The sequence below is a fragment of the Tistlia sp. genome, assembly GCF_040905785.1.
In the GTDB taxonomy this organism is placed as follows: domain Bacteria; phylum Pseudomonadota; class Alphaproteobacteria; order Kiloniellales; family DSM-21159; genus Tistlia.
Genome location: NZ_JBBDQW010000054.1, coordinates 1 through 56169, shown reverse-complemented (window position 1 = coordinate 56169; position 56169 = coordinate 1). Strand labels below are relative to the sequence as shown.

The window sequence follows — 56169 nt, the reverse complement described above, 5'->3', positions numbered from 1 at the left end:
TCGACCGCCAGGTCGGCGTCGGCGTGGACCGGCGCGGTGCAGACCGCGAACTCGATGCGGCGCTCGCGGACCTGGTCGATCAGGCTCTCTGAGACGCCCTCGACCACGGTCAGGCGCAGGCCCGGGTTGGTCGCGTCGAGCAGCCGGACCGCCGCCGGCATCAGGCTGACCGCGACGCCCGGGCTGACGCCGAAGCCGACGAAGCCGCCGACCGCGTCGCGGATGCGCACCAGCTCCTGGCGCGCCATCTCCAGCTCGGTGTCGATGAGCCGCGCACGCTGGGCGAAGGCGTGGCCGTAGACCGTCGCCAGCAGCCCGGTCGGGCGGCGCTCGAAGAGGGCGACGCCGAGCACGTCCTCGAGCCGGCGCAGCCGTCGGCTCATGGTCGGCTGCGAGACCCCGAGCCGGCCCGCCGCCTTCTGGATGCTGCCGCTCTCGTAGGCGGCCAGGAAGGAGCGCAGATCCTCGGGGGTCATGGCCCTCGCGCGGGGTTGGGGCGGGCTCAGCCCTCGACGGCGAGGCGCCTCAGTGCCGCCGACGAGACCTCCAGACCGAGGCCGGGCTTGTCGGTCAGTGTCAGCCTTCCCCCGACCGGCTGCAACGGCTCTTCGAAGAGCGCATCCCACCAGGACATGTACTCGATCCAGGCGCCGGTGCGCTGGGCCGCCACGAGGTGCGCCTGGATCTCCGGCGCGATGTGCACCGAGATCGGCAGGTCCGCGATCTCCAGGACCGCGGCGGCGCGCAGCCAGGGCGTGATGCCGCCGATGTGGTGGACGTCGAGGATCGCGTGGTCGACCGAGCGGGCGAGCGCGTGGACGTCGGCCAGGCGCGACAGCCGCTCGCCGCCGGCGACCGTCACCAGGCCCTGGTCGCGGACCCGGCGCAGGCCGTCCCAGTGGCCGTCGCGCACCGGCTCTTCGAACCAGAAGATCCCGGCCTCGCTGTCGGCCAGGCGGCGCGCCAGGCGGATCGCCTCGTCGGGGCGCAGGGCCCAGAGCACGTCGGTCATGATCTTGACCGAGGGGCCGACGGCGCGGCGCAGCGCCACCGCGCGCTCGACGTCCTCCTCGGCCGGCCGGCCGCCCAGGCGCAGCTTCATGGCATCGAAGCCGCGCTCGACCAGCGCCGCGCCCTGGCGCTCCAGCTCGTCAATCCCGAGGTGGCGCCACAGGCTCTCGCTGGCGTAGGCCGGCACGCTCCGACGGTAGCCGCCGAGCAGCCGCCACAGCGGCTCGCCGGCCTGCTTGCCGGCGATGTCCCAGAGCGCGGTGTCGAGGGCGGCCAGGGCCAGGGTCGCGGCGCCCTCGTGCAGCAGGTCGACGGTCCAGTTCCACATCTGCTCGTAGAGCAGGGTTCGACAGAGCGCGTCGGCGCCCTTCAGGCGCTCGGCGAGATCGGCGACGATGCGACCGACCGCCGCCATCTGGCGCGCGCTCTCGCCGGTCACGTAGCCGAAACCGGTCGGCCCGCCTTCGGTATGCACCAGCACGACCAGGCTGACGAAGCGGGTGCGCGCGCCGAGGAAGGGGTGGACGATCGGCGGCGTCAGGGGCGTGGCGACGAGGTGGGTCTCGATGCCGGCGATCGCGAGGCTCACGCCGCGGCACCCCCAACGGCCGCAGGCGCCGGCGCCTGGCTCGCCAGGGTCGTGCGGTGCATCAGGCGGCGCTGCGGCAGCTCGAAGTCGTCGGTCGCCTTGTGCAGGCAGGAGACGTTGTCCCACATCACCAGGTCGCCGACCTGCCAGCGGTGGCGGTAGACGAACTCGGGCCGCACCACGTGCGCCTCCAGGAAGGCGACCAGGGCGTCGGACTCGGCCGGCGCCAGCCCGATCACGCTGCTGATCACGCCCTCGCAGAGATAGAGGCACCTGCGTCCCGTGCGCGGGTGGATCGAGACCAGCGGGTGCTCGATGTCGCCGGACTTGAGCTCGCTCAGCGCCGCCTGGGAGGCCTTGCCGGTGGCCTTGTCGATCTGCCTGTTGGTGCGGGCGCGGAAGGCGAGGTAGCGCTCGGTGCTGAAGACCGCCCGCAGGCCCTCGAGGCGCCGCTTCATCGCCTCGTCGAGGGCGTCGTAGGCGGCCGCGGTGCTGGCGAACCAGGTGTCGCCGAGCGGCTCGCCGTCGCGCTCCGGGACCTCGAGCGCGTGCAGGATCGAGCCGCGCGGCGGGTTTCGGGTCAGCCACATGTCGGTGTGCCAGTAGCGGCCGGCGTCGGCCATGCCGATCGGCTCGCCGTTCTCGACGACGTTGGAGACGACGAAGATCTCCGGGTACTGCTTGTGATTGTAGCGATCCAGGACGTAGCGCTGGAGCGGCCCGAAGCGCCGGCTGAAGGCGAGCTGCTGGGGCGGCGTCAGCGGCCGGCCGCGAAACACCACGACGCCGTAGCGGTCGTAGGCGGCCTCGATGGCGGCGAAGCTCTTCGCGTCGATCTCGCCGGCCAGGTCCACGCCGCGGATCTCGTGGCCCAGCGGCGCGTCGACCTCGACGATCTCGATGGCCATGGACGGTGCCTCCTCTTAGCCGTGCTCTTGCAAGGGTGGCGCCGGGCGGCGAGGCGAGGAAGGGCGGCTTTCTGCCGGGGGGTATACGGTTTGCGTAGGGCCGCCGGCTCAGACGTCGGCGATGCGCCGGCCGCTCTCGGGGTCGAAGAGGTGGAGCTCGCCCTCGGCCATGCGCAGCGGCAGGCGGTCGCCCTCGCGCACCGCGGCCAGGCCCTGGAGCCGCACGGTGATCAGGCCGGGCGCCTCGCCGCCCAGGGTGGCGCCTTCGGCGCCGACCGGCCGGCCGTGCGCCAGGGTGTCGGCGCCCAGCGTCTCGACCATCTCGACGCCGAGCCGGATCTCGGCCTCCGACTCGGCCGCCGCGACCAGATGCTCGGGGCGCACGCCGAGGGTGACCGGGCGCCCGGCGAGCCCCGAGAGGTCGGCGCCCTTGTCGGTGATGCTGGTGCCGCCGGCCAGCGCCAGGCCGCGACCCTCGGCGCCGACCTCGCCATTCAGGAAGTTCATGGCCGGCGAGCCGATGAAGCCGGCGACGAAGGTCGTGGCCGGGTGGCTGTAGACCGCCATCGGCGTGTCGATCTGCTCGGCCACGCCCTGGTTCATCACGACCAGGCGGTCGGCCAGGGTCATCGCCTCGATCTGGTCGTGGGTGACGTAGAGCGAGGTCGTCCCCAGCTTGCGCTGCAGCTGCTTGATCTCCAGGCGCATCTGGACGCGCAGCTTGGCGTCGAGGTTGGACAGCGGCTCGTCGAACAGGAAGACCGCCGGCTTGCGCACGATCGCGCGGCCCATGGCGACGCGCTGGCGCTGGCCGCCGGAGAGCTGGCGCGGCTTGCGCTCGAGCAGGCCCTCGAGCTCGAGCAGGCGCGCCGCCTCCTCGACCCGGGCGCGGATCTCCTGCTTGGGCGTGCGCGCGATCTTCAGGCCGTAGGCCATGTTGTCGAACACGCTCATGTGCGGATAGAGCGCGTAGTTCTGGAACACCATGGCGATGTCCCGCTCCTTCGGCTCGAGCCGGTTGACGACCCGGCCGCCGATCGAGATCTCGCCCGCGGTGATGGTCTCCAGGCCGGCGACCATGCGCAGCAGCGTGGACTTGCCGCAGCCCGAGGGGCCGACGATGACGATGAACTCGCCGTCGGCGATGGCGACGTCGATGCCGTGGATGACCTCGGTCTCGCCGTAGCTCTTGCGCACGGCGCTCATCGTGATGTCGGCCATCGCTCGCTTCCTATTTCTCGGTCTCGACCAGGCCCTTGACGAACAGGCCCTGCATGACGACGACGACGGCCACCGGCGGCAGCATGGCCAGCACCGCCGTCGCCATCACCAGGTGCCAGTGCGGCTGGGCGTCGGCGACGGTGACCATGCGCTGGATGCCCATGACGATCGTGTAGAAGGACTCGTCGGTGGTGACGAGCAGCGGCCAGAGGTACTGCACCCAGCCGTAGATGAAGAGGATCACGAAGAGCGCCGCGATGTTGGTCCGGCTGAGCGGCAGCAGGATGTCGAGGAAGAAGCGCAAGGGGCCGGCGCCGTCGACCCGCGCCGCCTCGGTCAGCTCGTCCGGCACGGTCAGGAAGAACTGCCGGAACAGGAAGGTCGCGGTCGCGCTGGCGATCAGCGGGATCGACAGGCCGGCGTAGGAATTCAGCATGCCGAGGTCGGCGACGACCTCGTAGGTCGGCAGGATGCGCACCTCGACCGGCAGCATCAGGGTCACGAAGACGATCCAGAAGCAGAGCATCCGGAAGGGGAAGCGGAAGTAGACTATGGCATAGGCCGAGATGATCGAGATGGCGATCTTGCCGACCGCGATCGAGAGCGCCATGACCAGCGAGTTCCACATCATCAGGCCGACCGGCGCGCCGCCCGTGGCCTTGAGGCCGCTGCCCAGCACGGTCGCGTAGTTCTCGAACAGCCGATCGCCGGGCCACAGCGGCATGACGCCGCCGAGCAGGTTCTGGCCGGGCTGGGTCGAGGCGACGAAGGCGACCCACAGCGGGAAGGCGACGAGCAGCACGCCGCCGAGCAGCACGAAGTGAGTCAGCCAGGCCATCCAGGGGCGGTTCTCGACCATCTCGCGCTCCCCTCAGTACTGGACGCGCCGCTCGATGAAGCGGAACTGGATCATGGTCAGGGCGATGACGATCGCCATCAGGATCACCGACTGCGCCGCCGAGCTGCCGAGGTTGAGGCCGACGAAGCCGTCGTTGAAGACCTTGTAGACCAGGATTGTCGTCGCCTGTCCCGGACCGCCGCTGGTGGTCGCGTGGATCACGCCGAAGGTCTCGAAGAAGGAGTAGACCAGGTTGACGACGAGCAGGAAGAAGGTGGTCGGCGAGAGCAGCGGGAAGACGATGGTCCAGAAGCGCCGCAGCGGGCCGGCGCCGTCGATCGCCGCCGCCTCGATCAGCGACTTCGGGATCGCCTGCAGCCCGGCCAGGAAGAACAGGAAGTTGTAGGAGACCTGCTTCCAGGTCGAAGCCACGATCACCAGGATCAGGGCGTCGTCGCCGTCGACCGCGTGGTTCCAGTCGTAGCCGAGGCTGCGCAGGGCGTAGGCCAGGATGCCGATCGTCGGATTGAAGAGGAACCACCAGAGCACGCCAGCGATCGCCGGGGCCACGGCGTAGGGCCAGATCAGCAGGGTCTTGTAGGCCGACGCGCCCTTGATCACCCGGTCGGCCATGACCGCGAAGAGCAGGCCGAGCGCCATGCCGGACAGCGCCACCGAGAGCGAGAAGACAACCGTCGTCTTGAAGGCGGCCAGGTAGGAGGCGTCGGCGAACAGGCGCTCGAAGTTCCGCAGGCCGACGAACTGGGTGCGCAGGCCGAAGGCGTCCTGGCGCAGCAGCGACTGGTAGAGCGCCTGGCTCGCCGGCCAGATGAAGAAGACCAGCGTCACCGCCAGCTGCGGCAGCAGCAGCAGGTAGGGCAGCACCGGGTGCCGGAAGATGACGCGCTTGTGCATCGAGAGGTCCGAGGCGTTCCGGAAGGGCGTCCGGGAAAGGGCGCCGGCGCGGCGGCCGCCCGCTCCCGAGGGAGCGGGCGGCCCGCCTGCCGAGCGTCTCCGGATCAGGCGATCAGGAGTTGTCGTCCTCGAACTGGCGCAGCAGCTCGTTGCCGCGCCGGACGGCATCGTCGAGGCCCTGCTGGGCGGTCTTGCCGCCCGACCAGACGGTCTCCAGCTCCTCGTTGATGATGTCGCGGATCTGCACGAAGTTGCCGAAGCGCAGGCCCTTGGAGTTGTCGGTCGGGTCGTTCAGCGTCATCTGCTTGATCGAGGTGTCGGTGCCGGGATTCTCCTCGTAGAAGCCCTGCTCCTGGCTCAGCTCGTAGGCCGCCTCGGTGACCGGCAGGTAGCCGGTGAACTGATGCCAGTCGGCCTGCACCTCGGGCGAGGACAGGTAGGAGAAGAACTGGGCGACGCCCTTGTAGTCCTCCTCCTCATGGCCGGCGAGCACCCACAGGGTGGCACCGCCGATGATCGAGTTCTGCGGCGCGCCCTCGACGCCCTCCCAATAGGGCAGCATGGAGACGCCGAAGGGAAAGTCGACGTTGCCCGTGACGCCGGCGTAGGCCGCCGAGGAGTTCATGTACATGGCACATTCGCCGGAATAGAACAGCGGCGCCGAGTCCGACTGGCGACCGCCGTACTTGAAGATGCCGTCCGCCTGCCAGTCGGCGAGCTGCTGGATGTGCTTGACGTGCAGGTCGCTGTTGATGGTGAGCTCGGTGTCGAGGCCGCCGAAGCCGTTCGCCTGGGTGCCGATCGGCACGTTGTGCAGGGCGCTGAAGTTCTCGATCTGGACCCAGGACTGCCAGCCCGTGGTGAAGCCGCAGGTCGCGGCGCCGCTGTCGACGATCTTCTTCGCCGCCTCGCCCATCTCCTGCCAGGTCGAGGGCGCCGTGTCCGGATCCAGGCCGGCCTCCTCGAAGACCTTCTTGTTGTAGTAGAGCACCGGCGTCGAGGAGTTGAAGGGCATCGAGAGCATGTTGCCCTGGGTGTCGGTATAGTAGCCGACGACGGACGGCAGGTAGGCCTCGGGGTCCCACTCGAGGCCGCTGTCGTTCATCAGCTGGTAGACCGGGTAGATCGCGCCCTCGGCGGCCATCATGGTCGCGGTGCCGACCTCGAAGACCTGCACGATCTCGGGCTGCTGGCCGGCCCGGAAGGCGGCGATCGCCCCGGTCATGGTCTCGGTGTAGTTGCCCTTGTAGACGGCGTCGATCTCGTATTCGCTCTGGCTGGCGTTGAAGTTGGTCGCGATCTCCTCGACCTTCTCGCCGAGCTCGCCGCCCATGGCGTGCCACCACTCGATCTTGGTCTGGGCCTGCGCCGAGGCGGCAAGGCCGGTCATCGTGACGCCGGTCATCGTGACGGCCGCGGCGGCCGCCAGGAGCTGCTGTCGGAGCGACATCTCTTGGTCTCCCTGTCGTTTCCTCGCGGGACGGTCGGGCGGGTCCGCCCGGTCGCCGAACGCGACTGGTGGCCGCCTCTCTAGGCTCCGTCCGCAACGGTCATCTTGCACTTATGTGATGCATTTGTGACACCCTCTTTTCGCGCCGCGCCGCCCTGGTGACGAGCCCTCGCGCTTGCGCAGGGGAACGGGCCGCGCTTGCGCAAGGAACGGATAGTCGCGAGGCTCTCGGACCGGCAGGATCCGCCCATGCACGAGACCAGCAGCGGAGACCCACGATGGACGCAGGCCTGTTGACACCGCAGACGATCGAGTGCGACGGCCGGGAGCCGCAGCGGCGCATGGCGCGCCCCGAGCCGGCACCGGCGGCGGCGCCCCGGGCCGCCTCGGCGCGCCAGGTCGCCGCCGTCGAGGAGGCCTGTCGCCTGCTCGACCGCCCCGACGCCGAGCGCCTGACCCTGGCCGAGCTCGCCGAGCAGGTGGCGCTCAGCCCCTGGCACCTGCAGCGCCTCTTCAAGAAGCTGCTCGGGGTCAGCCCGCGCGAGTACGCCGAGGCGCGGCGCAGCGCCCGCTTCCGCGCCGAGCTGCGCGAGCACGGGCGGGTCGCCGAGGCGACCTACGGCGCCGGCTACGGCTCCTCCTCGCGGGTCTACGAGGATTGCGCCCGGCGCCTCGGCATGACCCCGGCGACCTACGCCAAGGGCGGGGCCGGCGCGCGCATCGTCTATGCCGTGACGCCCTCGCCGCTTGGCCTGCTGCTGGTCGCCGCGACCGCCAAGGGCCTCTGCTTCCTGGCGCTCGGCGAGAGCCCGGAGCAGCTGGTCGAGGCGCTGTCGGCGGAGTTCCACGCGGCCGCCTCGATCGAGCGCGACGAGGCGGCGATCCGCCCGTCGGTCGAGGCCGTGCTGGCCTTCATCGCCGGCGAGACGCCGCACCTCGACCTGCCGCTCGACGTGCGCGCCACCGCCTTCCAGCGCAAGGTCTGGAACGAGCTGGTCGCGATCCCCTACGGCGAGACCATGACCTACGCCGAGCTGGCCGAGCGCCTGGGCCTGCCCAAGGGCCAGCGCGCCATCGCCCGGGCCTGCGCCACCAACCCGGTGAGCCTGGTCATCCCCTGCCACCGGGTGCTGCGCCAGGACGGCGAGCTCGGCGGCTTCCGATGGGGCCTCGACCGCAAGGCCGGCATGCTGACGACCGAGGCCAAGGGCACCAAGGCGTAGGACGGGTCCGCGTGTCGTGACGGAAGGGCGTCTCCCGTCGCCGGGGAGGCGCCCTTCGCATTCAACCGCGGTCGCCGCTCCTTGGCGCTCCGTCCTCCCCGCCCTCCCTTCGTCATCCCCGTGAAAACGGGGATCCAGAAAAGCGCCGCATGCAGGGACTACCGTGGGCTCGCAATGGTGGCGCGGTTCTCTCGGCCCCCGCTTTCGGGGGGGGGCGACGACGAGCGGCCGACTACGACCTATCCTCCGCTCGCGGCCCGGCAGATCGTCTCGGCGTCGGCGAAGCCGGCCAACCCAAGCTCGACCGAGAGGTGGCCGGTCAGCGGCCGGCGCAGCGCAGGCGACGACAGCGGCATGACCGACAGGCGATCCGCATCGTGCAGGCGCCTGACCCGACTGCGTGTCAGGCCCAATCCCTCCGCCAGAAGCCGCTCCAGGCGGACACGGGTCGGCCGCTCCGCGACCAGCAGGATATCGAGAGCCGCCGGGCGGGTGGCGGAGCCCGCAAGGCGTCTCTTCCTTATCTCGACCGCGTCGAAAGACTCGACGTGGTCGCATCGGCGCTTCAGGTCGACGAGATCGAAGGCGAAGCGGCGCGCCAGCCCCGGATCGTTCAGGGTTAGCGCCTCGCGCAGCCCAGGCTCCAGGCTGGCGAGCGGCCGGCGCTCGAAAAGCGGGCGGTTCCAGGTCCGCTCGCAGTCTGCACAGCGGTAGAACAGCCAGGCGTCCAGCCGCCGGCCGTTCGCGTTGATCCGGAACTTGCCGCTGCTGACATGGGACCTCGGTTTCCCGCAGCGGCTGCAGGAAAGCCAGGGCCGCGGCGCGAGGGTCGGAAAAACCGTCCAAAGGACGGAGAGCCTGTCGGCCATGCCGGTCGGTGCCTCCCGTTGGGAGGTCCGCTGAGGCGGCAGGATCGAGGCGCGTCAGGAGCGGCGCGCGGAGACTTGGCCGGAGGGAGGGCGTCGCTTGTGGAGAGGAGGTGCCGTCGAGAGCGGTACTGCCGAGCCAAGCCGGTCCCGAGCCACCGCCGCGACGGACGCAATGCGAAGGGCACGGCGGCGCGCTCGCGCTGCCGTGGCGTCGCGGGGAAACGTTCGAGACCGGCTAGTGCTGAGGCAAGATTCGGAAGCCTGGGCTAATCGCGGTGTCCCGTTCTACCACAGGAACGGCGGGCGAGGGAGATGCCGGTTCTCGTCGCCCACGCGGGAGCGCGGGCCCAGAGAACGGCGCCGCCCCTGCGGTTTGTCGGTGGTCCGCTCATGCGGCACCTCTCTCTGGATCCCCGTTTTCACGGGGATGACGACGAGAGGGCGGGGGCGACGGCGGGAGGTTGGCGGCGCGGACGAGGGTGTGGCGACGAAGGAACGCGCCGCCCCCTACTCCGCGGCGTCCTGGTAGGCCTCCGGCGCGGGGCAGGTGCAGACCAGGTTGCGGTCGCCGTAGACGTTGTCGACGCGGCCGACCGGCGGCCAGTACTTGGCCTCCCGGTGGGCGCCCGCCGGATAGGCCGCCGCCTCGCGGCTGTAGGGATGGCTCCAGTCCTCGGCGAGCACGGACTCGGCGGTGTGGGGGGCGTTGACCAGCGGGTTGTCGTCCTTCGGCCAGACCCCGGCGGCGACCTGGTCGGCCTCTTCGCGGATCGAGACCATGGCTGCGACGAAGCGGTCGAGCTCGGCCTTGGCCTCCGACTCGGTCGGCTCGACCATCAGGGTGCCGGCCACCGGCCAGGACATGGTCGGGGCATGGAAGCCGTGGTCCATCAGCCGCTTGGCGATGTCGTCGACCGAGATCCCCGCCGCCTCCTTGAGGCCGCGGGTGTCGAGGATGCACTCGTGGGCGACGAGGCCGCCGCGGCCCTTGTAGAGCACCGGGTAGTGGCTCTCGAGCCGCCTGGCCAGGTAGTTGGCGCTGAGGATCGCGACCTCCGTCGCCTGCTTCAGGCCTTCGGCGCCCATCATGGCGATGTAGGCCCAGGAGATCGGCAGGATGCCGGCCGAGCCGTAGGGCGCCGCCGAGACCGGGCCGAGGCTGCGGCTGGTGCCCAGCGCCTCGTCGAGCGGGTGCCCGGGCAGGAAGGGCGCCAGGTGCGCGGCGACGCCGATCGGCCCGACGCCCGGACCGCCGCCGCCGTGGGGGATGCAGAAGGTCTTGTGCAGGTTCATGTGGGCGACGTCCGGCCCGAACTCCCCGGGCAGGCAGAGCCCGAGCAGCGCGTTCAGGTTGGCGCCGTCCATGTAGACCTGGCCGCCGGCCTCGTGGACGAGGCCGCAGATCTCGCGGATGCCCTCCTCGAAGACGCCGTGGGTCGAGGGGTAGGTGACCATCAGCGCGGCGAGGCGCTCGCGGTGCTCGGCGACCTTGGCCTCGAGGTCCTGGAGGTCGATGTTGCCCTGCTCGTCGCAGCCGACGACGACCACGCGCAGGCCGGCCATGACGGCGCTCGCCGGGTTGGTGCCGTGCGCCGAGGAGGGGATCAGGCAGACGTCGCGCCCGGCCTCGCCGCGGCTGCGGTGCCAGGCGCGGATCGTCAGCAGCCCGGCGTACTCGCCCTGGCTGCCGGCGTTGGGTTGCAGCGAAACGGCGGCGAAGCCGGTCAGCCGCGCCAGCTTGTCCTCCAGGTCGTGGATCAGGCGCCGGTAGCCTTCGGCCTGCTCCGCCGGCGCGAAGGGATGGATCTTGGCGAAGCCCGGCCAGGTGATCGCCATCATCTCGGCGGCGGCGTTCAGCTTCATGGTGCAGGAGCCGAGCGGAATCATCGCCCGGTCGAGCGCGATGTCGCGGTCCTGCAGGCGCTTCAGGTAGCGCAGCATCTCGGTCTCGGACCGGTAGGCGTGGAACACCGGGTGGGTCAGGAAGGCGTCGCGGCGCAGCAGCGCCTCCGGCAGGCACTCGGCGACCTCGCCGTCGAGCGACTCGACCGTCATGTCCAGGGCGCGCTGGGCGAAGGCCTGCCACAGCGTCTCGACGGTCGCGCGCGTTGTCGTCTCGTCGAGGGAGATGCCGATGCGGTTGGGATCGAGGGCGCGCAGGTTGATGCCGGCGCTGCGCGCGCGCTGGTGCACCGCCGCGTCGGCCCGCACGACGATGGTGTCGAAGAAGCGCCCGGTCTCGACGACGTGGCCGAGGTGGCGCAGCCCCTCGGCCAGGATCGCGGTCAGGCGGTGGGTGCGCCGGGCGATCCGGGTCAGGCCCTCGGGCCCGTGCCAGGCGGCGTAGAAGCCGGCGATGACCGCCAGCAGGACCTGGGCGGTGCAGATGTTGCTGGTCGCCTTGTCGCGGCGGATGTGCTGCTCGCGCGTCTGCAGGGCCAGGCGGTAGGCCGGCTTGCCGTGGCTGTCGATCGAGACGCCGACGATGCGCCCCGGCACGTGGCGCTTGTAGGCGTCGCGCGTCGCCATGAAGGCGGCGTGGGGACCGCCGTAGCCGAGCGGCACGCCGAAGCGCTGGGCCGAGCCGACCGCGATGTCGGCGCCCCAGGCGCCCGGCGGGCTGAGAAGGGTCAGGGCCAGGAGGTCGGTCGCCACCGTGACCAGGGCGCCGCGCGCGTGCAGGGCCTCGACCAGGGCCGCGTCCTCGCGCACCTCGCCGCAGGTGTTGGGGTACTGCAGGATCGCGCCGAAGAGCTCGCCCTCGGGCAGCGCCGCGGCCGGGTCCCCGACCAGCAGCTCGATGCCGAGCGGCTCGGCGCGGGTGCGCAGCACCGCCAGGGTCTGCGGGTGGCAGTCCTGGGCGACGAAGCAGCGGGTCGACTTCGACTTGGAGACGCGCTGCATCAGGGTCATCGCCTCGGCCGCCGCCGTCGCCTCGTCGAGCAGCGAGGCGTTGGCGAGCTCCAGGCCGGTCAGGTCGACGACCGTCTGCTGGAAGGTGACCAGCGCCTCCAGGCGGCCCTGGGCGATCTCCGGCTGGTAGGGCGTGTAGGCGGTGTACCAGCCGGGGTTCTCCAGCAGGTTGCGCTGGATCACCGGCGGCGTGTGGCAGTCGTGATAGCCGAGGCCGATCAGCGAGACGGCGGCGCGGTTCTGCGCGGCGTAGCCCGCGAGCTGCGCCAGGGCCTCGGCCTCAGTCAGCGGCCGCGGCAGGTCCGGCAGGCCGTCCGAGCGGATCGCCTTGGGCACCGCGCGCTCGACCAGGGCGTCGAGCGACTCGAAGCCGACGGTCTCCAGCATGGCGGCGATCTCAGCCTCGCCCGGCCCGATGTGGCGCCGTCGAAACTCGGTCTTGGCTTCCAGCTCTTCGAGACTCTCCCGCGCTCCGGGGCTCTGCCGTGCTGCCGTCATCTCGTCTCTCCCGTCCTGTTTCCGCCGGCCTGTTTGCCTCGGCCCCTGTTTGCCTTGGCCCCTGTTTGCCTTGGCCCCTGTTTGCCTTGGTCCCTGTTTGCCTTGGTCCGTGTTTGCCTTGGTCCGTGTCAGCCGAGGCCCTCGACGAAGGCGCCGTAGGCCGCCTCGTCCATCAGTCCCGACAGCTCGCCTGCGTCGGACAGCCGGAGCTTGAAGAACCAGCCGCCGCCCTGGGGGTCGGCGTTGACCTTGGCCGGCTCCTCGACCAGCGCCTCGTTGACCGCCGTGACCTCGCCGGAGACGCCGGCATAGACCTCGCTGGCCGCCTTGACCGATTCGACGACCGCCGCCTGGTCGCCCTTGGCCAGCGTCGCGCCGACCTCGGGCAGCTCGACGAAGACGACGTCCCCGAGCTGCTCCTGGGCATACTGGCTGATGCCGATCGTCGCCTCGCCGCCCTCGACGCTCAGCCACTCGTGCTCCTCGGTGAAATAGAGATCCGCCATGCTGTCTGCCTCCGCTGCTGGTTGGTCGCTGTTTCTTCAGGGTCGCTTGTAGCCGTGCTTGACGAAGGGCAGCGGCGCCGTCGCCAGCGCCACCGGCTTGCCGCGCAGCTCGGCGGCGAGCGCAGTCCCGGCTTCGGCCAGGCCCGGGGCGACGTAGCCCATGGCGACCGGCCGGCCGAGGCTGGGCGCGAAGCCACCGCTGGTGATGCGCCCGACCTTCCGGCCGTCGCCGTCGAGAATCTCCAGGCCCTCGCGCAGCGGCGCGCGGCCCTCGGGCAGCAGACCGACACGCTTCGAGGGTGGGCCCTCGGCGAGCTGCCGCAGGATCGTATCGGCACCGGCGAAGCCGCCCTCAGCGCGGCGCCGCTTGCCGATCGCCCAGGCGAGGCCGGCCTCGACCGGCGTCGTCGTCTCGTCGATGTCGTGGCCGTAGAGGCACAGTCCGGCCTCGAGGCGCAGCGAATCGCGGGCGCCGAGCCCCGCCGGCTCGACCTCCGGCTCCGCGAGCAGACGCTCTGCGAAGGCGCCGGCCGCCTCGGCCGGCAGCGAGATCTCGAAGCCGTCCTCGCCGGTGTAGCCGGAGCGCGAAAGGCGGGCGTTCACCCCCGCCAGCTCGAGCTCGGCGGAATCCATGAAGCGCAGGTCGGCGACGGCCGGCGCCAGGCGCTGAAGCACGGCCGCCGCCTGCGGGCCCTGCAGCGCCAGCAGCGCCCGGTCCTCGAGCAGCGCGCAGCGCGCGCCGGCCGGCAGGGCCCGCTGCAGGTGCGCGAGGTCGGCGGCCTTGCAGGCGGCATTGACGACCAGCAGCAGGTCGTCGCCGACCCGGGTCGTCATGAAGTCGTCGAGGATGCCGCCGGCTTCGTTGGTGAAGAAGGAGTAGCGGGTCCGCCCCTCGGGCAGGCCCTGCGCGTCGAGCGGCGCCAGCCGCTCCAGCGCCTCGGCCGCGCCTGCGCCCGAAAGCCGCACCTGGCCCATGTGGGAGACGTCGAACAGCGCCGCGCGCTCGCGGCACTGCAGGTGCTCCTTGAGGATGCCCGCGGGGTACTGGACCGGCATCTCGTAGCCGGCGAAGGGCACGAGCCGGGCGCCGAGCGCGCGGTGCAGGTCGTGAAGCGGGGTGCGGGCAAGGCCGTCTGGTGAGTAACCGGTCACGGAGTCGCCTTCGGACAGGGTGGGACGGCGCAGCACCCCGCTGGAACGCAGGCTGCAACGCGCCCCCTCTGTCCACGACCCTGAGAGATTTCCCGACGCCGGCCCGTGTCTTCGGCTAAACGGGCCGCGGAGGCCGATGCCTCCGCCAAGCGAACGGATTACCCCCTTCGGTGAGGCTGCCCGCGCTCGCTGCGGGCGGCCCGCTCTCCAGAGGCGTCCAAACCTGCGGTCGCGGTCCCTGTTGCCTGAGAGTTTCCGGGGCGGTTGCTCCTTCGGCCCCGGGCGGCGGCTTGGTGGAAAGCCCCTGCCCGGCGTCTCCCGCGCACGACTCTGGACGCGGGCCGGAGGGTAATGCAGTCGGGGCTTTTGTCAATCGACGCGGCTTCCTGCTACAGAACGCGGACGCCACCCACACTCCCAGAGGCCGACCCCGAGGCGCCCCCGTCACGATGGAAGCAAGCACGACCGAACGGCCGACTCCCCACAGCCTGCTGAAGAGCCTGTTCGGCCACGACGCCTTCCGCGGCGAGCAGGAAGCGATCGTCGGCCACGTCTGGCAGGGCGGCGACGCCGTGATCTTCGCGCCGACCGGCGGCGGCAAATCGCTCTGCTATCAGCTGCCGGCGCTGCTGCGCCCCGGCATGGCCGTCGTGGTCAGCCCGCTGATCGCACTGATGCGCGACCAGGTCGAGGCCCTGCGCCAGCTCGGCATCCGCGCCGCCGCCTACAACTCCGACCTCGACGGCGCCGCCGCCCAGGAGCTGCGCCGCGCCGTGCTGGCCGGCGAGATCGACCTGCTCTACGCAGCGCCCGAGCGGCTCGCCCTGCCGAGCTTCCTGGAATTCCTCAAGCAGGCGCCCCTGGCGCTGATCGCCATCGACGAGGCGCACTGCGTCTCGCAGTGGGGCCACGACTTCCGGCCCGAGTACCTGAAGCTCGGCGAGCTCGCCGCGCACTTCCCCGGGGTCCCGCGCCTGGCCCTGACCGCGACCGCCGACCCGCAGACCCAGCGCGACCTGGTGCGCCGCCTGCGGCTCGAGGATGCGCGCATCTTCACGACCAGCTTCGACCGGCCGAACATTCGCTACTCGATCGAGATCAAGGACAACCCGAAGCGCCAGCTGCTCGCCTTCCTGCAGCGCGAGCACCGCGGCGACAGCGGTATCGTCTACTGCCTGAGCCGGCGCAAGGTCGAGGAGACGGCCGAGTGGCTGGCCGCCCAGGGCCTGCGGGCGCTGCCCTATCACGCCGGCATGGCCCCGTCGGCGCGCCAGGCTAACCAGGATGCCTTCCTGAAGGAGGAGGGGCTGGTCCTGACCGCGACCATCGCCTTCGGCATGGGCATCGACAAGCCCGACGTGCGCTTCGTCGCCCACCTCGACCTGCCCTCGAGCATCGAGGCCTACATGCAGGAGGCCGGCCGTGCCGGCCGCGACGGCCTGCCGGCCAACGCGATCCTCTTCTACGGCCTCGGCGACATGGCGCAGCGCCGGCGCATGATCGACGACTCCAACAGCCCCGAGGAGATCAAGCGCGTCGAGCGCGCCAAGCTCTCGGCGCTGCTCGGCATCTGCGAGACCGCCGAGTGCCGGCGCAACGCTCTGCTCCGCCACTTCGGCGAGACGCGCGAGGCGCCCTGCGGCAACTGCGACACCTGCCTCAGCCCGGTCGAGAGCTACGACGGCACGGTGCCGGCCCAGAAGGCGCTCTCGGCGGTCTACCGCACCGGCCAGCGCTTCGGCATCGGCCACCTGACCGACCTGCTGCTCGGCAATCCGAGCGACAAGATCAAGCAGTGGCGCCACGACCAGCTGCCGACCTTCGGGGTCGGCAGCGACCTCGGCAAGGCCGAGTGGCAGTCGGTGTTCCGCCAGCTGGTCGCCCGCGGCGCCCTGGAGGTCGACCACGAGGCCTTCGGTGCCTTGCGCCTGGCCGGCGACGCGCGCGCCATCCTGAAGGGAGAAATCACCCTCAGGCTGCGCCACGACCGCCGCCGGAAGCCCGAGCGGCCGTCCAGGGGCGGCACCGGCGACAGCGGCGCGCTGCGCCAGGCGCTGGCGCCGGAGCAGGCCGAGGTCTTCGAGCGGCTGCGTGCCCTGCGCACCGAGCTGGCGCGCGCCCAGGGCGTGCCGCCCTACATCGTGTTCCAGGACAACACGCTGGTCGCCATGGCCCAGGCGCGGCCCCGAGACCTCGGCGGGCTGTCGCAGATTCCGGGGGTCGGCGCCAGCAAGCTGGAGCGCTACGGGCCGCGCTTCCTGGAGGTCCTGGCCGAGGGCTGAGCGCGCTGATGGCCAGGCTCGGGATTCAGGGCCTCAGCGCTCCTGGCGGTTGTACTCGAGCTCGGCCGCGTTGAGCTCGATGCCGACGTAGATCCGGTAGTCGCGGCCGTCCTCGCCCGGGCCCAGTGGGATGCGCGGGGCGATCTCGTCGGCCAGGGCGATGCGGCCGCGGTTGCCCTCGAAGCGCGCCTGCACGTCGAAGGCCTCGCGCGACAGGATCCGCGGCTCCTCCTCGTTCCGCGCGACGGCGACGAAGTAGGTGAAGCTGGCGCCGGCGCTCGGATCCCTGGACTGCAGGCGGCGCAGCGCCGGGCCGCGCTCGATCTCGAAGGTAATCAGCAGGCTGCTCTCGATCAGCGTGTCGTCGCGCTCGTAGGAGCAGCTGTCGGCGACGCTGAGCAGGCGGGCCTGGAACAGCACGTCGGTCAGGTCGCGGCCGGCGCCATCGAAGCGGGTCAGGTGGTCGGTGTCGCTGGGCGCGGCGATGGGCGGACAGGGCGGCGGCGGTCCCTCGTCCTCGAACAGCGAGCAGGCGCCCGGGAGCAGCAGGACGGCGGCCAGCAGCGCCGTGCGTCGGATCGCCGCGCCAGCTCCCCGACCGCCGCTGTGCCCGCCCCGGGCCGTTCCGGGGCGCTTCGCTTCTGCCGCCATCTCTCAATTTCCCTTTGCGCCCGACTATATTAGGGTGCGGCGCAGCACTCGGCGCCGGCGCGGCACTCTAGGAGAGGGCCACCGGGGCCACAAGACCGCAACCGTCGGCGCCTGCCCAGGGGCGGCCTGGCGGCCGCGAGAAGAACGAGGTTCTGGATGACTGGCGAGCAGGTGACGATCGTCCTGGCGAATCCCCGGGGTTTCTGCGCGGGGGTCGTGCGCGCGATCGACATCGTCGAGCGGGCCCTCGAGAAGTTCGGGCCGCCGGTCTACGTGCGCCACGAGATCGTCCACAACCGGTTCGTCGTCGAATCGCTGGAGTGCAAGGGCGCGATCTTCGTCGACGAGCTCGACGAGGTGCCTGACGGCCGCCCGGTGATCTTCTCGGCCCACGGCGTGCCCAAGGCGGTGCCGGCCGAGGCCGAGTCGCGCAGGATGCTCTATGTCGACGCGACCTGCCCGCTGGTCAGCAAGGTCCACCGCGAGGCCGAGCGGCACTACAAGGACGGGCTCCAGATCGTCATGATCGGACATCGCGGCCACCCCGAGGTCATCGGCACCCTGGGCCAGCTGCCCGAGGGCTCGATCCTGCTGGTCGAGGGCGCCGAAGAGGTCGCCGGGCTCGAGGTCCGCGACCCGGCGCGCCTGGCCTACGTGACCCAGACCACGCTCTCGGTCGACGAGACCGCCGAGGTCGTCCAGGCGCTGCAGGAGCGCTTCCCGAAGATCCGCACGCCGCGCAAGGAAGACATCTGCTACGCGACGACGAACCGCCAGCAGGCGGTCAAGGACATCGCGCAGAGCTGCGAGGCGCTGCTGGTGGTCGGCGCGCCGAACTCCTCGAACTCGCGCCGCCTCGTCGAGGTCGCGCAGAAGCTGGGCTGCCCCTTCGCGGCCCTGGTCCAGCGCGCCGCCGACATCCCATGGGAAGCGCTGGCCGGCAAGACCCGGGTCGGCCTGACCGCCGGCGCCTCGGCGCCCGAGGTGCTCGTCCAGGAGGTCATCGACGCCTTCCGCGCCCGCCACGAGGTCTCCATCGAGTACTCCTCAACCCCCGACGAGGACGTCGCCTTCAAGCTGCCGCGCATCGTCGCCAAGGTCACCGCCGCAGCCTGACAAGCCTTCCGCGCCCGCGGCTTTTCCGTTAGGAGGCGGGCGCATGGCCGTCTACACCGACGTCTCCAACGAGGATCTCTGCGCCTTCCTGGGCGCCTACGACCTGGGCGAGCTGCTCACCTTCAAGGGCATCGCCGAGGGCGTCGAGAACTCCAACTTCCTGCTCGGCACGACCGGCGGCAACTACGTGCTGACGCTCTACGAGAAGCGGGTCCACCCTGAGGACCTGCCGTTCTTCCTGGGCCTGATGGAGCACCTGGCGAGCCGGGGCATCGCCTGTCCGCTGCCGGTCAAGGCCGCCGACGGCGCCGTTCTGCACGAACTGTGCGGCCGCCCAGCCGCGCTCTTCACCTTCCTTGAGGGGCTCTGGCCGCGCCGGGTCCACCCCTTCCACTGCCAGGAGCTCGGCGCCCAGCTCGCCGGTCTGCACCGCGCCGGCAGCGACTTCGCCCTGGAGCGCCCGAACGCGCTGTCGGTGGCCTCCTGGCGACCGCTCTTCGAGGCCTGCGCGGGCCGCGCCGACCAGGTCTGCGAGGGCTTGGCCGGGGCGCTTGAGCAGGAGCTCGGCCGGCTCGAGGCCGACTGGCCGGTCGGCCTGCCCCGCGGCGTCATCCACGCCGACCTTTTCCCCGACAACGTCTTCTTCCGCGACGAGAGGTTGACCGGCCTGATCGACTTCTATTTCGCCTGCAACGACTTCCTGGCCTACGACCTGGCGATCTGCCTCAACGCCTGGTGCTTCGAGCCGGACGGCGCCTTCAACGCCACCAAGGCGCGGCACCTGCTGCAGAGCTACGGCAGCGTGCGCCCGGTCGAGCCGGCCGAGCTGGCGGCGCTGCCGATCCTGGCGCGGGGGGCGGCCATGCGCTTCCTGCTGACTCGGCTCTACGACTGGCTGAACTGCCCGCAGGGCGCCCTGGTGACGCCCAAGGACCCCCTGGAGTACTGGCGCAAGCTGCGCTTTCACCAGGGGGTGCGCGGCCCCGGCGCCTACGGCCTGACATGAGCGAGCGCAGGGGTGACCCGGCCGAGGCCGTGGAGATCTTCACCGACGGTGCCTGCAGCGGCAATCCCGGCCCCGGCGGCTGGGGCGCCGTCCTGCGCTACCGCGGCCGCGAGCGGGAGCTGTCCGGCGGCGAGCCGCAGACGACCAACAACCGCATGGAGATGATGGCGGCGATCGCCGCGCTGGAGGCGCTGACGCGGCCGAGCCGGGTCGACCTCTGGACCGACAGCACCTACCTGCGCGACGGCATCACCAAGTGGATTCACGCCTGGCGCAAGCGCGGCTGGAAGACCGCCGACCGCAAGCCGGTCAAGAACCAGGACCTCTGGGAACGGCTCGACGCCGCGGTCAAGCCGCACGACATCGAGATCCACTGGATCCGCGGCCACACCGGCCATCCCGAGAACGAGCGCGCCGACCGCCTCGCCGTCGCCGCGATCCCTCGCTAGCGAGGGATCGCTGCCCCCGGGCGGGCGGTGCTCAATCCGGCGCTTCCTCCGCCGGCGCCCCGGGTTCGACCGCTTCGACGGAGACCCCAGGCTCGCTGCTCGCGGTGATGCCGAGCTGCTCGGCGGCCTGGTCCGGCGCCAGGCCGAGCATCGCCAGGACGACCAGGGGCACCGGATCGGCCGGCTCGACCCGGATCTCCAGCCGACCGGGATCGGCCAGGAACTCCTGGACGGCGACGCCGACGGCGCGCGGCACCTGGCCCTGGCGCAGGGCCTCGGCGACCTGGAAGGCGGCGACCTGGCGCAGTTGCCGCGCGGTCATCCCCTGGTCGCCGGCCGGCCCGGCGAGGATGGCGTCCAGCCCGCCCTCGTCGACCAGGACCAGCCGCGCGGAGGCGAGGCGGCTGCGCAGGCCGGTCTCGGCGAAGGCGAGGGGGTCCTCGGCCAGGGTCTCCAGGTCGAGGTCGCTCAGCTCGAGCGCGAGCTCCAGCGAGGCCGCGGTCGGCAGCTCGAGGAGCAGCGGCCGGATCTCGAAGCGGCCGGACCCCGGCTCGGTCGTCAGGACGGCCTGCAGCCGGAACCCGCGGCCATGGCCGGCGGTCTCGATCGGCGCCCAGTAGCCGCCGAGCCGCGGGTCCGAGGCGTTCGTGGTCAGGCCGTCGACGGCAAGCCTGCTGCGCAGGGCATCGCCCTCGGGGCTCTGCTCGAACACCAGGCTGGCGAAGCCGGCCTCGCTGCCCTGCTCGCGCAGGCTGCCGCCTTCCAGCCGGGCGTGCTCGAGAAACAGGTCGGCGGGCAGCCCGCCGCCGGCCGCGGCGGTGGCCAGACGCGCCAAGTCGAGGCCTTCGGCGCCGCCGCGCGCCACCTCCAGCCGCCGGGCCGCCGCCGCCTCCAGGAGCAGGCGGTCGAAGCGCAGGCGCGCGAGCCGGCCGTCGGCGAGCCGTCCCAGCTCGGCCCGGGCCAGCGACCCGATCGGCCCGGTCGCGCGGCGCGGCGCGGGTGCCGGCAGGGATTCGGCTTCCCCGGCGGGACCGGTCATGGGTGCCTCGGACCCGGCCACCTCAGGCAGCGCGGCGGTGCGGTCGAAGCTCAGCTGCTCGATCTGCCCGGACTCGAACGCCAGCCGGCGCGGCCAGTCCCCGAGCCCGCCGAGGGGGCTGTCGTGGACGACGAGCCGCTTGAGCGCCAGCCGGTCGATCCGCCAGCGGCCCCGGGGTGTCACCAGCTCGAGGTTCCGGGCGCTGCCGGATCTCAGGCGCAGCCCCGCCGCGCCTTCCTGCGCGAGGCCGCCGGCCGAGAGCTCGGCGACCGTCAGGGTGAAGGGGTCGGGATGGCCGGGCGCGGAGATCGAGAGCTCGCGCACCTTGCCGCCGCGGGAGAAGAGGGCGACGTCGAGCGCGCCATAGGAGACCTCGGCGCCGGCCCCCAGCGAGGCCTCCAGCCGATCCAGCGCCGTCAGCCAGCCGCGCTCGGCCCGGTCGCGCAGCACGGCGGCCGATCCCAGCGCCACGAGCGCCAGCACCAAGAGCGCCGCGCCGACGGCAAGCTGCCTCCTCCGCATTTGGGCCTGTCCCTGTCCGGGCTTCTCGAGGCGGCACTCTAGCCTGGATTTCCAATACTGGAAGGGGTCGGCATCGCTGCTGGTGGGCTCGATCCGCCAGGAGCAGCCTGAAGAGCGTAGCCGAAGCTACGCTCGAGGGCTTCGACGCCGCGGGCGAGCCCGCCAGCAGCTCCAGTATGAGAAATCCAGGCTAGACCATCGCGGCGACCGCCGGAAGCAGGGCGGTCGCACCCCGACCCCCGAGGCAAGCCTTTAGATTTCAGGGTGTTGATCGCAGGCACGAAGAGCTCGACGAAAAACGGCGGCCGCGATGGCCGCCGTTCCTCGCATCCGCGGGCGGGACGCTTAGAGCACGTTCAGCACGGCGTCAGCGCTGGAAACCTCGAAGGCCCCCGGCTGCTCGACGTGCAGGGCCCGGACGACGCCGTCCTCGACGACCATGGCGTAGCGCTGGGAGCGCTTGCCCATGCCGAAGCCCGAAGCGTCGAACGACAGGCCCAGGGCGTCGGAAAACTCGGCGTTGCCGTCGGCCAGCATCATGACCTTGTCGCCGGCGCCCTGGTCGCGGCCCCAGGCGTCCATCACGAAGGCGTCGTTGACCGAAACGCAGGCGATCTTGTCGACGCCCTTGGCGCGCATCTCGTCGGCCTTCTGGATAAAGCCCGGCAGGTGCTTGGCCGAGCAGGTCGGGGTGAAGGCGCCGGGCAGCGCGAACACCACGACCTTCTTGCCGCCGAACAGCTCCTCGGTGGTGACCTCCTGGATGCCGTCGCTGGTCTTCATCTTGAGCTTGGTGCTCGGAATCTTGTCGCCGACATTGATCGTCATGCTGCTTCCCCTGATGCTTGGGTGTGAAATGGATCGGACGCCCCGAATGGGGCGCGCCTTGCGACAGAGATAAGCGGTCCATGGCCCGGCGCCAAGCGGCACCGCCCCCCTGTGCGACTGCAGCGGTAGGGGCAGCTTGAGCACTTTCTCATCAGTCGCGGTCATAGCCGGCAGCAGCGGACTAATTTTTGCGCTCGCTTGGGGTGAAAATGTCGACGGCCTGTGCAATCGCCTGCCAAAGGCCGTCGACGCTTCACGGTGCGAGCTTCTTGAGGAAGGCCTTGAGCTTTGAGAAGGGCACCTCGATCGGATTGAAGGCAAGGCTGTAGGCCGGCAGGAAGCGCAGCTCGGCGCCGGCGGCTTCGATGGCCTGGCGCACGGCGGCGCTCTTGTGGGCGGGCAGCTTGTCCATGAAGACGATGTCGCCGGCGCTCAGGGTCGGCAGCTTCGGTCAGCCCTCGGGCTCGCGATTGCCGCCGCGGCGACATGGGCTGCAGAGCACGCGGCGACGATTCCGGCCAGGTCTCGTTAACAACGACTTAAGCGCCGCGGGATAGAGCACGCGGCGTGATGATCGATCTCCGCACACTCGTCGTCGTGCATGCCCTGGTATCCATCCTGCTCGCCGTGCTGATGGTCGCGTTCTGCCATCGGCACCGGCAGATGCCCGGGCTCGGGCTCTGGTCACTGGGAAGCGCGCTGATCGGGCTGGCGGCTGTCGGCTTGAGCCTGCGCGGCAGTATTCCCGACTTTCTTTCTATTGTGTTGGCCAACACGGCGGGCATCGCCGGGCTGGCGACCCTGTGCAACGGCATTCGGCGCTTCGACGGCCGCCCGCCACGCTGGAGCGGTGCGGCGTTTGCCGTAACGGCGGTCGCCGCCTTTCTTGCCTATCACACCTATGTCGACAGGGACCTGACCGCCAGGATTGTCATGATGGCGGCCATGGTCGCGGCCTTCAGCCTGGTCGCCGCAGCCGAATTGATCCACGGCCCGGCCAGGAGCATGCGTGCGACCGCAGTGCCCGCCGCGGCGTCCTTCGGCTTCTTCGGCCTGGCCTACGCGGTGCGCGGGGTCGTGACGCAGATATCGCCGCCGGTCCCGACGTTGCTCGCCAACACGCCGGCCCAGAGCGTCCATTGGCTCGCCTCCCTGACCGGCAGCATTCTGATCGCCTTCGCGCTGCTGATGATGGCGGCGCATCGGCTGCAGCTGCAGGTTCAGGCGCGCAACCGGCAGCTCGCTGTCGCCCGGGCGCGCGCAGAGCGAGCGAACGAGGCCAAATCGGAGTTCCTCGCAGCGATGAGCCACGAGCTGCGCACGCCGCTCAATGCCATCATCGGCTTCTCCGACGTGCAGCAGCGCGAGCTGTTCGGGCCGCTCGGCCACCCGCGCTACCGCGAGTACGCGAAGGACATCCACGGATCGGGCACGCATCTCCTCGACCTCGTGACCTCGATCCTCGACCTGTCGAAGATCGAGGCGGGAAAACTCGACATCGTGCCTGTAGATCTGGACCCGCATACCGTCGTGGAGGAGGTCCTGCCGCTGGTGCGCGGCGCCGCGGAGGCGAAGGGCATCCGCCTTTCCGCCGAGGCCCCGGCGGTGCCCTCGCTCTGCCCGGCAGATCCGCAGGCCCTGAAGCAGATTCTCCTCAACCTGCTCTCCAACGCGGTCAAGTTCACGCCGGCGGGCGGCACGGTGACGCTGCGGCAGCTTGCCGAGCCCGTGGGCGGTGTCGCGCTGGTGGTCGAGGACAGCGGCGTCGGCATCCCCGCCGCGGACCTGCCGCGCCTCCTGAAGCCGTTCGAGCAGGGAAGCAGCGGTTACTCCCGACAGAACGGCGGCACCGGCCTTGGCCTGCCGCTGGTCGATGCCCTCGTCCGCCTGCACGGCGGCACCATGGAGATCGAGAGCGCCGCCGGCCGCGGCACCAGGGTAACCGTGCACCTGCCGCCGGCGAGACCGGCTTTGCTCGCCGCCGCCTCCTAGCTGTGAGCTTTCAACAGGTTGTCCATTCGGCCCCGTCCGAGGACAACCTGTTGAGGTTCCACAGCTAGTCGCCCGCCGCCAGGCGCGGCGCCCCGCCGGCCTCCTCCAGGCCGGCTTCCCCCAGCGCAGAGAGCACGCCCTCGACGCTCAGCAGCTCCGGCAAGGGCCGGCCCGCCGGCTGGCCGGGGCCGTAGACGGCGTTGAAGGGGATCCCGTAGCGACCGAAGCTGGCGAGGTAATCCGAGATCGCCGGGTCCGGCCGCGTCCAGTCGCCGCGCAACCGGACGACCTCGGATCCGCCGAGGGCGGCCAGCACGGCGGGATCGTCGAGCACCAGCGCCTTGTTGACCTGGCAGGTGATGCACCAGTCGGCGGTGACGTCGACGAAGACGACCTTGCCCGCGGCGACCAGGCGCGGAATCTCCGCGCTGTCGAGCCGCTGCCAGCCGGCCTGGGTCTGCCGCGCCGCGCCGCCCGACGGCGCCTGAACCGGCCAGGCGGCGACGGCGAGCAGCAGGGCGACCAGCGCCGCCCCGCCGGCGCCGACCGCCGTGCCTGGGAGGCGCCGGCGCAGCGCGATCAGCAGCGCCAGGGCGAGCAGCAGCAGCCCCGCAGCGACGGCCGCCTGCCAGCCGACCTGGGCGGCGAGCACCGACAGCAGCCACAGCGCCGTGCCGGCCAGGGCCAAGCCGAGCAGGCGGCGCAGCGTCACCATCCAGGGCCCGGGCCGGGGCAGCCGGGTCGCCAGGGCCGGAGCGGCCGCGACCAGCAGGTAGGGCAGCGCCAGGCCGAGCCCGAGGGCGGCGAAGACCGCCAGGATCTCCGGGGTACCGCGCGACAGCGCGAAGCCAACGGCGGTGCCGAGGAAGGGCGCCGAGCAGGGCGTCGCCAGCAGCGTCGCGAAGGCGCCGGTCAGGAAGTTGCCGGCCAGGCTGTGGTGACCGCCCGGCGGACCGCTGCCGAGCGAGGCGACGCCGCCGAGCCAGCCGGGCAGCGGAATCTCGAACAGGCCGAAAAGGTTGAGCGCGAACAGCGTGACCAGCAGGGTCATGGCGGCCAGGAACAGCGGCTGCTGGAACTGGATGCCCCAGCCGACCGCCAGGCCGGCGGCCTTGAGCCCGACGGCGAGGCCGGCGAGCAGCAGGAAGGACGCCAGGATGCCCGCGGCCGAGGCCAGGAAGGCGAGGCGCACGGCCCCGGACTCGCGGCCGCCGTGGCCGATCGCCGAGAGCAGCTTGATCGAGAGCACCGGCAGCACGCAGGGCATCAGATTGAGGATCAGGCCGCCGAGCAGCGCCAGCGCCAGGATCGGGGCCAGCGCGGCGAGCCGTGTCGAGGCGGGCGCAGTGGCCGGCGCGGGCGGCGCCGGCAGCGCCTCCAGCGTCACCGCCTCCTCGAGGCCGCGGTTGCCGTCGATCAGGGTCGCGATCACCGGCGTGCCGGTCAGCGTCCGTTCGCCCTGGGCGCCGTAGGAGACCGGCAGGCTGAGGGTGGCGCTGCGGCGGTCCTCGGCGAGCGCGACCTCAGGCCGGCCGAAGTGCAGGCCCGAGCCGCTCTCGATCAGCAGGTCCGGCGCCTCGAGGGGGGTCGCCGAGGCGATCTCGGCGACCAGCGTGGGCTGCGCGGCCCTGGTGTCGAGACCCAGCGTGGCGAAGCGCAGGCCGCTGCCGCCGTCGCCGGTCTCGGGGACCCGCGCGCGGAAGCGGTCGATCAGGAAGGCCTCGCGCGCCGGCGGCGCGGCACCGGGCGGCAGCTCGAGCGTAGCCGTCTGGCTGTGCGGCACGCAGATCTCCGCGCAGACCAGATAGTCGACCCGCGCGGCGAGGACCAGGGGCAAGGCCGGGTCGGCGGCGCGCGCCTCGACCGGCAGCACGACCTCCTTCTCGTAGCCGAATGTGTCGAGGCCGAACAGGCTGAAGCGGTACGGCACCGGCCAGGACAGGTTGGCGGACTCGAGGTTGCGCGAGGCCGACCAGTCCAGCGACACCGGGAAGCCCGCGTCCCCGGGCGAGCGCCAGTAGGTTTTCCAGCCCTCCTCCAGCTCGATCTGCAACCCGAGGCGCAGTTTGCCCGTTTCACCGAGGCCGTCGCTGGCCGACACCAGGCGCAGCCGGCTCTGGTCGTTGCCGACCCAGGGTCCGGCCGCGGCCAGGGCCTGCGGCACGGCGAAGAGCGCGGCCGACGTGCCGCCGAGCGTCAGGAGGGCCAGGGTGAGAAACAGGCGGCGCAGCAGGGCGGAAGCTCCTCGGGTCCGACGGACCGGTAACCTTTTTCTGAGGCTTGTCCGGCATATAGTATTCTTCGAGGAGACCGTGGCGTCACGAAGTCGTGGGGCGATGCGTCCGCTGGCCGCAGCGGAAAGGTGACAATGAGCAGGCAGCGAGAGTCCATGTTCGATCGACTGAGCGAGGCGGAAGGCAACTTCCTGACCGGCAAGCTGCTGATCGCGATGCCCTCGATGCAGGATCCCTGGTTCGAGCGCTCCGTGGTCTATCTCTGCGCCCATAGCGAGGAGTGGGCCATGGGCCTGGTGCTCAATCGCCTGGTCGAAAGCCTGAGCTTCCCCGACCTGCTGGCGCAGCTCGGCATCGAGGACACGGCGAGCCCGCCGATCCAGGTCCATTTCGGCGGCCCGGTCGAGACCGGGCGCGGCTTCGTGCTGCATTCGACGGAGTACCTCCAGGATTCCAGCCTGCAGATCGACGAGTCGGTGGCGCTGACCGCGACGGTCGACATCCTGCGCGACATCGCCCACGGCCGCGGCCCGCGGCGGCACCTGCTGGCCCTCGGCTACGCCGGCTGGGGTCCGGGGCAGCTGGACCAGGAGATTCAGGCGAACGGCTGGCTGATCGTCGACCCCGACGAGACGCTGCTGTTCGACGGCGACCTCCAGAACAAGTGGCAGAAAGCGGTCGACAAGATCGGCCTCGACCTCGGCAAGCTCAGCGGCGTCGCCGGCCATGCCTGACAGCCGCGCACCTCAACCCTGGGGGGCGCGCCAGTCCTCGCGGCAGAGGCCGTAGAGCAGGTGGTCCTGCCAGCGGCCGTCGATCATCAGGTAGCCGCGGGCCAGCCCCTCCTCCCGGAAGCCGAGCTTCTCCAGCAGGCTGCGGCTCGGCCGGTTGGCCGGCAGGCAGGCTGCCTCGAGCCGGTGCAGGCCGAGCGGCCCGAAGCTCCAGCCGATGAGCAGGCCCAGCGCCTCCTGCATGTAGCCCTGGCGGGCGTGGCGCCGGCCGGTCCAGTAGCCGAGGCTGGCCGACTGCGCGACGCCGCGCCTGAGGTTGGTCAGGGAGGCGGCGCCCACCAGCTCCGAGCGGCCCAGCTCCGCGCGGCCGGGCGCGGCGGCATCGCGCCGGAAGACCAGGAAGGCGTGCCCGCTGCCGGCCCGGCGCTCGCGGTCGTACTGGCGAATGCGGCGGCGGAAGGCCGCGGCGGTCAGGGCGTCGGCCGGCCAGCTCGGCTCCCAAGGCGTCAGGAAGGCGCGGCTCTCCCGGCGCAGGTCGGACCAGGCAGGCCAGTCGTCGAGGCTGGGCGCCCGCAGTTCCAGGCGCGGGCCGCTCAGCCGCGGGGCGGGCGGCCCGGATCGCGGGCCGGCCAGCGCGCGGACCAGCGGCGCGAGCCTCACCCCACCCCCCATCCGGCGCGCTTCATCCCGGCAAGCCCTCCTGGGGCCTCAAGCCCGCGCGACGGCGGTCCGGCCGGTCGGCCCGCCGAGGCGCTCGAGCAGCCGCTCGTAGCTCTCGACGCCGGCAGCCGGGCCGAGCAGCGTCAGGGTCGGCCGGCTGGCCAGCAGACGCGCGACGACGCGCGAGACGTCGCCGGTGTCGACCGCCTCGATCTTCGCGACGGTCTCCTCCGGCGGGATCGGCCGGCCGTGCGACAGAATGCCGCCGCCGAGGGATTCGGCGCGCGCGCTGGTCCGCTCCCGGCTCATCAGCACCGAGGCCTTGAGCTGCGCCTTGGCGCGCTGCAGCTCGGCCTCGCCGACGGGCGCGCTCGCGACCTTGCCGAGCTCGTCGCAGACGATCGGCAGCAGCTCGCCGGCCTCGGCCTCGCCGGTGCCGGCGTAGACCCCGAACAGGCCGCTGTCGGACTGGCCGTTGAGGAAGGAGAAGACCGAGTAGACGAGGCCGCGCTTCTCGCGCACCTCCTGGAACAGCCGCGAGGACATGCCGCCGCCGAACAGCATCGAGAAGACCTGCCCGGCGTAGTAGTCGGGGTCCTCGATGCCCAGGCCGTCGAAGCCGAGCAGCAGGTGGAGTTGCTCGAGGTCGCGCTCGTAGCGGCCCTCGCCGCCCCGGTAGCTGGGCGGCGTCTGCTCGGCCTGGCACTCGGCGCGGTGCGCGCCGAAGGCGGACTCCGCCAGCTCGACCAGCCGGCCATGCTCGAGCCGCCCGGCCGCCGAGAGCACCATGCGGCGGGCGCCGTAGCGGGTCTGCTGGTAGTCGAAGAGGGCCTGGCGCGGCAGGCTGGCGATGATCTCGGCGCGCCCGAGCACCGGCCAGCCGAGCGGCTGGTCGGGGTAGGCGACCTCCTGGAAGTAGTCGAAGACGATGTCGTCGGGGGTGTCCTCGGCCTGGCCGAGCTCCTGGAGCACGACCGCGCGCTCGCGCTTGAGCTCCTCCTCCTCGAAAGTCGAGTGCTGCAGGATGTCGGCCAGCAGGTCGAGGGCGAGCGGCAGGTCGTCGGACAGAATCTTGGCGTAGTAGGCGGTGGTCTCGCGGCCGGTGTAGGCGTTGAGGTGGCCGCCGACGGCCTCGATCTCCTCGGCGATCGCCTGGGCCGAGCGCCGAGCCGTGCCCTTGAAGGCCATGTGCTCGAGCAGGTGGGCGACGCCGTTGGCCGTGGCCGGCTCGTGGCGGGTGCCGACGCCGACCCAGACGCCGACCGAGACGGACTCGACCGTGTCCATGCGGTCGCTGGCGACGGTCAGGCCGTTCGAGAGGTGGCTCACGGTGACGCTCATGCCGGTGCTCCTGCCAGGGCGGAGCGCGCCCGGATGTGTGTCTTCAGCGCCTCGGCGTCGACCGGCAGGCGGTCGTAGCGCTCCGGGCGGGCGTAGAGGTCGGCCAGCCGCGCCGGCAGCGGCGGCCGCTCGCCCGTCGCCTGCTCGACGGCGTCGGGGAACTTGGCGGGGTGGGCGGTGCCGAGCGCGACCAGCGGCACCGCGCGGTCGAGCTCGAGGCCGCGCGCCGCGGCGGTCGCTACGGCGGTGTGGGGGTCGAGGAGCTGCCCGCTCTCGCGCCGGCGCAGCGCCATCTCCTGGAGCGTGCCGGCGTCGTCGAGGCGGAAGCCCTGGAAATCGCAGCGCATCGCCTGCCAGAGCTGGCGGGCGGGCGCGACGCGGCGCTGGTCGCGGAAGCGCGTCAGCAGGTCGCGCACCAGGTCGCCGTCGCGGTCGGCGGCCTCGAACAGCAGGCGCTCGAAGTTGCTCGAGACCTGGATGTCCATGGAAGGCGACAGGGTCGGCACCACCGCCTCCATGGCCAGCTCGCCGCCCTCGAAGAAGCGGGCCAGGATGTCGTTGGCGTTGGAGGCGACGACCAGCCGCTCGATCGGCAGGCCCATGCGCTTGGCGGCGTAGCCGGCGAAGACGTTGCCGAAGTTGCCGGTCGGCACCAGGAAGCTCAGCGGCCGGGCGCCGGCGCCGAGCGCGAGGCCGGCGGCGAAGTAGTAGACGATCTGGGCCATGATCCTGGCCCAGTTGATCGAGTTGACCGCCGAGAGCGGCACCTCGGCGCGGAAGCCGCGGTCGTTGAAGAGCGCCTTCACCAGGTCCTGGCAGTCGTCGAAGCTGCCGGCGACCGCGATGTTGTGGATGTTGGCGGCGTCGACCGTGGTCATCTGCCGGCGCTGGACCTCGCTGGTCCGGCCCTCGGGGTGCAGCATGAAGACCTCGACCCGGGCGCGGTCGCGGCAGGCCTCGATCGCCGCGGAGCCGGTGTCGCCCGAGGTCGCGCCGACGATCGTCAGATGCTGGCCGCGCGCGGCCAGGACGGCGTCGAACAGCGGGCCGAGCAGCTGCAGGGCGACGTCCTTGAAGGCCAGCGTCGGGCCGTGGAACAGCTCGAGCAGCCAGAGCCGCTCGTCGAGCTGGCGCAGCGGCGTCACCGCGGCATGCTCGAAGCCGGCATAGGCCTCGGCGACCAGCAGGTCGAAGCGCTCGGCGACCACGGAGCCGGCGACGAAGGGCCGCATGATGCGGGCCGCCAGCTCTGGGTAGGGCAGGCCGGCCAGCGCCTGCAGGTCGGCGGCCGAAAAATGCGGCCAGGCCTCGGGCAGGTAGAGGCCGCCGTCCGAGGCCAGGCCGGTCAGCAGGACGTCGTCGAAACCGAGGACCGGGGCCTGGCCCCGGGTCGAGCAGTAGCGCATGCGGGCTTCCAATGAACGGGCGAGGGCACTCTATGGGCGGCGGCCGGCCGGCGGCAAGGCGAAGCGGGCTCAGTCGTCGAGGTAGCGGGCCTTCAGATGGGCCTTGAAGACCGCCGGGTCGAGGGGCCGGCCGGTCGCCTGCTCGACCAGCTCGGTGGTGCTCCAGCGCGAGCCCTGGCCGTGGACCTTCTCGCGCAGCCAGCCGAGCAGGGGCGCGAAGTCGCCCTGCCCGATCGCCGCCGGGATCTCCGGCCGGTCTCGGCGCGCCGCCTCGAACAGCTGCGCCGCGATCACGGCGCCCACGGTGTAGGTCGGGAAGTAGCCGAAACCGCCGTCGTACCAGTGGATGTCCTGCAGGCAGCCGAGGCGGTCGTCGGGCGGGACGCTGCCGAACAGCTGGCGGAAGCCCTCGTTCCAGGCGCCCGGCAGCTCCTCGAGCGAGAGGTCGTCGGCGATCAGCGCGCGCTCCAGGCGGTAGCGCAGGATGACGTGCGCCGGGTAGGTGACCTCGTCGGCCTCGACCCGGATGAAGCCCGGCTCGACCCGGTGGTAGAGGCGCAGCAGGTTGTCCGGCTCCCAGAGCGGCCCGCTGCCGCCCAGCTCCTCGCGCGCCAGCGGCGCCAGGAAGCCGGCGAACTCGCGGCTGCGGCAGGCCTGCATCTCCATCAGCAGCGACTGGCTCTCGTGCAGGGCCATGCCGCGCGCCCGGCCGACCGGCTGCAACCGCCAGGCGGCCGGCAGGCCGCGCTCGTAGAGCGCGTGGCCGGTCTCGTGCAGCACGCCCATCATGGCGCTGGCGAAGTCGCTCTCGTCGTAGCGCGTGGTGATCCGCACGTCCTCGGGCACGCCGCCGCAGAAGGGATGCGCCGAGGTGTCGAGGCGGCCGTGGTCGAACTCGAAGCCGACGGCGGCCATCAGGCGCTCGGCCAGCCGCTTCTGGCGCGCCGCCGGGAAGGGTCCCGGCGGCAGCTCGCCCTGGGGCCGGCCCGCCTGGCGCTCCAGCACGCCGCCCAGGAAGTCCGGCAGGAAGCCGGCCAGGTCGTCGAACAGCGGATCGATCCGGTCGAGGGTCAGGCCGGCCTCGTACTCGTCGACCAGCGCCTCGTAGGGCGACAGGCCGAGCGACTCGGCCTTGGCCTCGGCCTTGCGCCGGACCAGGGACAGCAGCTCGGCGAGCAGCGGCCTGACGGCCTCGTAGTCGCCGGCCGGGCGCGCCGCCCGCCAGGCCATCTCGCAGCGCCGGCCGGCGCGCGACAGGGCCTCGACCAGGCTGCCCTCGAGCGCCGTGGCATGGCGCCAGTCGCGGCGCATCTCGCGCAGGTTGGCGCGCTGCCAGCCGTCGAGGCCTGCGGCCTCGGCTTCGGCCTGCTCCAGCAGGTCCCCGGTCTCGGGCGCGGCGACCAGCTCGTGGCCCAGCAGGTCCAGGGTCGCGAGCTGCTCGGCGCGCGCCGCGGCGCCGCCCGCCGGCATCATCGCCGACATGTCCCAGTGCAGCAGGCCGCCGGCTTCCGCCAGGACCTCGCGGCGGCGGAAGCGTGCCTCCAGGCGGTCGTAGGCGCTGTCGCTCATAAGTCTCCCATCCTCGTGCTCCGGCCCCTATAACCGGGGCCGGCCTTATAACCTGGGGCCGGGGACCAAGGAACGGGAGGGATGGCATGGCAGGCAAGCTGCCCCAGAGCGACGCGCGCGGCGCGCGCGGCGGAAGCGGAGCCGGCGGCGCCGGCTGGCAGGCCGAGGCGGAGGAGGACGCCGCCCTGGCCAGCTATGCGATCGACCGCCCGCGGGCCTGGTTCCTGCTCGCCACCCACTGCCTGCTGCCCGCCTTCATCCTCTGGCGCATGCTGCAGGGCGAGGGCGTGGCGCGCGAGGACCTGGTGGCCCTGCTCGTCGTCGCCGCCGTCTTCGGCTTCGCCGGCTGGTCGGTGGTGCGCGAGCTGCGCGCGCCGGGCCCGGCCCTGGTGCTGGAGCGCGACGGCTTTCGCGACCTCCGCCGCGGTCCCGACCTGGTGCCCTGGGAGCAGGTCATGGAAGCCAGCATGAAGCGCGGAATCCTCTCGCGCGGCGTCAAAATCGTGCTGGCCGACGGCAGCCGGGCCGACATCGACACCTCGCTGCTGAGGATCCGGCCGCGCAAGCTGACCGGCGAGATCGTCGAGGCGCTGCGCCGCTGGCAGGCGACCCACGAGGCGGCCGAGGAGGCCGAGGAGACTTAGGCGGGCCGCCGGCGCCAGACCAGGAAGACCGCGAGCAGCACGACCGCCAGGGCGAACCAGGTCAGGGCGTACTCCAGGTGGTTGTCGCTGATGGCGATGCGGGTGCGGCCGCCCTCGGGCCAGATGCCGGGGTGCTGGCCGGGCAGCGCCGCGAGGTAGAAGTCCGTGATCGGCCGCTCCAGGCCGGCGGCCGCCGCCATGGCGGGCAGGTCGAGCCAGAGCCAGCGGTTGCCGGCCGGGTCGTTGGTCGGCTCCAGCCAGGCGCTGCCGCTCCAGCCGCCGAGCCGGACCAGCCCGACCTGGGAAACCTCGCCCTCGAGCAGGCTCTCCGGCCGGCTCTCCGGAGCCAGGGCCTCGGGCGGCAGCCAGCCGCGGTCGATCAGCAGGGTGCGCCCGTCGGCCAGGCGGAAGGGCGTCACCAGGTGCAGGCCGACGACGCCCTCGCGGGTCCGCGAGACCAGGTGCAGCGAGCGGTCGTGGAGATAGCGGCCCTCGACGCGCAGCGGCCGGAACTCCAGCTCGGCCGGCTCGAGGGGCGCCGCCGCCGCCAGCGGCAGCGGCTCGGCGCTCCTGCTTTGCTCGAGCTCGGCGAGCAGGCCCTGCTTCCACTCCAGGCGCTGCAGCTGCCAGACGCCGAGACCGACCAGCAGGGCGATCGCCGGCAATACGACGGCCCAGGACCAGGGGCCGCCCGGACGCCGCCCTGGGTCCGGCGCGGCCGGGCTACGGCTCATAGTCGCGGCTGCCGCTGTCGGAGGCGCGGTGCCGGTACTGGAGCAGGATGAAGAGGGCCTTGAGGGGCCGGATCAGCAGCAGCGTCGTGCCGAGCACGAGCGGCACCCAGATCGCCATGTGCAGCCACTTCGAGGGCTCCCAGAGGCTGTCGACCCAGAGCGCAAGCGGCACGAAGAGCGCGCCCAGTCCGAGGATCAGGAAGACGGCCGGGCCGTCGCCGCTGTCCGCCTCCTTGAGGTCGAGGCCGCAGTGCCCGCAGCGCTCGGCGACCTCGAGGAAGCTGCCGTAGAGCTGCCCCCGTCCGCAGCGGGGGCAGCGGCAGCGAAGCGCGGCCGTGAGCGGCTGGCGCGGCCAGGCCGCGCTCACCGGCCGCTGGGTCCGGCCGATAGGTGAGCGCGTCGGAGCGCGCCTCGGTCCCGGCCGGCGGTCAATGGGCCGCCGGCGTGCCGGCGCCCCACCAGTAGACGCAGATGAACAGGAACAGCCAGACCACGTCGACGAAGTGCCAGTACCAGGCCGCAGCCTCGAAGCCGATGTGCTTCTGCGGGGTGAAGTCGCCGCGCACCGCCCGGATCAGGCAGACGAGCAGGAACAGCGTGCCGACCAGGACGTGAAAGCCGTGGAAGCCGGTCGCCATGTAGAAGGTCGAGCTGTAGATGTTGTCGCGGAAGCCGAAGGCGGCGTGGCCGTACTCGTAGGCCTGGAAGGCCGAGAACATGATGCCCAGGACGACGGTCAGCGCCAGGCCCTGGACCAGGCCGCGCCGGTCGTTCTCGCGCAGGGCATGATGCGCCCAGGTCACGGTGCAGCCCGACAGCAGCAGGATCAGCGTGTTGAGGAAGGGCAGCGAGAAGGGCGCGAAGGTCTCGATCGAGACCGGCGGCCAGACCCCGCCGGTCGCCTCGACGCGCAGGAACTGCTTGGCCTCGTCGGGGAACAGGCTGGCGTCGAAGTAGGCCCAGAAGAAGGCCGCGAAGAACATCACCTCCGAGGCGATGAACAGCAGCATGCCGTAGCGCAGGCCGATCTGGACGATGCCGGTGTGATGGCCGTGCTTCGACTCCTGGATCACCTGGCTCCACCAGGCGAACATGGTGACCAATACCATGGCGACGCCGACCGGCAGCAGCCAGGCCGTGACGTCGTGCATGAACAGCACCATGCCGGTCGCCAGGACGCCGCCCGCGACGGCGCCGAACAGCGGCCAGGGGCTCGGGTCGACGAGATGGTAGGGATGGCTGTGCGCCTCGCTCATGGTCCTGTTCCCCTTCGTGCTGCCCGACCCTCCGGCCGGCGCAGGCTATAGCTCAATCGCGGTCACTGCGGAAGGGCGGCGCTCTGCCTTGCCGCCGCCTCGCGCGGCGGCAAGGCGCTGGTCGTCGCCTCGCCGTCCCGGTCGACCTCTGCCTCTGCCTCGGCGTCGGCGAAGAAGGTGTAGGACAGCGTGATCGTCCCGACCTCCGCCGCGTTGGCGTCCTCGACGATCGCCGGATCGACGAAGAAGGAGACGCCCATGTCGACGCTCTCGCCGGGCTCGAGGGCCTGGGAGGTGAAGCAGAAGCACTGCACCTTGTTGAAGTACTGGCCGACCTTGAGCGGCGTCACGTTGAAGGTCGCCACGCCGGCGGTCCGGTGCGCCGCCAGGTTCTCGGCCTTGAAGAACACCAGGCCCGACTCGCCGACCCGCAGCGTCACCTCGCGCTGCTCGGGGGCGAAGCGCCAGGGCAGGTCCTTGGCGACGAAGCCCTCGAAGCGGACCTTGACGCTGCGCTCGAGCGCCTGTGCCGGCGCCTCCTGGGCGACCTGGGTGGTGCCGCCCAGGCCGGTCACCTGGCAGAACACCCGGTAGAGGGGGACCGCGGCGAAGGACAGCCCGACCATGCCGCAGACGACCACGCCCAGGGCCAGCGCCAGCCGGCCGTTGCGCTTGGCGGAGTGGTGCCTGGAGGTGCTGCGGGGCGCGGCCATGGCCTCAGCCGCCCATCCGGACGATGGAGACCAGGTAGACCAGCACGGCGAAGCCGACGAGGGCGGCCAGGACGGCCAGGTTCTTGCCGCGCTTGGAGCGGTAGTAGGCGCGCCGCTCCTGCTCGCTCTGCCGGCGCTCTCCGGTCCCGGGCTGCGGATCGGCCATGGCGCCTACCCCATCAGGCCGGGCAGCAGCCCCGGCGCACGGTCGACGATCAGCGCGGCGAACAGCAGGAACAGGTAGAGGATCGAGAAGCCGAACATGCGCCGGGGCGCGCGCTCGTCGCGGGCCCGCAGCACGTCGAGCGCGCAGGCGACGAACAGCAGGCCGAGCAGCAGTGCCAGGCCGGCGTAGACCGCGCCGGCGACGCCGAGCAGCGCGGGCAGCGGTGCAACCGGCAGCAGCACCAGGGTGTAGAGCAGCATCTGCCGGCGCGTCGCCTCGGCGCCGGCCACGACCGGCAGCATGGGCACCCCGGCGCGGGCGTAGTCGCCGGCGCGGTAGAGCGCCAGCGCCCAGAAGTGCGGCGGGGTCCACAGGAAGATGATGCCGAACAGCACCAGCGGCGCGAGATCGAGCCCGCCGGTCACGGCGGCCCAGCCGATCATCGGCGGGAAGGCGCCGGCGGCGCCGCCGATGACGATGTTCTGCGGCGTCCGGCGCTTGAGCCAGAGCGTGTAGACGAAGACGTAGAAGGCGTTGGCGAGGCCGAGCAGCGCCGCCGCGGTCCAGTTGACCGCGAGGCCCATCAGCATGACCGAGAAGAGCGACAGGACGACGCCGAAGGCCAGCGCCTCGGCCGGCTCGACGCGGCCCTGGGGGATCGGTCGTCCGCGCGTCCGGCTCATCACCGCGTCGATGTCGCGGTCGTACCACATGTTGATGGCCCCGGCCGCGCCGGCGCCGATCGCGATGCACAGGATCGCCACGGCCGCGATCAGCGGGTGCGGGCTGCCGGGCGCGACCAGCAGGCCGGCCAGGCCGGTGAAGACGACGAGGCTCATCACGCGCGGCTTGAGCAGCGCGATGTAGTCGCGCACGGCCGCCTCGCCGGCGCGCCCCGCGCCGGCCGCCGCCACGCCCCGTCCGATCTCTGCCGCGCTGTCGCTCACGCTATCCCGGTCCGTTCAGAAGAAGGGGCCGGCCGGCACCCGAAGGCGTCGGCCGCTCGAAGCTCTTCGGCCGCCCTGCCCCGCTACTTGATCCGGGGCAGCTCGTTGAAGGTGTGGAACGGTGGCGGCGAGGCCACGGTCCACTCGAGGGTCGTCGCACCCTCGCCCCAGTAGTTCTCCCCGACCCGGCGGCCGGCCATCAGCACGTAGATCATCAGGCCGACGAAGAAGAGCGTCGAGGCGAAGGAGATGTAGGAGCCGAGCGAGGACACCTGGTTCCACCCGGCGAAGGCGTCGGGGTAGTCGATGTAGCGCCGCGGCATGCCCTGCAGGCCCAGGAAGTGCTGCGGGAAGAAGGTCAGGTTGACGCCGATGAAGGTCGTCCAGAAGTGCAGCTTGCCGGCCCACTCGGGATAGGTCCGCCCGCTCATCTTGCCGATCCAGTAGTAGATGCCGGCGAAGATGCCGAAGACCGCGCCCAGGCTCAGCACGTAGTGGAAGTGCGCCACCACGTAGTAGGTGTCGTGCAGGGCGGTATCCAGGCCGGCGTTGGCCAGCACGACGCCGGTGACGCCGCCCACGGTGAACAGGACGATGAAGCCGAGCGCCCAGAGCATCGGCGTCTTGAAGGAGATCGAGCCGCCCCACATGGTCGCGATCCAGCTGAAGATCTTCACGCCGGTCGGCACCGCGATGATCATGGTCGCGGCGGTGAAGTAGGCCTTGGTGTCGACGTCCAGGCCCACCGTGAACATGTGGTGCGCCCAGACGATGAAGCCGATCGCGCCGATCGCGACCATGGCGTAGGCCATGCCCAGGTAGCCGAACACCGGCTTGCGCGAGAAGGTCGAGACGATGTGGCTGATGATCCCGAAGGCCGGCAGGATCATGATGTAGACCTCGGGGTGGCCGAAGAACCAGAACAGGTGCTGGAACAGGATCGGGTCGCCGCCGAGCTCGGGATTGAAGAAGGAGGTGCCGAAGTTGCGGTCGGTCAGCAGCATGGTGATCGCGCCGCCGAGCACCGGCACCGCCAGCAGCAGCAGGAAGGCGGTGACCAGCATCGCCCAGATGAACAGCGGCATCTTGTGCAGCGTCATGCCGGGGGCGCGCATGTTGAAGATGGTCGTGATGAAGTTGATCGCGCCCAGGATCGAGCTGGCGCCGGCCAGGTGCAGGGCGAAGATCGCCATGTCGACCGACGGCCCGGGATGGCCGAGCGAGGAGGACAGCGGCGGGTAGATGGTCCAGCCGGTGCCGGCGCCGGTGCCGACGAAGGCCGAGCCGAGCAGCAGCAGGAAGGCCGGCACGAGCAGCCAGAAGGAGATGTTGTTCATCCGCGGGAAGGCCATGTCGGGCGAGCCGATCATGAGCGGGATGAACCAGTTGCCGAAGCCGCCGATCAGCGCCGGCATGACCACGAAGAAGACCATGATCAGGCCGTGGGCCGAGATGATCACGTTCCACATCTGCCCGGGATCGGCGGACAGCATGTTGAAGATCTGGATGCCCGGCTCGTCGAGCTCCATGCGCATCAGCACGGAGAAGCCGCCGCCGATCAGGCCGGCGACGACCGAGAAGATCAGGTAGAGCGTACCGATGTCCTTGTGGTTCGTCGAACAGAACCAGCGGACGAAGAAGCCCGGCCTGTGATCGCCATAGCCGTGGTCGTGCCCATGCCCGTGCGTGGCAGCGTTGTCGGTCGCCATCTCGCTGTCGTCCTCTCGTCTGTCGCGTCAGCGCGCCGGCGCGGCGTCGGCCAGCCGGGTCGGCCGGGGCGCCGTCGGCGCCTCGGCATACTCCTCGTAGGCCTGATCCAGCCAGGCGGCGAACTCTTCCTTGGAAACCACGTTCACCATGGTTGCCATGTTGTAGTGGGCGGTGCCGCAGAGCTCGGAGCACTGGCCGTAGTAGGTGCCGACCTCGCGCACGCGGGTCCAGGTCTCGTTGGCGCGCCCCGGCACGGCGTCGATCTTGAAGCCGAAGGAGGGCACCGTGAAGCTGTGCAGCACGTCGCTGGCGGTCACGATGAAACGCACCGTGGTGTCGACCGGCAGCATCAGCGGCATGTCGGTCGCGAGCAGGCGCGGCAGGCCCTGCTCCTGCGCCTCCTCGTCGGTCAGCGGCAGCGAGGTGTACTCGAAGCTGCCGTGCTCCGGGTGGTCGTAGCCGTAGGTCCAGTTCCACTGGTTGCCGGTGACCCGCACCGTCACCTCCGCGTCGGGGATGCGGTCCTGGGTATAGAGCAGCTTGAAGGAATCGATGGCGATGAACATCAGGATCAGCACCGGCACGACGGTCCAGGCGATCTCGATGAGGGTGTGATGGGTGCGCTTCGAGGGCGTCGGGTTCGCCGAGGCGCGGAAGCGGAACGCCACGTAGGCCAGCAGCACGATGACGAAGAGGGTGATGGCGACCGTGATGACCAGGAGCTCGTCGTGGAACGCCTCGATCATGTCCTTGACCTCGGTAGCCGAGGTCTGCAGGCCCATGCCCCAATTCTCGGGCTGCGCGGCGAAGGCGGTTTCGCCAACGGCAGCAAAGCCGCACAGCACGGCGGCGAAGACGAACCAGCGCATCGACTTCCTTCCCCAGTTTCCGCGGGGCCGGCCGCCGATGGCCGCCGTCCCTCCGTCGATCGCCGGCAACCTAGCCAAGTTGCCGGCGCGCCTCAAGCCGCTAGGACTGCGGCAAATTGCATCCTCCGGCGCCGCCCGCCGGCCCCGCGGCGGCAACCACCGGGTGCGGGGCGGCGCCGCCGGAACGGTAGCGGGCGACCGTCACCCCTCCGGCCGGCGCGCGCGCTCGGCGACCCGCTGCCGGACCCGGCGCAGCCCGACCCAGCAGAGGCCGGCGACCAGCGGCACGGCGAGGCCGACGGCGATGTCGGTCGGCACCGGCAGGCCGGCGGCCGCCAGGCCCTTGGCCAGGTAGGCGATCAGGCCGACCCCGTAGTAGGCGATGGCCGCCACCGACAGGCCCTCGACGGTCTCCTGCAGCATCAGCTGGAGCCGGGCGCGCCGGTCCATCGAGCGCAGCAGGTCCCGGTTCTGCGCCTCGAGCTGGATGTCGACGCGCGTGCGCAGCAGCTGGCTCGTGCGGGCGACCCGGTTGGCCAGGCTGTCGAGCCGCTCGGCGATCGCCTCGCAGGTCCGCATCGCCGGAGTCAGGCGGCGGTCCATGAACTCGCTGATCGTCTGCAGTCCCTCGACCCGCGTCTCGCGCAGCTCGGCGATCCGCTTGATGACGAGGGCGTGGTAGGCGCGCGCGGCGCCGAAGCGGTAGGAGGTCTCGGCCGACAGCTTCTCGATCTCGGCCGAGACGGCGGTCAGGCGGTCGAGCAGGGCGCGCTCGTCGAGGCTGCCGCTGTTCTCGGCCAGCGCCTGGGTCACGGCGGTCAGGTCGTCGCCGAGGCGAGACAGGTCGCCGACATGGCGGCGGGCCAGCGGGAAAGCGAGCAGCGCCATGGTCCGGTAGGTCTCGATCTCGAACAGGCGCTGCACCAGGCGCCCGGCCTGGCGCGGCCCGAGGCGGTGGTCGCGCAGCAGGATGCGCCCGAAGCCGTCGTCGTTGATCGAGAAATTGAGGTAGGCGCTGGCCGCGCCGCCCGAGACTTCGGTGCCGGCGAAGTTCTCGATACCGAGCAGCTGCGGCAGCTCCTCGAGCGCGACTCCCGGCACGTCCGCGGCCTCGATCTCCAGGTGGACGCCGACCAGCAGGCTGCCTGGCAGCTGCTCCAGCCAGTCGCGCGGCACCCGCTCGACGACCGGGTGCTCGAAGCGCCCGAGGCGGCCGTCGTCGCGCAGCGGCGCGCCCTCGCGGGCAAGGAAGGAGTAGCTGGAGAACTCGGTGTGGCGCTCCCAGCGCAGCCGGAAGGGCCCGAGGTCGACCAGGTGGAAGTCGGCGCCGTCGGCCGGCGGCGGCGCGCCGAAGCGCTGGCAGAGGCGCGCGACGTGGGCGCGGTCGGCGCCGGCGCTCTCCTCGCCCGAGAGCATCGCGAGGTGGGTCGCCCGCTCGCTCGGCTGCAGGTGCATGAAGGGGCGCGCGTGGACCTCCGCCGAGAGGCTCCGGCGCAGCGGATGATCCTTCATGCCCAACGTCATGTTCGCCCTCCCCGCTTCCCCGGCCATTTGCCGCCATGCGGAGCGGCGGCGCAAGCCCGGCGCCGGTTTCGCACGCTGCGAGGGGTGCAACGCGCGGCCGCGACCGCCATATGATGCCGCGACCCCCTTTCGTCCCCCGCGACGCCACAACGCCAGCCGAGGTAGCCGCCATGTCCCATCTCGCCACCACCGATGCCCTGTTCTACGACCGCGCCGGCCTCGATCGCGCCCGGCTGGAGGCCCTGGTCGAGGACGCGCTCGGCGGCGCCGACGACGGCGAGCTGTTCCTGGAGTACCGCCAGTCGGAGGCGCTGGGCTGGGACGACGGCCGGCTCAAGGCCGCCTCCTTCGACACCGCCCAGGGCTTCGGCCTGCGCTCGGTCGCCGGCGAGGCGGCGGGCTACGCCCACGCCAGCGAGCTCAGCGAGGCCGCGGTCGAGCGCGCCGGCGAGACGGTCAAGGCGGTGCAGCGCGGCTACGGCGGCGTCATGGCCGCCGGTCCGACCGGCACCAATCAGCGGCTCTACAGCGACGAGAACCCGCTGAACGCCCTGCCCTTCGAGACCAAGGTCGCGTTGCTCGGCGAGATCGACGCCTACGCCCGCGCCAAGGACCCGCGGGTCCGCCAGGTCTCGGTCGGCCTGGCCGGCAGCTGGCAGGCCGTGCAGATCCTGCGCGCCGGCGGCGAGCGCCTGGCCGACGTCCGGCCGCTGGTCCGGCTCAACGTCTCGGTGGTCATGGAGCAGGACGGCCGCATGGAGACCGGCAGCCACGGCTTCGGCGGCCGCATCGCCTACGAGAAGCTGGTCGACCCGAACGAGTGGAAGGCCGGCGTCGACGAGGCGATCCGCCAGGCCGTGGTCAACCTCGGCTCGGTCGACGCGCCGGCCGGCGAGATGCCGGTGGTGCTGGCCGCCGGCTGGCCCGGCATCCTGCTGCACGAGGCCGTCGGCCACGGCCTTGAGGGCGACTTCAACCGCAAGAAGACCTCGGCCTTCGCCGGCCTGCTCGGCGAGCGGGTCGCCGCTCCCGGCGTCACCGTGGTCGACGACGGCACGATCCCCGACCGGCGCGGCTCGCTCACCGTCGACGACGAGGGCACGCCCAGCGAGCGCACCGTGCTGATCGAGGATGGCCGCCTGGTCGGCTACATGCAGGACCGCCAGAACGCCCGCCTGATGGGCATGAAGCCGACCGGCAACGGCCGGCGCGAGTCCTTCGCGCATATCCCGATGCCGCGCATGACCAACACCATCATGCTGGGCGGCGACCGCGAGCCGGCGGAGCTGCTGGCCGGGGTCAAGAAGGGCCTCTACGCGGTCAACTTCGGCGGCGGCCAGGTCGACATCACCAGCGGCAAGTTCACCTTCTCCTGCACCGAGGCCTACCTGATCGAGGACGGCAAGGTCGGGCCGGCGGTCAAGGGCGCGACCCTGATCGGCAACGGCCCCGACGTCATGACCCGGGTCGCCGGCATCGGCAACGACATGGCCCTCGACCCCGGCATCGGCACCTGCGGCAAGGAGGGCCAGGGCGTGCCGGTCGGCGTCGGCCAGCCCTCGCTGCTGATCTCCTCGATCACGGTCGGCGGCACGGCGGCCTAGAGGCGGCGTCGCGCCCTCGAGGCTCAGGCCGCCGCCACGGCCTCGATCTCGACCACCCAGTCGGGATGGGCGAGGCCGGCGACGACCAGCAGGGTCGAGGCCGGCGCGGCGCCCTCGAGGGCGGCGTCGCGGGCCTCGCGGAACAGCGGCGTCAGGTCCCGGCGGGTGATGAAGGCGTTGATCCGCACCAGGTGCTCCGGCCCCAGGCCCTCGGCCGCCAGCAAGGCCCGCAGGTTCGCCCAGGCCTGGTGCATCTGCCCCGCGGCATCCTCCGCCAAGCCGCCGTCGGGGCGCAGGCCGACCTGGCCGGACAGGTAGACCCAGCGCCGCTCGGGCTCGACGGCGACCAGTTGGCTGTAGCGCGAGGCCGGCTGGGGCGCGCCCGTCGGGTTTTCGTGCCGGTGGATCGTCTCGACCATGGGAAAGCCTCCTTCGAAGGCGCTCCTGAGTTATCCCCGCCATTAACCGGGGCTTAACCTCCGGACGCATAGCCTCCTCTACGATAGACGTCCCTCAACATCTACTGTTTCCCTTAGATATCCCACGCAGAGCCGCGGCCCCCACCGCGGCTCTGTCGTTTCTGGCGCGTCCTGGCGTTCGCGGTGACCTCTGCGCGGGGACGGTCGTTTCTTCACTTGCCTCCGACTCCCGGCCACGGCGTATAAGCGGTCCCGCGATGCCCGGCTCCTCGATCCCATGACCGATCCCCTGACGGCCCTCAGGCCGCGGCGCAGCTGGCGGGAATCCCTGGCGGTCTACACCAGCCGGCGGATGCTGGCGGTGCTGTTCATGGGCTACGCCAGCGGCCTGCCGCTGCTGCTCGGCTTCTCGACGCTCAGCTACTGGATGGCCAAGTCGGGGGTCGACCTGACGACCATCGGCCTGACCCTGTCGATCGGCACCCCCTACGCCTTCAAGTTCCTCTGGGCCCCCGCCCTCGATCACCTGCCGCTGGGCCGCCTGACCCGCTGGCTCGGCCACCGCCGCGGCTGGCTGCTGGCGATCCAGCTGGCGCTGGCTGGGGCGATCGTGCTGCTCGGCCAGACCGACCCGGTGTCCCTGCCCGAGGCGACCTTCCTCGCGGCGCTGCTGATGACGACGCTCTCGGCGACCCAGGACATCGTGGTCGACGCCTACCGCATCGAGGTCCTCCACGAGGACGAGCAGGGCGCCGGCGCCGCCGCCACCCAGGCCGGCTACCGGATCGGCATGATCGTCGCCGGCGCCGGCGCGATCGGCCTGTCCGACTTCCTCTCGTGGGACCTGGTCTACCTAGTGATGGGCGCGATGATGCTGGTCGGCATGCTCGGCGTCGCCCTCGGCCCCGAGCCGAAGCGGCCGCCGCCCCCTGCCGAATTCGCGCGCAAGCAGGGCGGCTCCCTGGTGCTGGCGCGGCTGCGCCATGCCGTCGTCGATCCCTTCGCCGATTTCATGGGCCGGCGCGGCTGGCTCGTGATCCTGCTGTTCGTGCTGCTCTACAAGTACGGCGACGCGGTCGCGGGGGCGATGCACAACCCCTTCTTTCACGACCTCGGCTACACCGGCGTCGAGATCGCGGGCGTCACCAAGGTCTTCGGCGTCCTGGCCACGCTGGCCGGGGTCTTCGCCGGCGGCGCCCTGGTCGCGCGCCTGGGCATCCTGCCGGCGCTTCTGGTCGGCGGCGTCCTGCAGGCCGTCACCAACCTGCTGTTCGCGGCCCAGGCGGCGCTGCAGCTCGACAGCGTGACGGCGCTGGCGGTCGTGGTCGGGGCCGACAACTTCACCGGCGGCCTCGGCTCGGCAGCCTTCGTCGCCTACCTCTCCAGCCTCTGCAACGTCGCCTTCACCGGCACCCAGTACGCCCTGTTGTCCTCGATGATGGCCTTCGGCCGGACGATCTTCGCGACCTCCAGCGGCTGGCTCGCCGAGCATCTCGGCTGGGCCGAGTTCTTCGTCTCGACCCTGGCGCTGGCGATCCCCGGCCTGCTGCTGCTGTTCCTGCTGCTCCGGCTCTATCCGCCGCCCCCGCCGGTCGAGGCGCCGGCCGAGGAAGCTGCCGTCGTCCCACTCGGCTCCGGCGCCCAAAGACGCTAAGCTGGCGCCGCCTCGCGATCGCGCGCCCGCGCCGCCCTGAGAACAGACCTCCGAGAGGGCCGCCCCACCATGAGCGTCCGCAACCTCGACCGGCTGTTCAAGCCGAGCTCCCTCGCGCTGATCGGCGCCAGCAAGCGCGCCGGCTCGGTCGGCCGGGTGGTCGCGCGCAACCTCTTCAACGGCGGCTTCGACGGCCCGATCATGCCGGTGCATCCGCGTCACACGGCGATCGAGGGCACGCTCGCCTACCGCTCGGTCGCCGAGCTGCCGCTGGCGCCCGACCTTGCGGTGATCTGCACGCCGCCGGACAGCGTGCCGGCGCTGATCGACGAGCTCGGCGCGCGCGGCACCCGCGCCGTCGTGGTGATCACCGCCGGCTTCGGCGAGGGCGGCGACGCCCCCGGCCTGGAGCGGCGCCAGCGCCTGCTCGACGCCGCCAGGCCCTACACCCTGCGCGTCGTCGGGCCGAACTGCGTCGGGGTGCAGCTGCCGCGCCTGGGCATCGACGCCAGCTTCAGCCATATCTCGGCGCGGCCCGGCGACCTCGCCTTCCTGACCCAGTCGGGCGCGATGGTCACGGCCATGCTCGACTGGGCGACGCCCCGCGGCATCGGCTTCTCCCAGGTCGTCTCGCTCGGCGCCATGGCCGACGCCGACTTCGGCGACCTGCTCGACTACCTGGCCGTCGATCCCGGCACCCGGGCGATCCTGCTCTATGTCGAGGGCGTGACCCAGGCGCGCAAGTTCATGTCGGCCTGCCGGGCCGCGGCGCGCGCCAAGCCGGTGATCGTGATCAAGGGCGGCCGCCACGCCGAGGGCGCCCGCGCCGCCTCCTCGCACACCGGTGCCCTGGCCGGCTCGGACGCCGTCTACGACGCCGCCTTCCGGCGCGCCGGGGCGCTGCGCGTCTACACCCTGGAAGAGCTGTTCGACGCCGCCGAAACCCTGGCGACCGCCAGCCCGCTGCGCCGCGCCGAGGCCGACCGCCTGGCGATCCTGACCAACGGCGGCGGCCTCGGCGTGCTGGCGACCGACACCCTGGTCGACCACGGCGGGCGCCTCGCCGAACTCGCGCCGGAAACCCTCGCCGCGCTCGACGCCGCGCTGCCGGCGACCTGGAGCCACGGCAACCCGGTCGACGTCATCGGCGACGCGCCGGGTAGCCGCTACGCCGCCGCCCTGGAGGTGCTGCTCGGCGACCCGGGCGTCGACGCCGTGCTGGTCATGCACTGCCCGACCGCGGTCACCGATCCGGCCGAGGCCGCCGGGGCGGTCATCGAGACCCTGCAGGCGGCGCGCGCGCGCGAGATCCGCCGGCCGGTCTTCACGGCCTGGCTCGGCGAGGCCGCGGCACGCGAGTCGCGCAGCCTGTTCGCGGCCAACCGCCTGCCGACCTACGACACCCCGGAGCGCGCGATCCGCGCCTTCATGCACCTGGTCCGCTACCGCCGCGGCCAGGAGGAACTGATCGAGACCGTGCCCTCGATCCCCGAGGACCACCGGCCCGACAGCGAGGGCGCACGGGCGATCTTGCGCCAGGCGCAGGCCGAGGCCCGGACCTGGCTGACCGAGCCCGAAGCCAAGCGCCTGCTGGAATGCTACGGCATCCCGACCGTACGCACCCTGACCGCCGCCGGCGTCGAGGAAGCCACCGCCGTCGCCGGCGAGCTCGGCTACCCCGTCGCGCTCAAGATCCTGTCGCCGGACATCACGCACAAGTCCGACATCGGCGGCGTCGCGCTCGACCTCGAGAACGAGGCCGACCTGCGCCACCAGGGCGAGGCGATGCTGCGCCGGGCTCGAGAGGCGAAGCCGAACGCCCGCATCGACGGCTTCTCGGTCCAGGAGATGTGCCGCCGGCCCGGCGCCCTGGAGCTGATCCTGGGCCTCGTCGAGGACCGCCAGTTCGGACCGGCGATCCTGTTCGGCGCGGGGGGCACGGCCGTGGAGGTACTGCAGGACAAGGCGGTCGGCCTGCCGCCGCTCAACCTGCGCCTGGCTCGCTCGCTGATGGCCGAGACCCGGATCCACCGGCTGCTCAGCGGCTACCGCGACACGCCGGCGGCCGACCTCGACGCCATCGCGGTCGCCCTGGTGCGCCTCTCGGAGCTGGCCGCCGAGCTGGCCGAGGTCGCCGAGGTCGACATCAACCCGCTGCTCGCCGACAGCCGCGGCGTCGTCGCGCTCGACGCCCGCGTCAAGGTCAAGCCGGCCGGGGAGGTCGATCCCGCGGTCTCGCCGGCGGCGCGCCTGGCGATCCGGCCCTACCCCAAGGCGCTGGAGCAGGAGGGCGAGCTGCTCGACGGCACGGTCGTGAAGATCCGGCCGGTCAAGCCCGAGGACGAGGCGGCGGTCCAGGAGCTCTACCGCCACCTGACGCCCGAGGACATGCGCCTGCGCTTCTTCGCGCCCAAGGCCGAGATCGGCCACGAGTCGGCGGCGCGCATGACCCAGATCGACTACGACCGCGAGATGGCCCTGGTCGGCCTCGACCCCGAGGATCAGAGCCAGATTCTGGGCATCGCCCGGATCGCCGCCGACCCCGACGGTCGTACCGCCGAATACGCTGTCGCCGTGCGCTCAGCGGTCAAGGGCCGCGGCCTCGGCTACCTGCTGATGCGCCGCATCCTGGACTACGCCCGGCGCCGCGGGCTCGAGGAGATCCACGGCGACGTTCTGACCGAGAACCGCCGGATGCTGCAGATCTGCGCCGAGCTCGGCTTCGAGCGCAGCTTCGACCCCCAGGACAGCCAGCTGGTCAAGGTCGTCAAGCGCTTCGCGTAGCGGCGTGCCTGGAGAAGCTGCCTTTTCCGAGGACCGCCTGGGCACGCCGTCGGATCAGGCCGGCGCCGCAAGCGCCCCGCCGCGGATCGCCGCCGACAGGGCCTCGATCTCGGCGGCCAGCGGCCGGTCCTCGGCGAGCGCCGGGGAATGGCGGCGGACCCGGGCCAGCACCTCGCCGAGCGCCGGCGAGAGGGTGGTGGCGCAGCCGCGCAGCTCGACCGCCTGGGCGGCGATCACCGCCTCGATGGCGACCAGCCGCTCGAAGGCGGCGAGCAGGCGCAGGCCCTGGCGCGCGGCCAGCGGCGCGTTGGTCAGGGCGTCCTCGACGCCGTCGGCGTTGACGCTCGGCCAGATCGCGACCGGCTGGGCCGCCAGCAGGACCTCGGCGAGCAGCGCCTCGGCCAGCTTCATGACCGGCGCGAAGCCGTTGCTGTCGGCGCCGGGGCGGGCGAGGAACAGCGGCAGGCCGGTGAAGCGCTCGGCGAGCAGCTTCGAGCAGCGCGCGACCAGCAGCACCGCGACCTGGGCCAGGGCGCGGCTCAGGGTCTCGGCGGCCAGGGTCAGCCAGGGCGTCTGGAAGGCGCCGTTGGAGACGACCCGGCCCTCCCCGAGCAGCACGGCGGGGTTGTCGCTGGCGCCGTTGATCTCGGCCTCGGCGGCGGCGCGCGCCGTCTCCAGGGCGGCGAAGCCGGCGCCGTGGGTCTGCGGCAATGTGCGGAACGACAGGGGGTCCTGCAGCCGCCGCGCGGCGCCCGGCGCCTCCAGGCCGCCGCCCGCGAGCAGGCGCCGCAGCCCCTCGGCTGCCTGCGCCTGGCCCGGCTGCGGCCGCAGCGCCAGGGCGGCCGGATCGAGCGGCGACAGGTTGGCGCGGAAGCCCTCCATGGACAGCGCGGCGGCCTGCTGCACGGCCGTCAGCGCGGTCTCGGCGCGCGCCACGAAGAGCGCCGCCAGGGCACCCGAGAAGCTGGAGTGGTTGGCCAGCGCCAGGCCGTCGCGCGGCCCGAGCGCGAGCGGCGCCAGCCCGGCGGCGCGCAGCACCTCGGCGGCCGGCCCGACCCGCCCGGTGGAATCGACGAGCTCGCCCTCGCCGACCAGCGCCAGGCCCAGGGTCGCGCCGAGCAGCAGGTCGGAGGCGCCGATCGAGCCGCCCTCGCGGACCAGCGGCGTCAGGCCCCGCGCCAGGCAGGTCTCGAGGAAGGCCGCGACCGCCGGGTCGCAGCCGGCGGCGCCGCGGCCCAGGGTGTTGAGGCGCACGATCATGGCGGCGCGCACGACCTCGGCCGGCAGCGGCGCGCCGAGCGACAGCGCCCGCCCGCGCAGGGTCTGCAGCGAGAAGGCGGCAAGCTCCTCGGCCGACAGGCGCTGGGTGGCGCGCGCGCCGAGCCCGGTGTTCAGGCCGTAGACCGCCTCCCCCGAGGCCAGGGCGCGGGTCACCACGGCGCGTGCCGCGGCGAGGCGCTCGCGCGCCGGCCCGTCGAGGCCGACCGCCGGCCGCGCTGTCGCCGCGGCGGCGGCCAGAGCGCGGCAGGTCAGGCTCTCGCCGTCGAGGAGCAGGGTTTCCATGGCGCCAGACTGCCCGGGCCGCCGCGCCGGGGAAACCTGCTTTCCGATCCCCTCGGGCTCTGCCAGGGTGCCGGTCCCAGCGCAGCCCGAGGAAGCGGCCCGAAATGCCCGAGATCCACATCACCTACCTGAACGGACCCGACGTCGAGCGGCTCGCGCTCACCGACGCCGAGATCCTGGCGGCAATCGAGCAGAGCCTGGCGGCGCAGGGCCGCGGCGAGACGGTGATCGAGCCGCGCGTCCACCTGATTCCCGAGCCGGGCCGCATCGACGGACACTTCAACGTCCTGCGCGGCTACGTCCGGCCGCTCAAGGCCGCCGGCGTCAAGGTCGTCGGCGACTTCGTCGATAACTACAAGAAGGGCCTGCCCTCGGAGTTCGGCATCCTCAACCTCTTCGACCCCGAGACCGGCACGCCGACCGCCATCGTCGACGCCACCGGCATCACCGAGATGCGCACCGGCGCGGTCACCGCGCTCGGCGCCAAGTACCTGGCGCGCAAGGGCTCGAAGGTCCTCGGCCACATCGGCGCCCGCGGCACCGCCTACTGGAACGTGCGCCTGCTCGACCACCTGTTCGACTTCGAGGAGATCCGCGTCCATTCGCGCCGGCCCGAGAGCCGCGAGGCCTTCGCCGCCCGGCTCACCGCCGACCTCGGCAAGCCGGTGACGGTGACCACGGACTGGCGCTCGACCGTCGAGGGCGCCGACATCGTCGTCGAGGCATCGCGGCTCAGCGAGCCGACGCCGCTGCTGAAGACCGAGTGGATCGCGCCGGCCGCCTTCGTCGTGCCCTACGGCACGATGAGCGCCGTCGAGCTCGACCTCACCGACATCATGGACAAGCTGGTGGTCGACGATTGGGGCCAGTGCAAGGGGGGCCCCTTCGGGGCGCTGCGCGAGCACGTCAACGCCGGCAAGCTGAGCGAGGCGACGCTGCACGCCGAGCTCGGCCAGATCGTCGCCGGCCTGAAGCCGGGACGCGAGAGCGAGACGGAGCGAAACCTCTTCTGGCACCGCGGCCTCAGCACCAGCGACGTCGCGCTCGGCGTCGCCCTGCTGGAGAAGGCCGAGCGGCTGGGCGTCGGGCAGCGCCTGCGCTACGCCTGAGCCTCCGATCCGGCGGCCGGGGCTACTCGACCAGCTGGCCGTCGTCGAGGGCGTAGCCGGCCGAGCGCACGGTGCGGATGACGTCGGCCTCGCCCTCGTCGTTGAGCGCCTTGCGCAGGCGGCGGATGTGGACGTCGACAGTGCGCGGCTCGACGTAGACGTCACGGCCCCAGACGGCGTCGAGCAGCTGCTCGCGGCTGAACACGCGCCCCGGGTGCTGCAGCAGGTAGCGCAGCAGGCGGAACTCGGTCGGGCCGAGGTGGACGTGGCGGCCGCCGCGCCGCACCCGGTGCGAGGCCAGGTCCATGGCCAGGTCGGCGAAGGTCAGGGTGTCGCTGGCCATGGCCGGCTGGGTGCGGCGCATCACGGCGCGGACCCGCGCGATCAGCTCGGCCGGCGAGAAGGGCTTGGTGATGTAGTCGTCGGCACCGGAATCGAGCCCGCGGATCTTGTCGGCTTCCTCGCCGCGCGCGGTCAGCAGGATGATCGGCACGCTCCGGGTCTCGGGCGCCCGGCGCAGCTGGCGGCAGACCTCGAGGCCGCTCATCAGCGGCAGCATCCAGTCGAGGAGGATCAGGTCCGGCGTCTCTTCCTTGGCCAGCACCAGCGCCTCCTCGCCGTCGCGCGCATCGACCAGCCGGAAGCCCTCGCGCTCCAGGTTGTAGCGAAGCAGCGTGACCAGGGCCGCCTCATCCTCGACCAGCAGGATCAGGGGCTTCATCACGCGCCGCCTCCCGCGCCGGGCCGGCCGCTGTCACTCCCGCCGCCATCGCCGCCGTCGCTTTCGCCTTTCTCGGCCGGCTCGACCACGGCGTAGCTCGAGGTGTCGCCCTTCGGCCGGCCGCCCTCCAGGCGCTCGCCCTTGACCAGGAAGAAGACCAGCTCGGCGATGTTGGTGGCGTGGTCGCCCATGCGCTCGACGTTCTTGGCGATGAACAGCAGGTGCGTGCAGGGCGTGATGTTGCGCGGGTCCTCCATCATGTAGGTCAGGGTCTCGCGGAACAGGCTGGTGTAGGTCTCGTCGATCTCCTCGTCGCTCTCCCAGACGTGGCGGGCGAGCGCGGCGTCGCGCGAGACGTAGGCGTCGAGCACGCGCTTGATGTTGCTCTGCACCAGCTTGGCCATGCGCGGGATCGAGTGGGCCGGGCGCATCGGCGGCAGCTGGTTGAGTGCCATGGCGCGCTTGGCGATGTTGGCGGCGTAGTCGCCGATGCGTTCCAGCTCGCCGGAGATGCGCAGCGCGGCGATGACCTCGCGCAGGTCGCCGGCCATCGGCTGGCGCAGCGCCAGGGTCTGGATCGCCCGCTCGGAGATCTGCTGCTCCAGCAGGTCGATGTCGCGGTCGCTCTGGACGACGCCGGAAGCCAGCGTCGAGTTGCGGCGCGCCAGCGCCTCGACGGCGGTCTCCAGCGCCGCCTCGGCCAGCCCGCCCATGCGCACGATGGTGTGCGCCAGCTCCTGGAGATCGGTGTCGAAGGCCCGAACGATGTGGTCGCCGCGTGTTTCAGTCATGTCTCGGAAGGCCTCTGGATGCGAAGTCGGCCCGGGTGGGTCCGGGATCAGCCGAAGCGGCCGGTGATGTAGCCCTGGGTGCGTTCGTCGCGAGGATTGGTGAACATCTGCTCGGTTTCGCCGACCTCGACGAGCTTGCCGAGGTGGAAGAAGGCGGTGCGACGGCTGACCCGGGCAGCCTGCTGCATCGAGTGGGTGACGATGACGATGGTGAAGTTCTCGCGCAGCTCGTCGATCAGCTCCTCGATGCGGGCCGTGGCGATCGGGTCGAGCGCCGAGCAGGGCTCGTCCATCAGGATCACCTCGGGGTCGACGGCGATGGCCCGGGCGATGCACAGGCGCTGCTGCTGGCCGCCGGACAGGCCGGTGCCTGGCTCGGCCAGGCGGTCCTTGACCTCCTCCCACAGGCCGGCGCGCCTCAGGCTGGTCTCGACGATCTCGTCGAGCTCCGCCTTGCCGGCGCCGATGCCGTGGATGCGCGGGCCGTAGGCGATGTTGTCGTAGACCGACTTGGGAAAGGGGTTCGGCTTCTGGAAGACCATGCCGATGCGGGCGCGCAGCTGGACGACGTCGAGCGAGCGGTCGTAGATGTCCTGGCCGTCGAGCGTGATCCGCCCCTCGACGCGGCAGCCCTCGATGACGTCGTTCATGCGGTTGAGGCAGCGCAGGAAGGTCGACTTGCCGCAGCCGGAGGGCCCGATCAGCGCGGTCACCTCATGCTCGGCGATGTCGAGGTCGACCCCGTACAGGGCCTGGGCCTTGCCGTAGAAGACGTCGACGCCGCGGGCGACGACCTTGGGCGCACGGCTGCCGAGGGCATCGTCGGGAGTGTCTCGGGAGGTCTCGAGGGCAGACATCGCTGGGCGTTCCCCTACCACTTGCGTTCGAAGCGCTGACGCAGGAACACCGCGACCGCGTTCATCAGGATCAGAAAGCCGAGCAGCACCAGGATGCCGGCTGCGGTCAGGGCCGTGAAGCCGCGCTCGGGCGAATCGGCCCAGATGAAGATCTGGGTCGGCAGCGCCGTCGCCGCGTCGGTCAGGCCGCCCGGCGGCGAGGTGATGAAGGCGTTCATGCCGATCAGCAGCAGCGGCGCCGTCTCGCCGAGCGCCTGGGCCAGGCCGATGATGGTGCCGGTCATGATGCCCGGCAGCGCCAGCGGCAGCACGTGGTGCAGGACGACCTGCTGCCGGGAGGCGCCGACGCCCAGCGCCGCCTCGCGGATCGAGGGCGGCACCGCCTTCAAGGCGGCGCGCGTCGAGATGATGATCGTCGGCAGGGTCATCAGGGCCAGGACCATGCCGCCGACCAGCGGCACCGAGCGCGGCAGGCCGAAGAAGTTCAGGAAGACGGCGAGGCCGAGCAGGCCGAAGACGACCGAGGGCACGGCCGCCAGGTTGTTGATGTTGACCTCGATTAGGTCGGTCCAGCGGTTCTTCGGCGCGAACTCCTCGAGGTAGACCGCGGCCGCGATGCCGATCGGGAAGCTGAGCAGGAAGCAGACCAGCAGCGCGAAGAAGGAGCCGACCAGGGCGCCGGCGAGACCCGCCAGCTCGGGAAAGCGGCTGTCCGGCGAGATGAACAGGGCCCAGTTGAACCCGGTCGAAACGACGCCCTGCTCGACCAGGCCGTCGAACCAGGCGATCTGCTGGTCGCTGACCCGGCGCTGCGCCTCCGGCGTCTCGCGCAGCACCGTGCCCTTGGCGAGTTGGTCGAAGGGATCGGAAACCGGAATCGTGATCTCCAGGGTCTGCCCGATCAACCCCGGGTCGTCCACGACCTCGTCGCGCAGCTGGAACTGCGCGCCGTTGCTGAGCAGGTCGCGCAGCTTGCGCTGCTCGCCCGGCGGCCGCTCGCCGGGCAGCAGCGCGTCGAGCGAGTTCATCAGCAGCTGGCGATAGTCGCCGCGGCTCGGATCCTCGGCATCGATCTCCGCGGGATCGATCCGGACCTCGAGCCGCAGGTCGGTCTGCAGGAAGCCCTGGGCGCCGGTGGCGACCAGGGAGGAGACCAGCACGCCGAGCAGGCCGACGGCGAGCGCGATGGCGGCGATGCCGTAGGCCTGCAGCCGGCGGTCGGCTGCGTGGCGCCGCCGGACCCGCCGCAGGTGCTCCTCGGAACGCCAGTAGGATTGACGCGACGCTGGCATCTCCTGCTCGCTATCGCTCGTGATCGCCGTCACTCGTACTTCTCCCGGTATTTCTGGACGAAGCGCAGGGCGACCACGTTGAGCGCCAGGGTCACCAGGAAGAGCACCAGGCCCAGGGCGAAGGCGGCCAGCGTCTTGGGGCTGTCGAACTCGGTGTCGCCGATCAGCAGGGTGACGATCTGCACGGTGACGGTGGTCACCGCCTCCAGCGGGTTGGCCGTCAGGTTGGCGATCAGGCCCGCCGCCATGACCACGATCATGGTCTCGCCGATCGCCCGGCTGGCGGCCAGCAGGAAGCCGCCGACGATGCCCGGCAGGGCCGCCGGCAGCAGCACCTGCACGATCGTCTCGGCTTTGGTCGCGCCGAGCGCATAGGAGCCGTCGCGCAGCGACTGCGGCACCGCGGCGATGGCGTCGTCCGACAGGGAGGAGATGAAGGGGAGGATCATGATGCCCATGACCGCGCCGGCCGCCAGCGCGCTGTTCGGGGCGACCGCGATGCCGAGCGCGGCCCCGGCCTCGCGCAGCGCCGGCGCGACGGTCAAGACGGCGAAGATGCCGTAGACGATGGTCGGCACGCCGGCGAGGATCTCGAGGATCGGCTTGACCGACCTGCGGAAGCCGCGGCCCGAGTATTCGGCCAGGTAGATCGCGCTCAGCAGTCCGATCGGGCCGGCGACCAGCATCGCCAGCAGGGCGACCAGCAGCGTGCCGGTGAAGACGGGGATCGCGCCGAAGGCGCCCTGGCCCGCGACCTGGTCGGCGCGGATCGCCATCTGCGGCTCCCAGTTCAGGCCGAACAGGAACTCGAAGAGCGGCACGCGCTCGAAGAAGCGGTAGGCCTCGAACAGCAGGGACAGCAGGATTCCCAGGGTCGTGACCACGGCGACGGTCGAGCAGAAGACCATCAGCCAGAAGAAGATCCGCTCGACCCGCTGGCGCGCCCGGAACTCCGGCGCGACCCGTGAGCGGGCCAGCGCCAGGCCGAGGAGAGCGAGGGCCGCGGCGCAGGCGACCATCGCCCAGGAGGCGATCTGCCGCCAGGCGAGGAAGCGTTCGGCCGCGTCGACCAGCGCCGGTTCCGGCTGCCCGAAGATCTGGCCGGCGGCGATGCTCTTGATCTCGGCCACGAGCAGGTTGCGTTGCGCCTCGCTGGTGCCCTCGACGAGCTCTGCCGGCAGCGAGGCGACCAGCAGCGATTCGACCAGCGGCCCCTGCAGAAGCAGCCAGGCCAGCACTAGCACGAAGGCCGGCAGGCCGGCCCAGAGGGCGACGAAGGCGCCGTGGTAGTCGGGCAGCGAATGGCTGTCGCCGGCGCCCGAGACCTGCGCGGCGAGGCGCCGGCGGCCCGCCAGGAAGGCGACCAGGACGGTCAGCAGGACCGCACCGAACGCAAGCGTCGCCATCGATAACTCTCCCGCAGGCGCGTCGCCGCCTGCTCCAGCCTGACGGACGGCTCCCGGGACCGGCGAGGCCCCGGGAGCCGCGTAGCGAGCGACCCGGTCTAGTTCGTGTAGCGGGTCATGTGCTTGCCGCCGAGGACGGCGTCCTGGACCTCCTTGCGGCGGGCGTCGCCGAGCACGACCAGGCCGCGCTCGCTGAGGTAGCCGCCGGGGCCCATGGCCTCCTCGCTCATGTACTCCTCGACGAACTCCTCGAGGCCGGGGATGACGCCGCGGTGCGCGTTCTTGAAGTAGATGAACAGCGGCCGCGAGACGCCGTATTCGCCGCTGTCGATGGTCGTCTCGCTCGGCTCGACGCCGCCGATCAGCATCGGCTGCAGGGTGTCCTGGTTCTCGTACAGGAAGGAGTAGCCGAAGATGCCGTAGGCGGTCGCGTCGGCGTTCAGCCGCTGCACGATCAGGTTGTCGTTCTCGCCGGCCTCGATGAACTTGCCGTCCTGGCGCATGCGCTGGCAGACGTCCTTCTTGCGGTCGCCCTCGAGCGCCTCGAGCGCGGGGAAGGTCTCGCAGCCCTCCTCCATGACCAGCTCGACCCAGGCGTCGCGGGTGCCGGAGGTCGGCGGCGGGCCGAACACCTGGATCTCGACGTCGGGCAGCGAGCCGTCGATCTCGGACCACTTGGTGTAGGGGTTCTCGACGACCTTGCCGTCGACCTCGACTTCGGCTGCGAGCGCCTGGAACAGCTGGGCCTTGGTCAGGTCCATCTGCTCGCCCTCGCGCGAGCCCGACATGGTCAGGCCGTCGAAGCCGAGCAGGGCCTCGGTGATGCTGTCGACGCCGTTGGTCTGGCAGAGCTCGTACTCGGACTGCTTCATCGAGCGCGAGGCGCCGGTCGCGTCGGGATGGCCGGTGCCGACGCCCTGGCAGAAGATCTTCATGCCGCCGCCGGTGCCCGTCGACTCGACGACCGGCGCCGGGCGCCCGGTCTTGTTGGCGAACTCCTCGACCACGGCCTGGGTGTAGGGGAAGACCGTCGAGGAGCCGACGATGCGGATCTGGTCGCGGGTCTGCGCCGCGGCAGCCGTCGCGCCGAGCGCTACCGCGCAGGTCGCGACGATGGCGAGGGTGTGCTTCATCTGAAGGTGTCTCCGCTTGCGTGATCAGGGAGGGGTAGCGAGCCTGCCGCGCTGCGCGACGGCTGGGCGGACCCTATTCCTGCGCCGCTGCCGATTTACTACAGGACTGTTACGCTTCGATGACGGCGGCGGCGGTTTCTGCGAAAGGCGGCGCCGCGGGCGGTGAAAGAACTGTTGCGCTGCTTCCGGCTCGCCTCAGCCGGCTGCGGCGGGCCCCTTGCCGGCGAGCGGTAGGTAGACCGTGACCGTGGTGCCCTTGCCGACCGTGCTGTCGAGGGTCAGGTGGCCGCGGTGCCGGTTGACGATGTGCTTGACGATGGCGAGGCCGAGGCCGGTGCCGCCGAGCTCGCGCGA

50 protein-coding genes and 1 riboswitch (1 of these 51 only partly in view) are annotated in these 56169 nt (G+C 71.7%); of the genes, 12 read left to right on the top strand and 38 right to left on the bottom strand.

What is annotated here, in order from left to right; all coding sequences use genetic code 11:
- The 7 genes from WD341_RS12750 to ugpB form a co-directional block, all read right to left on the bottom strand.
- Nucleotides 1–476, bottom strand: the 5' end (the start) of a protein-coding gene (locus WD341_RS12750; RefSeq protein ID WP_368425840.1) for a LysR family transcriptional regulator. It extends 532 nt beyond the left edge of the window; the window shows 476 of its 1008 coding nt (coding positions 1–476); the start codon lies at nt 474–476; its stop codon lies beyond the left edge, outside the window.
- Nucleotides 477–502: 26 nt separating this feature from the next.
- Complete coding sequence (locus WD341_RS12745; RefSeq protein WP_368425839.1) at nt 503–1600, bottom strand: mandelate racemase/muconate lactonizing enzyme family protein; 1098 nt, start codon at nt 1598–1600, stop codon at nt 503–505.
- The gene (locus WD341_RS12740) at nt 1597–2508 is read right to left on the bottom strand and encodes a TauD/TfdA dioxygenase family protein (RefSeq protein WP_368425838.1); all 912 of its coding nucleotides are present in this window, start codon (nt 2506–2508) and stop codon (nt 1597–1599) included. The genes WD341_RS12745 and WD341_RS12740 overlap by 4 nt, the downstream gene beginning before the upstream one ends.
- 108 nt (nt 2509–2616) lie before the next feature.
- A complete protein-coding gene (locus WD341_RS12735; protein WP_368425837.1) occupies nt 2617–3729 on the bottom strand; it encodes a sn-glycerol-3-phosphate import ATP-binding protein UgpC in 1113 nt (370 codons plus the stop codon).
- A gap of 10 nt (nt 3730–3739) precedes the next feature.
- Nucleotides 3740–4588, bottom strand: a complete 849-nt coding sequence (gene ugpE / locus WD341_RS12730; protein ID WP_368425836.1) for a sn-glycerol-3-phosphate ABC transporter permease UgpE — start codon at nt 4586–4588, stop codon at nt 3740–3742.
- 12 nt (nt 4589–4600) lie between these two features.
- Nucleotides 4601–5482, bottom strand: coding sequence for a sn-glycerol-3-phosphate ABC transporter permease UgpA (ugpA, locus tag WD341_RS12725; protein WP_368425835.1), 882 nt, complete (start codon nt 5480–5482; stop codon nt 4601–4603).
- A 112-nt stretch (nt 5483–5594) separates the two neighbouring features.
- Nucleotides 5595–6932 carry a sn-glycerol-3-phosphate ABC transporter substrate-binding protein UgpB gene (ugpB, locus tag WD341_RS12720; protein ID WP_368425834.1) on the bottom strand — a complete coding sequence of 446 codons (1338 nt, stop codon included), beginning with the start codon at nt 6930–6932 and terminating at the stop codon, nt 5595–5597.
- Between the two features lie 278 nt (nt 6933–7210).
- On the opposite strand from ugpB, the gene WD341_RS12715 reads away from it, so the two are divergent.
- Nucleotides 7211–8155 carry a bifunctional transcriptional activator/DNA repair enzyme AdaA gene (locus WD341_RS12715; protein ID WP_368425833.1) on the top strand — a complete coding sequence of 315 codons (945 nt, stop codon included), beginning with the start codon at nt 7211–7213 and terminating at the stop codon, nt 8153–8155.
- A 239-nt stretch (nt 8156–8394) separates the two neighbouring features.
- On the opposite strand, the gene WD341_RS12710 is transcribed toward WD341_RS12715, so the two are convergent.
- The 4 genes from WD341_RS12710 to gcvT form a co-directional block, all read right to left on the bottom strand.
- The gene (locus tag WD341_RS12710; RefSeq protein WP_368425832.1) at nt 8395–9024 is read right to left on the bottom strand and encodes a DUF1062 domain-containing protein; all 630 of its coding nucleotides are present in this window, start codon (nt 9022–9024) and stop codon (nt 8395–8397) included.
- A 507-nt stretch (nt 9025–9531) separates the two neighbouring features.
- A complete protein-coding gene (gene gcvP, locus WD341_RS12705; RefSeq protein WP_368425831.1) occupies nt 9532–12435 on the bottom strand; it encodes an aminomethyl-transferring glycine dehydrogenase in 2904 nt (967 codons plus the stop codon).
- Between the two features lie 128 nt (nt 12436–12563).
- Entirely contained in the window at nt 12564–12941 is a 378-nt protein-coding gene (gcvH, locus tag WD341_RS12700) for a glycine cleavage system protein GcvH (RefSeq protein WP_368425830.1), read from the bottom strand.
- Between the two features lie 36 nt (nt 12942–12977).
- Nucleotides 12978–14093 carry a glycine cleavage system aminomethyltransferase GcvT gene (gcvT, locus tag WD341_RS12695; protein WP_368425829.1) on the bottom strand — a complete coding sequence of 372 codons (1116 nt, stop codon included), beginning with the start codon at nt 14091–14093 and terminating at the stop codon, nt 12978–12980.
- Between the two features lie 222 nt (nt 14094–14315).
- A riboswitch (glycine riboswitch) is annotated at nt 14316–14424 on the bottom strand.
- A gap of 118 nt (nt 14425–14542) precedes the next feature.
- Between gcvT and recQ the strand changes: the two genes are divergently transcribed.
- Nucleotides 14543–16375, top strand: a complete 1833-nt coding sequence (gene recQ / locus WD341_RS12690) for a DNA helicase RecQ (protein WP_368425828.1) — start codon at nt 14543–14545, stop codon at nt 16373–16375.
- Nucleotides 16376–16408: 33 nt separating this feature from the next.
- On the opposite strand, the gene WD341_RS12685 is transcribed toward recQ, so the two are convergent.
- Nucleotides 16409–17026 carry a hypothetical protein gene (locus WD341_RS12685; RefSeq protein ID WP_368425827.1) on the bottom strand — a complete coding sequence of 206 codons (618 nt, stop codon included), beginning with the start codon at nt 17024–17026 and terminating at the stop codon, nt 16409–16411.
- A gap of 156 nt (nt 17027–17182) precedes the next feature.
- Here WD341_RS12685 and ispH point away from each other — a divergent pair, with 156 nt between their 5' ends.
- From ispH to rnhA, 3 genes are read left to right on the top strand one after another with little or no spacing between them, the layout of a single operon-like run.
- Nucleotides 17183–18142 carry a 4-hydroxy-3-methylbut-2-enyl diphosphate reductase gene (gene ispH, locus WD341_RS12680; protein ID WP_368425826.1) on the top strand — a complete coding sequence of 320 codons (960 nt, stop codon included), beginning with the start codon at nt 17183–17185 and terminating at the stop codon, nt 18140–18142.
- 43 nt (nt 18143–18185) lie between these two features.
- Nucleotides 18186–19148 carry a homoserine kinase gene (locus WD341_RS12675; RefSeq protein WP_368425825.1) on the top strand — a complete coding sequence of 321 codons (963 nt, stop codon included), beginning with the start codon at nt 18186–18188 and terminating at the stop codon, nt 19146–19148.
- Complete coding sequence (rnhA, locus tag WD341_RS12670) at nt 19145–19597, top strand: ribonuclease HI (RefSeq protein ID WP_368425824.1); 453 nt, start codon at nt 19145–19147, stop codon at nt 19595–19597. The genes WD341_RS12675 and rnhA overlap by 4 nt, the downstream gene beginning before the upstream one ends.
- Before the next feature lie 31 nt (nt 19598–19628).
- Here the strand turns inward: rnhA and WD341_RS12665 are convergent, their stop codons facing one another.
- From WD341_RS12665 to WD341_RS12655, 3 genes are all read right to left on the bottom strand, one after another.
- Nucleotides 19629–21158 carry a hypothetical protein gene (locus WD341_RS12665; RefSeq protein WP_368425823.1) on the bottom strand — a complete coding sequence of 510 codons (1530 nt, stop codon included), beginning with the start codon at nt 21156–21158 and terminating at the stop codon, nt 19629–19631.
- 345 nt (nt 21159–21503) lie between these two features.
- Complete coding sequence (locus WD341_RS12660; RefSeq protein WP_368425822.1) at nt 21504–21986, bottom strand: peroxiredoxin; 483 nt, start codon at nt 21984–21986, stop codon at nt 21504–21506.
- Nucleotides 21987–22239: 253 nt separating this feature from the next.
- The gene (locus WD341_RS12655; RefSeq protein WP_368425885.1) at nt 22240–22407 is read right to left on the bottom strand and encodes a transposase; all 168 of its coding nucleotides are present in this window, start codon (nt 22405–22407) and stop codon (nt 22240–22242) included.
- Nucleotides 22408–22556: 149 nt separating this feature from the next.
- On the opposite strand from WD341_RS12655, the gene WD341_RS12650 reads away from it, so the two are divergent.
- A complete protein-coding gene (locus tag WD341_RS12650; protein WP_368425884.1) occupies nt 22557–23978 on the top strand; it encodes a sensor histidine kinase in 1422 nt (473 codons plus the stop codon).
- 64 nt (nt 23979–24042) lie between these two features.
- Here the strand turns inward: WD341_RS12650 and WD341_RS12645 are convergent, their stop codons facing one another.
- Complete coding sequence (locus WD341_RS12645) at nt 24043–26142, bottom strand: protein-disulfide reductase DsbD family protein (RefSeq protein WP_368425821.1); 2100 nt, start codon at nt 26140–26142, stop codon at nt 24043–24045.
- A 225-nt stretch (nt 26143–26367) separates the two neighbouring features.
- Here WD341_RS12645 and WD341_RS12640 point away from each other — a divergent pair, with 225 nt between their 5' ends.
- Nucleotides 26368–26946 carry a YqgE/AlgH family protein gene (locus WD341_RS12640; protein WP_368425820.1) on the top strand — a complete coding sequence of 193 codons (579 nt, stop codon included), beginning with the start codon at nt 26368–26370 and terminating at the stop codon, nt 26944–26946.
- Nucleotides 26947–26958: 12 nt separating this feature from the next.
- Here WD341_RS12640 and WD341_RS12635 read toward each other — a convergent pair whose 3' ends face one another.
- The 4 genes from WD341_RS12635 to WD341_RS12620 form a co-directional block, all read right to left on the bottom strand.
- Nucleotides 26959–27603, bottom strand: a complete 645-nt coding sequence (locus WD341_RS12635; protein WP_368425819.1) for a GNAT family N-acetyltransferase — start codon at nt 27601–27603, stop codon at nt 26959–26961.
- A gap of 48 nt (nt 27604–27651) precedes the next feature.
- On the bottom strand, nt 27652–28944 hold the full coding sequence (locus WD341_RS12630) for a M16 family metallopeptidase (protein ID WP_368425818.1): 1293 nt from the start codon (nt 28942–28944) through the stop codon (nt 27652–27654).
- Complete coding sequence (gene thrC, locus WD341_RS12625; RefSeq protein ID WP_368425817.1) at nt 28941–30350, bottom strand: threonine synthase; 1410 nt, start codon at nt 30348–30350, stop codon at nt 28941–28943. Before thrC ends, WD341_RS12630 begins: the two co-directional genes overlap by 4 nt.
- A 69-nt stretch (nt 30351–30419) precedes the next feature.
- A complete protein-coding gene (locus WD341_RS12620) occupies nt 30420–31919 on the bottom strand; it encodes a carboxypeptidase M32 (RefSeq protein WP_368425816.1) in 1500 nt (499 codons plus the stop codon).
- Between the two features lie 86 nt (nt 31920–32005).
- Between WD341_RS12620 and WD341_RS12615 the strand changes: the two genes are divergently transcribed.
- Nucleotides 32006–32563: a hypothetical protein gene (locus WD341_RS12615; protein WP_368425815.1), complete on the top strand. Its 558-nt coding sequence runs from the start codon at nt 32006–32008 to the stop codon at nt 32561–32563.
- On the opposite strand, the gene WD341_RS12610 is transcribed toward WD341_RS12615, so the two are convergent.
- The 9 genes from WD341_RS12610 to WD341_RS12570 form a co-directional block, all read right to left on the bottom strand.
- Nucleotides 32560–33297, bottom strand: coding sequence for an SURF1 family protein (locus tag WD341_RS12610; protein WP_368425814.1), 738 nt, complete (start codon nt 33295–33297; stop codon nt 32560–32562). The genes WD341_RS12615 and WD341_RS12610 overlap by 4 nt on opposite strands.
- The gene (locus tag WD341_RS12605) at nt 33287–33664 is read right to left on the bottom strand and encodes a DUF983 domain-containing protein (protein ID WP_368425813.1); all 378 of its coding nucleotides are present in this window, start codon (nt 33662–33664) and stop codon (nt 33287–33289) included. Before WD341_RS12605 ends, WD341_RS12610 begins: the two co-directional genes overlap by 11 nt.
- A gap of 61 nt (nt 33665–33725) precedes the next feature.
- On the bottom strand, nt 33726–34553 hold the full coding sequence (locus WD341_RS12600; protein ID WP_368425812.1) for a cytochrome c oxidase subunit 3: 828 nt from the start codon (nt 34551–34553) through the stop codon (nt 33726–33728).
- Between the two features lie 62 nt (nt 34554–34615).
- The gene (locus WD341_RS12595; protein WP_368425811.1) at nt 34616–35266 is read right to left on the bottom strand and encodes a cytochrome c oxidase assembly protein; all 651 of its coding nucleotides are present in this window, start codon (nt 35264–35266) and stop codon (nt 34616–34618) included.
- 4 nt (nt 35267–35270) lie between these two features.
- A complete protein-coding gene (locus tag WD341_RS12590) occupies nt 35271–35432 on the bottom strand; it encodes a hypothetical protein (protein ID WP_368425810.1) in 162 nt (53 codons plus the stop codon).
- 5 nt (nt 35433–35437) lie between these two features.
- Complete coding sequence (locus WD341_RS12585; protein ID WP_368425883.1) at nt 35438–36358, bottom strand: heme o synthase; 921 nt, start codon at nt 36356–36358, stop codon at nt 35438–35440.
- 104 nt (nt 36359–36462) lie between these two features.
- Nucleotides 36463–38088: a cytochrome c oxidase subunit I gene (ctaD, locus tag WD341_RS12580; protein WP_368425809.1), complete on the bottom strand. Its 1626-nt coding sequence runs from the start codon at nt 38086–38088 to the stop codon at nt 36463–36465.
- Nucleotides 38089–38115: 27 nt separating this feature from the next.
- Nucleotides 38116–38958, bottom strand: a complete 843-nt coding sequence (gene coxB / locus WD341_RS12575) for a cytochrome c oxidase subunit II (protein ID WP_368425808.1) — start codon at nt 38956–38958, stop codon at nt 38116–38118.
- A gap of 201 nt (nt 38959–39159) precedes the next feature.
- Nucleotides 39160–40482 carry a DUF3422 family protein gene (locus WD341_RS12570; RefSeq protein WP_368425807.1) on the bottom strand — a complete coding sequence of 441 codons (1323 nt, stop codon included), beginning with the start codon at nt 40480–40482 and terminating at the stop codon, nt 39160–39162.
- Nucleotides 40483–40652: 170 nt separating this feature from the next.
- Between WD341_RS12570 and tldD the strand changes: the two genes are divergently transcribed.
- Nucleotides 40653–42086 (top strand): metalloprotease TldD, encoded by a 1434-nt coding sequence (gene tldD, locus WD341_RS12565; RefSeq protein ID WP_368425806.1) that lies wholly within the window; start codon nt 40653–40655, stop codon nt 42084–42086.
- Between the two features lie 23 nt (nt 42087–42109).
- Here tldD and WD341_RS12560 read toward each other — a convergent pair whose 3' ends face one another.
- Nucleotides 42110–42505, bottom strand: coding sequence for a RidA family protein (locus WD341_RS12560; RefSeq protein WP_368425805.1), 396 nt, complete (start codon nt 42503–42505; stop codon nt 42110–42112).
- Nucleotides 42506–42782: 277 nt separating this feature from the next.
- Here WD341_RS12560 and WD341_RS12555 point away from each other — a divergent pair, with 277 nt between their 5' ends.
- The gene (locus WD341_RS12555) at nt 42783–44159 is read left to right on the top strand and encodes an MFS transporter (protein ID WP_368425804.1); all 1377 of its coding nucleotides are present in this window, start codon (nt 42783–42785) and stop codon (nt 44157–44159) included.
- Nucleotides 44160–44228: 69 nt separating this feature from the next.
- Complete coding sequence (locus tag WD341_RS12550) at nt 44229–46943, top strand: GNAT family N-acetyltransferase (RefSeq protein ID WP_368425803.1); 2715 nt, start codon at nt 44229–44231, stop codon at nt 46941–46943.
- Nucleotides 46944–46997: 54 nt separating this feature from the next.
- Here WD341_RS12550 and WD341_RS12545 read toward each other — a convergent pair whose 3' ends face one another.
- Nucleotides 46998–48506, bottom strand: a complete 1509-nt coding sequence (locus WD341_RS12545) for an aromatic amino acid lyase (RefSeq protein ID WP_368425802.1) — start codon at nt 48504–48506, stop codon at nt 46998–47000.
- Between the two features lie 104 nt (nt 48507–48610).
- Here WD341_RS12545 and WD341_RS12540 point away from each other — a divergent pair, with 104 nt between their 5' ends.
- Nucleotides 48611–49615: an ornithine cyclodeaminase family protein gene (locus tag WD341_RS12540; protein WP_368425801.1), complete on the top strand. Its 1005-nt coding sequence runs from the start codon at nt 48611–48613 to the stop codon at nt 49613–49615.
- A gap of 22 nt (nt 49616–49637) precedes the next feature.
- Here the strand turns inward: WD341_RS12540 and phoB are convergent, their stop codons facing one another.
- The 7 genes from phoB to WD341_RS12505 all read right to left on the bottom strand — a co-directional run.
- Nucleotides 49638–50336 (bottom strand): phosphate regulon transcriptional regulator PhoB, encoded by a 699-nt coding sequence (phoB, locus tag WD341_RS12535; RefSeq protein ID WP_368425800.1) that lies wholly within the window; start codon nt 50334–50336, stop codon nt 49638–49640.
- Nucleotides 50336–51127, bottom strand: a complete 792-nt coding sequence (gene phoU / locus WD341_RS12530; protein WP_368425799.1) for a phosphate signaling complex protein PhoU — start codon at nt 51125–51127, stop codon at nt 50336–50338. Before phoU ends, phoB begins: the two co-directional genes overlap by 1 nt.
- A gap of 47 nt (nt 51128–51174) precedes the next feature.
- Nucleotides 51175–51984: a phosphate ABC transporter ATP-binding protein PstB gene (gene pstB, locus WD341_RS12525; protein WP_368425798.1), complete on the bottom strand. Its 810-nt coding sequence runs from the start codon at nt 51982–51984 to the stop codon at nt 51175–51177.
- A 14-nt stretch (nt 51985–51998) separates the two neighbouring features.
- The gene (pstA, locus tag WD341_RS12520) at nt 51999–53309 is read right to left on the bottom strand and encodes a phosphate ABC transporter permease PstA (protein WP_368425797.1); all 1311 of its coding nucleotides are present in this window, start codon (nt 53307–53309) and stop codon (nt 51999–52001) included.
- Nucleotides 53306–54682 carry a phosphate ABC transporter permease subunit PstC gene (gene pstC / locus WD341_RS12515; RefSeq protein ID WP_368425796.1) on the bottom strand — a complete coding sequence of 459 codons (1377 nt, stop codon included), beginning with the start codon at nt 54680–54682 and terminating at the stop codon, nt 53306–53308. Before pstC ends, pstA begins: the two co-directional genes overlap by 4 nt.
- A 98-nt stretch (nt 54683–54780) precedes the next feature.
- Nucleotides 54781–55815, bottom strand: a complete 1035-nt coding sequence (locus tag WD341_RS12510; RefSeq protein ID WP_368425795.1) for a substrate-binding domain-containing protein — start codon at nt 55813–55815, stop codon at nt 54781–54783.
- A gap of 195 nt (nt 55816–56010) precedes the next feature.
- Nucleotides 56011–56169, bottom strand: a 159-nt coding sequence (locus WD341_RS12505) for an ATP-binding protein (RefSeq protein ID WP_368425882.1), incomplete at its 5' end; no start/stop codon positions are given.

Coding starts and splice junctions, on each gene's coding strand:
- WD341_RS12740 (WP_368425838.1), bottom strand. CDS start 2,508: ATGGCCATCGAGATCGTCGAGGTCGACGCGCCGCTGGGCCACGAGATC.
- WD341_RS12735 (WP_368425837.1), bottom strand. CDS start 3,729: ATGGCCGACATCACGATGAGCGCCGTGCGCAAGAGCTACGGCGAGACC.
- ugpE (WP_368425836.1), bottom strand. CDS start 4,588: ATGGTCGAGAACCGCCCCTGGATGGCCTGGCTGACTCACTTCGTGCTG.
- ugpA (WP_368425835.1), bottom strand. CDS start 5,482: ATGCACAAGCGCGTCATCTTCCGGCACCCGGTGCTGCCCTACCTGCTG.
- ugpB (WP_368425834.1), bottom strand. CDS start 6,932: ATGTCGCTCCGACAGCAGCTCCTGGCGGCCGCCGCGGCCGTCACGATG.
- WD341_RS12715 (WP_368425833.1), top strand. CDS start 7,211: ATGGACGCAGGCCTGTTGACACCGCAGACGATCGAGTGCGACGGCCGG.
- WD341_RS12710 (WP_368425832.1), bottom strand. CDS start 9,024: ATGGCCGACAGGCTCTCCGTCCTTTGGACGGTTTTTCCGACCCTCGCG.
- gcvP (WP_368425831.1), bottom strand. CDS start 12,435: ATGACGGCAGCACGGCAGAGCCCCGGAGCGCGGGAGAGTCTCGAAGAG.
- gcvH (WP_368425830.1), bottom strand. CDS start 12,941: ATGGCGGATCTCTATTTCACCGAGGAGCACGAGTGGCTGAGCGTCGAG.
- recQ (WP_368425828.1), top strand. CDS start 14,543: ATGGAAGCAAGCACGACCGAACGGCCGACTCCCCACAGCCTGCTGAAG.
- WD341_RS12685 (WP_368425827.1), bottom strand. CDS start 17,026: ATGGCGGCAGAAGCGAAGCGCCCCGGAACGGCCCGGGGCGGGCACAGC.
- ispH (WP_368425826.1), top strand. CDS start 17,183: ATGACTGGCGAGCAGGTGACGATCGTCCTGGCGAATCCCCGGGGTTTC.
- WD341_RS12675 (WP_368425825.1), top strand. CDS start 18,186: ATGGCCGTCTACACCGACGTCTCCAACGAGGATCTCTGCGCCTTCCTG.
- rnhA (WP_368425824.1), top strand. CDS start 19,145: ATGAGCGAGCGCAGGGGTGACCCGGCCGAGGCCGTGGAGATCTTCACC.
- WD341_RS12665 (WP_368425823.1), bottom strand. CDS start 21,158: ATGCGGAGGAGGCAGCTTGCCGTCGGCGCGGCGCTCTTGGTGCTGGCG.
- WD341_RS12660 (WP_368425822.1), bottom strand. CDS start 21,986: ATGACGATCAATGTCGGCGACAAGATTCCGAGCACCAAGCTCAAGATG.
- WD341_RS12650 (WP_368425884.1), top strand. CDS start 22,557: ATGATCGATCTCCGCACACTCGTCGTCGTGCATGCCCTGGTATCCATC.
- WD341_RS12640 (WP_368425820.1), top strand. CDS start 26,368: ATGTTCGATCGACTGAGCGAGGCGGAAGGCAACTTCCTGACCGGCAAG.
- WD341_RS12630 (WP_368425818.1), bottom strand. CDS start 28,944: ATGAGCGTCACCGTGAGCCACCTCTCGAACGGCCTGACCGTCGCCAGC.
- thrC (WP_368425817.1), bottom strand. CDS start 30,350: ATGCGCTACTGCTCGACCCGGGGCCAGGCCCCGGTCCTCGGTTTCGAC.
- WD341_RS12620 (WP_368425816.1), bottom strand. CDS start 31,919: ATGAGCGACAGCGCCTACGACCGCCTGGAGGCACGCTTCCGCCGCCGC.
- WD341_RS12615 (WP_368425815.1), top strand. CDS start 32,006: ATGGCAGGCAAGCTGCCCCAGAGCGACGCGCGCGGCGCGCGCGGCGGA.
- WD341_RS12610 (WP_368425814.1), bottom strand. CDS start 33,297: ATGAGCCGTAGCCCGGCCGCGCCGGACCCAGGGCGGCGTCCGGGCGGC.
- WD341_RS12600 (WP_368425812.1), bottom strand. CDS start 34,553: ATGAGCGAGGCGCACAGCCATCCCTACCATCTCGTCGACCCGAGCCCC.
- WD341_RS12595 (WP_368425811.1), bottom strand. CDS start 35,266: ATGGCCGCGCCCCGCAGCACCTCCAGGCACCACTCCGCCAAGCGCAAC.
- WD341_RS12590 (WP_368425810.1), bottom strand. CDS start 35,432: ATGGCCGATCCGCAGCCCGGGACCGGAGAGCGCCGGCAGAGCGAGCAG.
- ctaD (WP_368425809.1), bottom strand. CDS start 38,088: ATGGCGACCGACAACGCTGCCACGCACGGGCATGGGCACGACCACGGC.
- coxB (WP_368425808.1), bottom strand. CDS start 38,958: ATGCGCTGGTTCGTCTTCGCCGCCGTGCTGTGCGGCTTTGCTGCCGTT.
- WD341_RS12570 (WP_368425807.1), bottom strand. CDS start 40,482: ATGACGTTGGGCATGAAGGATCATCCGCTGCGCCGGAGCCTCTCGGCG.
- tldD (WP_368425806.1), top strand. CDS start 40,653: ATGTCCCATCTCGCCACCACCGATGCCCTGTTCTACGACCGCGCCGGC.
- WD341_RS12560 (WP_368425805.1), bottom strand. CDS start 42,505: ATGGTCGAGACGATCCACCGGCACGAAAACCCGACGGGCGCGCCCCAG.
- WD341_RS12555 (WP_368425804.1), top strand. CDS start 42,783: ATGACCGATCCCCTGACGGCCCTCAGGCCGCGGCGCAGCTGGCGGGAA.
- WD341_RS12550 (WP_368425803.1), top strand. CDS start 44,229: ATGAGCGTCCGCAACCTCGACCGGCTGTTCAAGCCGAGCTCCCTCGCG.
- WD341_RS12545 (WP_368425802.1), bottom strand. CDS start 48,506: ATGGAAACCCTGCTCCTCGACGGCGAGAGCCTGACCTGCCGCGCTCTG.
- WD341_RS12540 (WP_368425801.1), top strand. CDS start 48,611: ATGCCCGAGATCCACATCACCTACCTGAACGGACCCGACGTCGAGCGG.
- phoB (WP_368425800.1), bottom strand. CDS start 50,336: ATGAAGCCCCTGATCCTGCTGGTCGAGGATGAGGCGGCCCTGGTCACG.
- phoU (WP_368425799.1), bottom strand. CDS start 51,127: ATGACTGAAACACGCGGCGACCACATCGTTCGGGCCTTCGACACCGAT.
- pstB (WP_368425798.1), bottom strand. CDS start 51,984: ATGTCTGCCCTCGAGACCTCCCGAGACACTCCCGACGATGCCCTCGGC.
- pstC (WP_368425796.1), bottom strand. CDS start 54,682: ATGGCGACGCTTGCGTTCGGTGCGGTCCTGCTGACCGTCCTGGTCGCC.
- WD341_RS12510 (WP_368425795.1), bottom strand. CDS start 55,815: ATGAAGCACACCCTCGCCATCGTCGCGACCTGCGCGGTAGCGCTCGGC.